The following is a 57,671-nucleotide window of genomic DNA, read 5'->3' as shown; positions in this document are numbered from 1 at the left end:
GCTGCTGGATTTCCTGATCGCAAGGTACGTCAAGCTGATTTCAGGGTCATCACGAAAACGACAATGCCGGCTGTTCTAGTCGAAGTGGGATATTTGTCCAATAAGAACGATGAATCTGCCATGTTCAAGGAAGCTTTCCAAGACAAAATAGCGGCTTCTATCGTTGCTGCCATCAAAGAATACCTGAACCTCAAATAAGAGACGAAAGCTTTAAACGTATGCTTTCGAAGTTCGTTTTGCTATGCAAAACGCTAAGGAGTGAGTGAGATGACCAAAACAAGTCGCCTAATCCATGGGGTGCTTCTTGTAAGTGCCATCACGTTGTCTGTAACCGCCTGCGGTCAGAAAGGTCAACTCGTCGGCGGAGCAACACCTCAAGCTACAACCGAGGTGCCGACCCCTACAACGGTGGTACAAAGTCCTGCACCAACCCCAAAAGCAACACCAGAACCTTTAAAACAAAAAAAGGTCAAAGCTTTTTACAGTGATCAGGACGAAATGAAACTTATAGAAAAAGAAGTAACAATCAGCTACAAACTGGAAGCTGACGTGTATGAAGCCGCACTAAACGCACTCAAAAAGAGTGATGATCCTAAAGCAATTCCTTTATTTGATGATCTTACTTTCACAAGCACTTCGTTTGATAAAGCTAAGGGTGAATTGAAGCTTGATCTCAAATTTGGTCCCAAAACGCAATTAGGCGCTCCGGGTGAGGAGTTGTTTTTACAAGCCTTGAAGAAAACCGTGTTTCAATTTCCAGAAGTGAAGGCTGTATATGTACTGAAAAACGGTAAAGAAGTGGATAGCTTAATGGGGCATCTAGAGCTTCCGTATCCAATTAAACGACCTAATTAAATGTAGTAGCAGAGGAGTCTAAATCAACGATGAATAACAAGAAATTAGCAAGTGCAATTGTTAGCTCTTTAATTATTACAAGCCTGGCGGGGACCCCAGTTTTGGCGGCAGAGTCAGTAAATACGACATCAACAAGTAATGTAAAGCTTTCTTTCCCTGACGTAAAATCGGACTATTGGGGTATTCGACATATATCCAAACTTGCTTTGGAAGGCATTATTGAAGGCTATGAGGATGGCGCTTATCGGGCAGAGAACTCAGTTTCACAGCAAGATGTCCTTATTATGGCTACTCGTATGATGGGCTTGCAAGGCGATGTAGACGCAATGACGACAGCAACGGTGTTTCCCGATTTCATGCTGGTTGATAACTATGCGCGAAATTATGTAGCAATTGCTCTTCAGAAAGGCTTAATTTCCAACGAGGAAGAGAAAGTGAGAAGCCAAAGCGATAAGTCCAAAGATAAATGGGGCCAGCGGAAGGCAACGAGAGAATGGGTAGCTGAAGTGGTGATTCGCGCTATTGGGAAGGCGACCACTGCACAAAGCTTATCGTCAACACCAACGGCTTTCAAAGATAATAATGACATTAGCAGCACAACATTGGGATTTGTTAATGCAGCTGTTGCTTTGAAGGTTGTTGACGGCTTTGAAGATGGCACGTTCCAACCTAAGGGGGCAGTCACGCGTGCTCAAATGGCAGCTTTTTTAAGTCGCTCGCAAAAAGAGCTTGCAACATTGCCTTCACGTGCGGTGAAAGGGTACATGACAAGCTTAACGAGCGGCACGATTGGTCTTATGGACAAAGACGGGAATACGAGTACATATAAGCTTTCGCCGAACACAGTGTTCTATGGGAATAAAAATGATACGGCAATAGGCGCGAAAACGCTGCAAGAAACGTTTGAAGTTTCGCTCGTTCAAGTGAATGGAACAGCTTACTATGTTGAGATTCTTAGCGATGAGCTGCAGCTAGATATTCATGAAGGTAAATTGTTGAAATTGAATATGAGCAGCCTCAAGGCGACATTGGATGACTTTGAGAGCTATGATTTAGCAGCGGATGTCGCTGTGACTGATACGGAAGGACGCGGTCTTAGTCTAGGTTCTATTGTGAATGGAAGCACGATTGAATTGCGTAAAAGCAAGATTGTCAAAACCGATAAATATACGTCGATCATAGTTAAACAGGTGCCCGTTAATAAAACAGCAGAAGGCGCGATTCAAACACTTAACAAAGATGCGATGCAAATTACGCTGCTAGACACCGTATCAGGGCAGCCTGAAACGTACGGTTTCTCGAGTAATTTGATTGCGACTTTACCAGATAACAGCCTCGTAGATATCAATTCACTTCACGTTGGAGATTCGGTCGAGTATACGGTCAAGAACAGTGAAATTGTGAAGATTGTAATTAAAAAGCAAGCAGATGTTGGTGTGAGTGTTGAGGGGACTTTGAAAGCACTTGGCGATGACAAAACATTTTTAACGATAACCAAGACAGCAGGCGGGGCATTAGCATCCTATGTTCTTAGCGATAACGTGCAAGTCAGAATTAATGGTTTAGCCACGGCTAGTATTTATGATATCGCTCCAGGAGATCAGCTTAAGCTGGATGTGTTGAATAACAGAGTAACTTTAATTACTGTAACCAACCGTTCTATTGAGAACTTATACTTTGCCAAAATTATTTCATACGATCAAGCTTCGAAATTATTAACCGTTATAGATAATACAGGTAAACCGCATGCTTATATTTTAAAAGATACAGTTTCTATTTCATATGCTGGAGTGAAGCTTCCTTTTGCAAACTTTAGCAGTACATTTACGGCTGGTAAATATGTAGATCTACTTGTTTCAAAAGATAACGTCACTCAAATTCAAATGTCCTCCCAATTGGATGGCGCATTAACACAATTAAATTTACAAACGAATGATATAACATTGAAAACGGACAGCGGTCAAAGTTTGACGTTCAAGCTTAATTACGCTCCACAGGTTGAGCTAGCGAATAAGCCTAACAGTACACTTTCCGATCTTAAAGTTGGGGATAATATTAGTCTTTTACTAAGCTTCGATCAGGGAATTGTAACGAAAATTGTAACGAGTAAAACGGCACTTTATAAAACAATTTTATCAAATGTGAACAGCAAGCAAATTACCGTGACGGATCAGTCGAACACTTCGTATGCCATTTCCCTAGAAGGTGTGCCAATCGTCAAAGCGGATCAAAGTGTAGGTTCAATAACAGATTTTGCTATCGATGACTATGTGAAGCTGACGTTCAAGGGTCTGGCTGTTGTAAAAGCAGAGCTGATTAGTCCTGTGCGCGGTAAAGTTACAGCTGTGAATGCGGCTAGCTCGAGCCTAACCGTTCAAGATTTCTCAGGTAAAAGTCAAGTGATTAACGCAGGCAGCAATTATGATGTTAAACTTAACGGCGGCGTAGCATGGAGCTTCACTTCCATCAAAGTGGGCGATCGTGTTCAAGTGATGAAAGACGCGAGTGACAAACTTCTTATTCAAGTAGCTGTAGGATCTAAGCGGGAAGTGGATAACTACAATAATGTCGTAAACCAATTTTACTTCAAAGCTACAAGCTCCGGAGAAAAAACGGCGTATAGTATTTTCCCAAGAGCCTATTTCCATAAAGGAACGGACGTTGTGTCGGCATCATCTTTTGCAGCAGGAGATCAAGTAACACTTTATGTGTTAGACGATAAAATTGTTGAGATTGAGAAATAAATTTGAACGAAAATTAAGTTCATCCGTCTGTATATTAGGAGCTTGACTTCTAAGGCAGGCGGTTTTTTTTCTAATTTTAAAAATAAATATGGCAATTTTTTAGAAAATGTTCGCATTTTGACGCTTTCAAGCATTGATTCTAACGCCACAATTCGCTACACTGGAGATTATTACGACCCTAAGGAAGTAAAGACATGACACAGAAGTTAGTAAGGCATATTTTGGATACAATCGGTGAGCTCTTTCCGGATGCACATTGCGAGCTGCGCCACAGTAATCCGTTTGAATTAACGATTGCTGTATTATTATCAGCTCAATGCACCGATGAAACCGTGAATAAGGTGACATTGGATTTATTTCAGAAATATAAGCGTCCTGAAGATTACTTGGCCGTTCCGCTTACGGAACTGGAGCAAGACATTCGACGGATTGGTTTATTTCGAAATAAGGCAAGCAATATTCAAAAGCTGTGTCAATTGCTGCTGGACAAGTTTGAAGGCGAAATTCCAGAGAAGCACGAACACTTGGTCGAACTGCCCGGCGTAGGCCGTAAAACGGCAAATGTCGTCGTATCGAACGCTTTTGGGGTGCCTGCTATTGCGGTAGACACTCATGTTGAGCGAGTCTCCAAAAGACTAGGATTAGTTGGCTGGGACGATTCGGTACTTGAAGTAGAAAAGAAGCTGATGAAGAAGGTTCCGCGTGAAGAGTGGACACAAACGCATCATCGCCTTATATTCTTCGGTAGATATCACTGCAAGGCTCAGAACCCGCAGTGCATGATGTGTCCATTGTTGGACAATTGTCGTGAGGGTAAGAAACGTATGAAACCAAGTGCAACTAGGAAAACTATTACAAACAAATGATATGCAGACAAAGGATGGGATTTGAAATGAAATGCATCGCCGTATACACGAATAGCTTTGAACTGTTCTCCGATATTTATGAGCAAGTGATTAACACGCCTCTAGCCGATAATGAGGAAAAAGTCATTGAAGGTGTAACAGTCAGTGAATCCGGTGAAGTTCCTCAGAATTACATAGACAAGATGAAAACGAAATCCGAGGTCGTGGTTATGAAAGTAAAAGACTCCGATATTACGATTTTGCAGCATCGCGATGTCTTTGAGATTTTCTTGCCGGAAAAAGAAAAAGCAGTAATGTCCTAAAACCTAAATCTCCCTTTGGGAGATTTTTTTTCTGTTAGGTTGGATAGAAGAACGGATCATAAGGAGCGGAATGGACGAATGACGCAAATGGTGGATATAAGCATCTCGGTCATGCCGGATGCGATCAGAAACATGCAGATTAATCTGCAAACAAAAGGGGATTACGACAACGCAAGCAAGCTAGGTCAGCTGCTTGATAAAATAGACGCTGGGCGGATGAATATAGCGTTCTGCGGTCATTTCTCAGCGGGGAAATCGACCCTGATTAATCAGCTTTGTGGGCATGCCTTGCTGCCGTCCAGCCCGATTCCAACAAGTGCAAACATCGTGAGTATTCGTAATGGATCACCGGGTGCGCATGTTACGCATCGCATGAAGGATGGCACAGCAAACAATCAGGTAAAACCGAAAACGATTGCGCTTGAAGAATTAGAAGCGTATTGCGTTAATGGTACCGACATTGAAACAGTAGAGATTACGTATCCAATTCCATTTCTGGGGAGTCAAACGGCACTGCTTGATACTCCTGGGATTGATTCTACGGATGATGCTCATCATCAATCTACGGAGTCGGCTTTACATCTAGCCGATGTAGTTTTCTATGTTATGGACTACAACCATGTTCAATCCGAAGTCAATCTCGCATTTACGAAGAAGATGAAGGAGTGGGGAAAGCCGCTCTACTTGGTTGTAAATATGATTGATAAGCATAAAGAATGGGAACTTCCTTTTGCACAGTATCAGGAGGGGACGAAGCAAGCGTTTCTAAGCTGGGGCATCGAGCCGGACGATTTGCTGTTCGTAACCATGAAGGAGCCGAACCATCCGCATAATGAGTATGCGAAGCTGCAATGGCTCCTAAGCCGTTTGATTGAGCGCGGTGATGAACTGCGAAGCTTCAGCATCGACGCATCCGCGCGTTATCTTGCAGCAGAGCACGGCAAATGGTTGGCTGATCAACATGAGCCGCAGAAAGCGGCGCTTATGGAGCAAATCAGCCAGGAAGGTGACGTGCAAGAGGTTCAGGCGCAAGCTGCTGCGAAGCAGGAAGAGCTTGCGGTGTTGAAGGGACGGCCGGAAGCGTTAACGGCGGCGCTCCGTAAGGAAGTTGGCATGATTATCGAGAATGCCAATATCACACCAGCCTTGACCAGGGATCAGGCTCATGCGTATTTGGAGAGCCGTAAGCCTGGGTTCAAGGTAGGCTTTTTCTCTAGAGCTGCACAAACGGCTCTGGAGACGGAGAAACGCCTGGGAACGTTTCAGGCGGATTTGGCTGAGCAGGTAGAAGCGCAGCTGGATTGGCATCTGAGGGATGCTCTGAAAAAGGCCGCTCAGGAGCAAGGCCAGCACGACCCTGCCCTTATAGCGCAAATTGAGGCGCTTAAGTTTGACGTGACGGCACAGTGGCTTGCAGTACAAGTGAATGCTGGCGCAACCTTCGGCGGCGAATATACGCTCAACTACATGAAGCAGGTGTCATCTGATATTAAGCAGCAGTACCGCAAACAGGCGTTTGCGGTGATTGATCTACTCGCGGCTGCAGTCCGCGAGGGGGGTGCGCAAGCGGCTGACGCGCTTGCGGCAGAGCTCGAAGCGCTGGGCGTTCGCCTCAGCGCTTGCCGGGAACTGCAGCGCCTCGAGGAAGCCGAGGCGGAGGCAGAGGCCCAGCTGCTGCGCATGGCTAGCTGGCCTAGACCGCCTGCGCCGGCGCTGCCGGCTGCGCAGCAGTACACGGCCATGGAGGAGACGGCAGCCGCCCCGCTGAGCGGGGGACTGCACGTGACCTCCATGGGCACGATCCTGCAGGCCGCTGCCACGGCATCGGCGGCCGCAGGGGTTACAGCTGCCCCTGTGGAGGCAGCGTCATCAGCGCCTACCGCGTTCACCTCGGGTGAACACGGTAAGCGCATGGAGCGCAAGGCCGCCGATTTGCAGGCGGCCTCAAGCCTCATCGAGGGCCTACCGTCGATGAGGTCGATTGCGCGCTCCATGCGCGAGAAATCGGAACGTCTGCGGCAGCGGACGTTCACGATCGCCCTGTTCGGTGCCTTCAGCGCCGGCAAATCCTCTTTCGCCAATGCGTTGATTGGTGAAAGAGTGCTGCCGGTCTCGCCGAACCCAACGACGGCGGCTATCAATAAGATCATGCCGCCGCAGGAAGGTTGGCCGCATGGCACAGCCAAGGTCAAAATGAAGAAGACGGACGCGATTCTGCAGGACGTTCTCTATTCTTTGGACATACTCGGCGTGCAGGCGACAGACATGCTATCTGCCCTCAAACGCATAAGCGCCCTTTCTCCAGCGGACGTTACGGCCAAAGGGAAGCCGCACTATTCTTTCCTGAAGGCAGTGGAGAAGGGTTGGGCCCTAACCCAAGATCATTTAGGGACAGAACTGAAAATAACAAAAGATGAGTTCCCAAGCTATGTTGCAGACGAATCTAAGTCCTGTTTTGTTGAATTTATCGAATTATATTATTCCAATCCATTGACTGAACAAGGTATTATATTCGTTGATACGCCAGGGGCAGATTCCATAAATGCTCGTCATACCGGGGTAGCTTTTAACTATATTAAAAATGCGGATGCTATTCTTTTCGTAACTTATTACAATCACGCCTTCTCGCAAGCAGATCGAGAATTTCTTTTGCAGCTCGGACGTGTGAAGGACAGCTTTGAGATGGATAAAATGTTTTTCATCGTCAATGCGGCTGACCTTGCCGCTAGTTCGGAAGAATTAAATGGCGTGATTAAACATGTGGAAACGAATTTGCTGCAGCACGGCATTCGGAATCCGCGTATTTATCCAATATCCAGTTATTTGGCCGCAGAAGGTAAAATAACAGGAAACGAAGCGTTGGTTACCCAATCTGGCATTCATCCATTTGAGCAAGAGTTCGTGAAGTTTACGTTCAATGAGCTTAGCGATGTCGCTATCCATGCAGCTAATTTAGAGCTGAATCGCGCCATTGCTACCATGCAACAATGGCTGGAGCGAGCGCAGTCCGGGGAGGAAGAACGGAAGCTTCAGTTAACCAAGCTAGGACAAGAAGAGAATGCCGGAAAAGTGCTTCTTGAAAATACCCTGTATGACGCAGAGCTCAAAGAATTAAAGAAAGAAATTCAGGAGCTTTTGTACTACGTCAAACAGCGCACGATGTACCGCTTTGGTGAATTATACAATTATGCGTTTAATCCTTCGACCTTCAGGGATGATGCCAGAGATCCGAAGCAAGCTCTACAATCTGCATGGAGTGAGCTGCTGCGAATGATTGGCTACGATTTATCCCAAGAGGTATTAGCCACAACGCTTCGTGTTGAAAATCGCATGAATCTGATTAGTAAGAGCCGTGTAAAGCGCTGGGAAGAGCAGCTTGGTGAGTTGATGGAAGGATTCGAAAGTGGAACGTATGAATCAAATAAATTCGTGACACCTGAAATTACGTCTAAACTTGATGTTCCAGATGTAACCTTGAAGCTGCTCCAAAGTCATTTCAAAAATGCGAAGCAATTTTTCGAAGGCGATGGCAAAAGCAAGCTTAGAGCAGATTTGGAAAATCGGATGAACGCGCCAGTTGCCGAATTTATCGAACAGCAAACCATGGAGCTTGAACAAGCTTATGCGAATCAGTTGGAAAATTGGCTTGCAACTCAGAAAAATCAGATGCTGCAACAGCTGAATGAGCATGCAGAAGGGCTTCGCGATGCGCTCGAAATGAAGATTGATTTGAACGAACTTATATCCAAACAGCATCAATTAAAGGCTTTTGTTTAATGATTAAACAAAAGGGTTGGTCGGGTTCTATTGAACTTGGCCAACCCTTTATTACGTATTGCCATGTAAGGGCTTACATCTATGGTTATCGGGATGATTTTAAAGAATAGGGGGGATTCCTGCAAGTTTTTGTGAAGTTATGGGCATTTAAGCGTTTAAATCCTCGTATCCTCTGATTGCTCGCTAATAGGGATGGTGTTAAGATTCATTAGGTAATAAAACGCTTTCTAAGCTTTTCCAATTTATCCTTCTTGAGGAGGGGGCCCCAACGTGGAAGTGTTCAGGCAACTGAAGCCGTATTTTTGGCCAGAGAAAAAATTATTTTTTGGAGCAATTGCATGTTTAGCGGTGGCAACCGCGCTCGGTCTCGTTTATCCGAATTTACTACGGTATTTAATCGACGAGGTGATTACGAAGAAACAATTTGAGCTCGTTCCCCGACTGGCGCTTGTCGTCGTACTAGTCGTTTCAATGAAGGGGATGTTTCAATTTCTTCATGGCTTATGCGGAGGCCGTTTAGGTAACCGCGTCGCGTATCATTTGCGTAATGCGCTGTACAACAAGCTCCAGTACTTATCCTTTCAATACTATGATCAGGCAAGAACAGGGGACTTAATGTCAAGATTAACTGCTGATTTGGAGGCCATTCGACAGTTTATCGGCTTTGGCTTCGCTCAGCTCCTAAACGTGATGTTGATGCTGGTTTTCGGTATGGGAATGATGTTTTCGATTAACTGGAAATTGGCTTTACTTACGATGATTACAATGCCTTTTCTGGCGTTTACTGCCATTCGTTTTGAAGGCAAAATTCATCCGGCTTTTCGAATGGTACGTCAATCCCTCAGTACTATGACTACTGCGGTACAAGAAAATATTACAGGGGTTCGAACGGTGAAATCGTTTGCGCGTGAACCTCATGAAGTAACGAAGTTTTCAGCACGCAATGAGGATTATAAGGCCATGAATATCGAGACCTCAGGGATCTGGGCGAAGTATTTTCCAATCATGGAGATATTGGCGAATTTAAGTGTCGTCACTTTGCTCGGAGTTGGCGGATACATGGTGATCGAGAATACCATTACATTAGGTGAACTCGTCGCTTGCTTCAGTCTTATCTGGTACATCATTGGACCGATGTGGGGTTTGGGCTTTCATATTAATAACTTCACACAAACCAAAGCTTCGGGTGAGAAAATTTTGGAAGTTTTGAATCATTACATGCATGTGAAAGATCAAGAAGGTGCGATTGCTTTGAAAAGTGAACATGTAAAAGGTCATGTACGTTTTGATCATGTCACGTTTTCATATCCGGAAAAACAGCCTGCACTCCATGATTTCTCAGTTGATGCTCCACCTGGTTCTGTTATAGGTCTTCTAGGCAGCACAGGCTCGGGTAAAACAACAGTCATTTCCTTGCTAATGAGGGCTTATAACGTTAAAGAAGGCAAGGTTATGTTAGATGGTCAAGATATTCGTTCTTTGCAAGTAGAAAGCTATCGCAATCAGATCGCTACAGTTTTCCAAGAAACATTCTTGTTTTCCTCTTCAATCCGAAACAATATCTCTTATGGACGTAAAGATGTGACGATGGATGACATTATTCGAGCAGCTAAGCTGTCCAAAGCGCATGATTTCATTATGGAGCTTCCGGAAGGTTACGACACGGTTGTTGGTGAACGCGGTCTAGGCTTGTCCGGAGGTCAAAAGCAGCGGATTGCCATCGCTCGGGCGCTGATCAAAGATCCTAAAATTCTCGTTCTGGACGACGCAACTAGTGCGGTTGATATGGAAACGGAACATGAGATTCAAGCAGGCTTCGGCGAGGTTATGAAAGGGCGTACAACATTCATCATTGCTCACCGGATTTCTTCCTTGAAGCATGCTGATGAAATTATTGTTCTGGATAAAGGACGGATTGTACAAAGAGGCACACATCAGGATCTGTTGCAGCAGGACGGACTTTACCGTCAAACCTATGACATTCAGTATGCGGATGGGCCTCAGAGAACGGCTGCAAGCAGCCAAGCTGCGGCAACAAAGGATACGGATTTGGATTTGGATGCATTAAACCATTCTCCATCGCAAGAAAGAAGGTTAGCACATTGAGTACTAATTCGACGCAAGCCGAGGCATCTGCCAAAAGAGAAGATTCCCAAGCGGGGCAACGATTCGTATATCAAGATGATGAACTGATTGAAAAGCCTTTTGATTGGGGTCAGTTGAAACGTTTATTTAGTTATATGAAGCCTTATAAGAAACAAATGCTGCCTATCATCATTATCATGATGTTGGTAGGAGCAATCACCAAGCTGACCATTCCACTGCTCATTCGGGAAGCTATTGATAATTCCATCATTCCTAAGGATAAGAATCTGCTTTTCCTAATCGTTGGGATCATGCTTACGGTATATGTCATTCAATGGCTAGCCAATACATTCCGTATTAAATATACGAATATGATTGGTCAGCGGGTCATCTACGATCTGCGTCATGATTTATTTAGTCATATTCAAAAGCTGTCGTTTCGTTTCTTCGATACACGTCCGGCAGGCTCTGTGCTCGTTCGAGTAACTAACTATGTGAATTCTTTGCAAGATTTGTTTACGAACGGTGTTGTTAACTTATTAATTGATGTTGTGCAGCTCTGCGGCATTATTATTATTTTGTTGACGTTTAATTTCAAATTAGGCGCGTCGATTATCGTGACGGTTCCGATTATGTTCCTCATATCGACTCAGCTTCGGAAAAAGATTCGTCGTGCTTGGCAGGACGTGACGATGAAGCAATCCCGTCTGAATGCTCATTTAAATGAATGCATACAAGGCATCAAAGTTACACAAGCCTATACGCAAGAAAAAGAAAATATTCAATTCTTCACCAAAATGAATATGGTCAATCGGTTGTCTTGGAACCGAGCTTCAATGCTCAATCAATCGTTTGGTCCACTCATTGAAATTACGGGAGCCGTTGGCTATTGCATTCTGTTCTGGCTAGGCGCGCATTTAATTCAAACGGAAGAAATATCGGTCGGTTTATTAGTTGCATTCGCTACTTACATAGGCTATTTCTGGGAACCTATTACGCGGTTAGGACAAATGTATTCCCAACTGCTCATTGCAATGGCTTCAGCAGAGCGGATCTTCGAGTTTATTGATGAGGAACCAACTGTGGCTGAAATCGAAGGTGCAAAAGATCTATCAAGTATCCAAGGGAATGTGAAGTTTGAGAATCTCGTATTTGAGTATGAGCCAGGCAGACCTGCACTCAAGGGTATTAATTTAGATGTACAGGCTGGGCAATCCATTGCGTTAGTTGGTCATACAGGTTCGGGTAAAAGTACGATTATGAATTTATTATGCCGCTTCTATGACCCAAATGAAGGTAAAATACTTATCGATGGCCAGGATATTCGTCATGTAACCATCCAAAGCTTGCGTTCTCAGATCGGGGTCGTGCTTCAAGATACGTTTATTTTCTCTGGTACGATTCGGGATAATATCCGATTCGGTCGGCTAGATGCTACAAATGAAGAGATTGAGCTTGTAGCCAAGGCTGTTCATGCGCACGATTTTATCATGAGTTTGCCGGCTGGATATGATACAGAGGTTCAAGAGCGCGGTAACGTACTCTCGATGGGTCAGCGTCAGTTGATATCCTTTGCCAGGGCACTGCTTGCGAACCCGCGTGTTCTTATCTTGGATGAAGCAACGGCTAGTATTGATACGGATACTGAGCTCAAAATTCAGGAAGCTCTCAAAACGCTGCTTGCCGGTCGAACATCCTTCATCGTCGCACACAGACTTTCTACGATTCGGAATGCTGATAAAATCGTAGTGCTTGATCATGGGCGAATGATGGAGATCGGTAATCATGAGGAACTCATGAAAGAACAAAAGATTTACTTTGGACTTATTCAAGCCCAATATAAATTTTTGCAGGATGCGGTTTAACGTTCTGAGATAAAGCTGTTTAACTGCTGTGGCGGTTAAACGGCTTTTTTCGGTGAATAGAGGAAGTTTAGAGCACGGAAGTGAGTTGATTGGGTTGATGAAAAAGTCTTATCAGCCTACATTTTTTAGTATGACTTCGATTCTTGCTTACAGTAGGCTTAGATCCCTGGCCTATTTCAGTCATCCGCGCAGCGTGGAACTTGTAACGATGTTTTACATCGTTACAGAAGTCTCAGCCATGGCTGTCTCGCGCTGTAATGATGATTTTCAGCGTTGTAGATGAAAAAAGCGCTGACATCCGCTCTGGGTGTGGCTTGTAACGATGTTTTACATCGTTACAGATGTCCAACTAGCTGGTAGGGATCGAAGTACCTGGCTAATGGCCAGGGTTTTCTTAATATCATTACCAAGCGAAAGCCCGGAAAACGGCTCTCTGTCTACCATATACCAGCCTACTCCACGATTTCAGAGTAAAATAGGCCATTACAGCAGCCTATACGCTGTTGAACTACCAAGAGACATCCTAAACAATCGTCTCAGACTGCTGCCGCCCTCCCAAAGCCGCATTTTGTTAAAATACAGCCAGCTTCTTTGAAAGCAGCATGCTTTTTCAGAATAAATGAAACGGGTAACTCACGATCCTTTGTGGGCCCGTTCTGTATTGTAATGTTTGCAAATTTATTCAAGAAGCTATACTCTTAGAGTGAATTATGCCATTTATTCGCAGGAGGGGACTTCCTTGAGATCATCTCGTTTTATGTGGGGCGCAATTGGCCTTACAGCTTCGATATCTACGATTGTTTTCGCAGTAGGCTTTGCTTACGCGGCGAATCAAATATGGTTTCCCAAAGCAACCGGAGACCTCAATCTTGTAACGGCTGCGCCTAAGAAAGAAACAATGATTGAGAGTAAAAGTAAGCTTCAGATTGTTGCTCTTGGAGATTCATTAACTGCAGGAACAGGTGATAACACAGGCAAAGGATACGTTGGACGTGTCCGCGAAAAGCTGGAGAAGGAAAGCGGTAAGCCGGTATTCGTGCTTAATAATCTGGCGATTCCAGGCTACAAGAGTGACCAACTTCTCTCTGATCTAGCACTGAAAAAGACGCAGGACGCACTCGCTCAAGCGGATATCATTTTACTCACGATTGGCGGCAATGACATTTTTGCTGGTGGGGAAGGGCTTTTTAAAGGAGAAAATCAGACGGAGTTTAACCCAGAGGGTGCGCTGAAACGCGTAGAACCTGCGCTGGCCAAAATGGATAAGGTCATTCAAGCAATTAATAAGGCCAATCCGAATGCAACTGTGTTGTATGTTGGCTTATATCATCCTTTTCTTGATTTAGATCCCAAAAAAGAAGGTTCGCTTATTGTACAGCGTTGGAATAACAGTGTCTTTGAAATGATGAATCGTTATCCTCATATGGCCATTGTCCCAACCTATGATTTGTTTGAACAAAATTTGATCAAATATTTGTCCTCAGCCGATCATTTTCATCCAAACGGGGACGGCTATGAACGCATTGCCGATCGGATTGTTCAAATTCTAAAGTAGGGGAGGCCAAGCAGATGGCAGTAGCAGCAGTACCAACGACGGTTTTATCTGTTAAAAATTTAAAAAAACGAATTAAAAATAAAGAGATTATAAAAGGGATTTCTTTTGATGTATACGCAGGTGAAATCTTCGGTTTCTTAGGACCCAATGGGTCAGGCAAAACAACGACGATTCGTATGCTTGTTGATTTAATACGTCCGACTGAAGGGTCTATTCAGATTTGTGGGCACGATGTTCACAAGGAGCATAATCAAGCGATGCGCCATGTCGGTTGTATCGTCGAGAATCCTGAGCTATATTCTTATTTGACAGGTTGGGAAAATCTTGAGCATTTTGCAAGAATGCTGCCGAATGTCGACGATAAACGAATCCAAGAGGTCGTTGAGATCGTCTCCATGGATCAACGTATTCATGATAAGGTTCGTACTTATTCCCTTGGTATGCGTCAACGACTCGGCATTGCTCAGGCACTGCTTGGACGGCCTAGCTTGTTGATATTGGACGAGCCAACGAATGGTCTTGATCCACAAGGAATTAAGGAAATGAGGGAGTTCATTCAGCGTTTGGCCGCGGGTGGACTAAGCTTGTTCGTGTCCAGTCACTTGCTTAGCGAGATTCAACAGATGTGCCATCGTGTAGCCATCATTAGTCATGGTGAAGTCATTCAAGTGGGTGCTGTCGATGATTTGGTCGCTCAAGGCGGCAAAGTGGTGTGGTCCGTGTCTCCGGCCGACAAGGCCGAGGGGCTTTTAGAGGCGTCACCGCTTGTGCACGCCATTGAGGAAATTTCTCAAGAAAGTCCAATAGGCTTGCCTACAACAGTGAAACAAATCGTTACTCAAATGGACAAGGAAAACGTCCCGCAGGTAAGTCAGCATTTGATGGAAGCAGGAATTAGCCTGTTTGCTGTAGAAATCAAAAATCCAACACTGGAAGATTTGTTCTTGAGCCTAACCGAAGGTGAAAGAATTGAGTAGGGGAAGGTGAAAGAATTGCTTAGTTTATATGCCCTTGTCAAGAATGAATGTATTAAAATGATAAAGAAAAAACGTTTTTATGTTATCCTACTTATACTTCTTGCATTAATCCCTATGTTCACTTATGCTCAAATGCGAGTTGCCCAAAATACACAAAAGCAGTTTGGTACGACGGATTGGAAGGCGGACCAACGGCAGAAAATTGCTGACTGGGAAAAGCGTTTAAGCTCGGCTCGAACGCCAGATGAGTGGAAACAACAGCTTAGAGTGCAAATTCAAATCGCTAACTATTATCTTGAAAAGGATGTAGATCCGAGTACACCGAATGCAGTAACTTTTACACGCGAGTTTGTGAAAAATGCTGTTGGTTTATTCATTCCGCTCATTATCATGGTCATTTCCGCTGACATCGTATCATCTGAGCATTCTACGGGGACTATTAAATTATTGTTGACAAGACCGGTCCGGCGATGGAAAATCCTATTGAGTAAATTAATTACGGTTGTCTTCTTTACTTCGCTAACCGTATTGTCCACTGGTGTCTTATGTTATTTGATTTCTGGTGTTGTTTTCGGCTATAACGGTTGGACGATGCCTGTATTTACGGGTATTCAGCTAACTGGTACAGAAGTGGATTTCAGTCTTGTACGTGCAGTTGATCAATGGTTCTTTCTTATCATGGAGTTTGGATTGGTTTGGTTCTCAGCATTAGTTGTTGCACTCATGTCACTAATGCTATCCGTTCTCATCCGTTCCACTGCTGCAGGTATGGGGGTCATGCTTGCCGTATTAATATCAGGGACCATTCTTTCGAACATGGTGTCTTCATGGGAAACTGCGAAATATTTGTTTATGGTCAATCTGGACTTAACGAAGTATTTAACAGGTGGCCTTCCGCCAATAAAAGGGATGGACTTGACCTTCTCTCTAAGTGTTTTAAGTGTGTGGGCGATCGCTTCACTCATTGTTTCATTTACGGTATTTTCACGAAAAGATGTTTTGAATTAACGGTTATATTAGATAAAGGAGGGCTTCAATGTCCGAGCAGCTAGAATTTGCGAAAGGAATAGCCCCAACATCGAATTATGAGGCTGATGATATACAAGTCCTGGAAGGTCTTGTAGCGGTTCGTAAAAGACCAGGGATGTATATTGGTAGTACAAGTGCATCAGGTCTACATCACCTGATCTGGGAGATCGTGGACAACGCAGTTGACGAGCATCTTGCCAAACATTGTTCCAAGATTAATGTGACGATACATAAAGATCAGTCCATTACGGTTCAGGATAATGGCAGGGGGATTCCAACCGGTATGCATAAGACCGGCGTGCCAACTCCGCAAGTTGTATTTACTATTTTACATGCCGGCGGTAAGTTTGGCGGATCAGGCTATAAGAAGTCTGGCGGACTTCATGGTGTAGGTGCATCGGTAACGAATGCTTTATCCGAATGGCTGGAAGTAGAAATTTATCGAGATGGCAAGGTGCATAAAATGCGCTTTGAATATTGGGTCGACGATGCAGGAATCGAGCATGTTGGTGAACCGGTTACCGGACTCGAAGTCGTAGGGAATACGAATCGTACAGGAACGAAAGTAACCTTTAAGCCTGACAAACGCGTATTTCAAGGCGGAACAACCATAAACTACGATACTTTAGCTGAACGTCTGCAAGAAATTGCTTTCCTCAACTCAGGACTTCTCGTTAACTTGAAAGACGAACGGTCGGATAAATTAGACACTTTTCAATATGAGGGTGGCGCAAGTCAATTTGTTGAATTCCTGAATGAGGAGAAAACGGTTCTTCATCCTGTGATTCACTTTGCTTCAGAAAAAGATGAAATCGAAGTAGAGGTAGCTTTGCAATACAACGATGGCTACACAGAAACGATCGCTTCCTTCGTAAACTCAATCCCTACCCGCGGCGGCGGTACCCATGAGACCGGTTTTAAGACAGCTTATACACGCGTCATGAATGAATATGCCCGTAAAGGGGGCATTATCAAAGAAAAAGAAAAAAATCTTGATGGTACCGACCTTCGGGAAGGTATGATGGTTGTTATCAATATCAAGATGGGCGATGTTGAATTCGTTGGTCAAACGAAAGATCAGCTTGGAAGCGCTAATGCAAGAAGTGCTGTAGATGCGGTTGTTTCTGATAAAATGACTGTTTTCTTGGAAGAAAATCCGCAAATCGCGCAAATGATGCTGAAAAAGGCTGTACAAGCTTCCAAAGCACGAGAAGCGGCTCGTAAAGCGCGAGAAGAAATTCGCAGCGGTAAAAAAGGAAAGAGTGAGAGCTCGAACCTGAATGGTAAGCTAACCCCTGCACAATCGAAGGATTTGCAGCGAAATGAGCTGTTCATTGTCGAAGGGGATTCCGCCGGTGGCTCAGCCAAGCAAGGACGTGATTCTAAGCACCAGGCGATTTTACCGCTCAAAGGAAAACCGATGAATCCCGAGAAATCCAAGCTTCTCGATATTATGAAAAATGATGAATACAAAGCGATCATCGCTGCCATTGGAGCTGGAGTTGGCTCTGAATTCGAAGCAGAAGAGATGAATTACGGCAAAATCATTATTATGACAGATGCAGACACGGACGGCGCGCACATTCAGGTTTTGCTTTTGACCTTCTTTTACCGCTATATGAAGCCATTGATCGACCAGGGTAAAGTGTACATCGCACAGCCTCCGCTTTATAAAGTGACAAGAAAAGGCAAGAATGCTGGACACAAGTACGCTTGGACGGACGATCAACTACAGGTTGTTGTCAAAGAACTTGGTAAGAATACTGAACTGCAGCGTTATAAAGGTTTGGGTGAGATGAATCCGGAGCAGTTGTGGGAAACGACGATGAATCCGGAAAGCCGTACTTTGCTGCAAGTACAGATTGAAGATCCCGCTAAAGCAGAACGACGAGTAACAACATTAATGGGCGATAAGGTAGATCCACGCAAGCGGTGGATTATCGAGAACGTCGATTTTACCGAATATGTAGAGTAGACCAAAAAGAGTGGTGAATGAAAGATGAGCATATTAGAAGAGTTTTTACCTGCCTTTCTGGAGGAGATCGTTGGCGATCGTTTCGGGCGTTATTCTAAATATATTATTCAGGATCGCGCGATTCCAGATGTGAGGGATGGTTTAAAGCCTGTACAACGACGTGTATTGTACGCAATGTACGACTCTGGAAATACCCCGGATAAGCCTTATCGTAAATCGGCCAAAACCGTCGGTGATGTCATGGGGAATTACCATCCGCACGGAGATGCCTCCATTTATGATGGTATGGTTCGTATGGCGCAGCCGTGGAAGATGGGCCACACCCTTGTAGATGGCCATGGTAACTGGGGATCACTGGATGATGATCCGCCGGCAGCTATGCGTTACACAGAGGCTAGACTTTCTGAGATCGCGATGGAACTTCTTCGTGATATTGAGAAACGTACAGTCATGTTCAAGGATAATTTCGATAATTCCACGAAGGAGCCCGTCGTGCTCCCTGCGCGGTATCCGAATTTACTCGTGAATGGTGTCAGCGGGATTTCGGCAGGATTCGCAACAGAAATTCCACCGCATAATTTGCGTGAAATCATTGATGCCTGCACAGCCATGATCGACAAGCCTGAGATCACAGTCGAAGAATTGATGACAATCGTCAAAGGACCCGATTTCCCGACCTCTGGCATTATCATGGGTGAAGAAGGCATTCGCGAAGCTTATCGCACGGGGAAAGGTCGTATTTACATACGTTCCAAAACAGCGATAGAAGATATGCGCGGCGGCAGACAACAAATTGTAATCACGGAGATCCCTTATCAAGTTGTCAAATCTCGACTGGTTACGGCCATGGAGAACATTCGGCTTGAGAAGAAAATCGAAGGAATTGCCGAAGTACGTGATGAAAGCGGTCGAAATGGGTTGCGAATTGTCGTTGAGCTTAAGAAAGAAGCTGATGCGCAGGGTATTTTGGCTTACTTACTGAAGAAGACCGATTTGCAAGTGACCTACAATTTCAATATGGTTGCGATTGTGAATAAAGCGCCTCGTCAATTGGGTATTCGAGAAATTCTTGAAGCTTACATTGGTCATCAGAAGGAAGTCGTTACGTTCCGTTCCCAATATGAGCTTGAGAAAGCCGAAGACCGCGCACATGTGTTAGAGGGACTTGTCAAAGCCCTTAACATCCTGGACGAAGTTATCGCAACGATTAAAGCTTCAAAGAATCGGCAAGATGCGCAAAACAACCTTGTTGAGAAGTTTGGATTCTCAGAGCGTCAAGCAGATGCTATTCTTGTTTTGCAATTATACCGATTAACGAATTTAGAAATCACAACACTTGAAAAAGAGTTGAAAGATGTTGAGAAAACGATTGCTTATTTACGTGGAATTCTTGGCAGCTTGAAGAAACTGCTAGGTGTAATTAAAGAGGAAATGGGCGAAATCCGTAAGAAGTACGGCATCGACCGCCGCTCGGCTATCCAAGGTGAAGTAGAGGAACTAAAGGTAAATCTTGAGGTACTCGTAAACGCGGAAGATGTCCTTGTTACGTTGTCCAATGAAGGTTACTTGAAACGGACGAGCAAGCTTTCCTACACACGTTCAGGTGGAGAGCTTGAGAATACAGGACTGAAGGATGGCGATTACTTGCGCTTCCTGCTCGACGTGAATACGATCGAAAGTTTGCTGATCTTCACGAAGAAGGGGCAATATTACTTACTGCCTGTCCATCAAGTGCCCGAGTACAAGTGGAAAGAGAACGGAACCGCGATTGTGAATGTCATTCCTATTGCCAAGGAAGATCGCATAGTAAACGTTATTCCAGTGAAGGGCTTTGAGGATCCGACCAAGTCGCTTGTGTTCGTTACACGCAAAGGACAAGTGAAGCGTACAGAGCTTAAAGAATATATGACGAACCGCTCAAACGGAATCGTTGCTTGTAAGCTTGGTGAGAATGACGAAGTCCTTCACGTACACCTAAGTGACAATACGAAAGAAATATTGCTTGTCACGAAGCAGGGCATGAGTATCCGTTTCCGTGAGGAGGAAGTGAACCCGATGGGCCGTGCGGCCGCGGGTGTGCGCGGCATCCAACTCAAGGAAGACGATGAAGTCGTCTCGGCCGAGTGGATTTATGGGGATGAGGGAGAAGTGTTGGTCATCTCGGACCTCGGGTATGCGAAGCGTTCCCTAGTTGTGGACTATCCCATCCAAGGACGAGGCGGCAAGGGCATACTTACCTTCGAATTTAAAGAAGGCAAGCGTGTGAGACCTAATGGTTCAGCGTTAATACGCACATTTATCGTGAAAATGGATTATCTCATTACGGCTGTCATGAGTAATGGGGAGAAGCTGCGTTTCTCAACAGAGACAGCACCTCTGGAGGATCGAAAAGCACAAGGTAAACAACTTATACCTGTTTCCAAAACAGATGCAATCGTAGAGATCTTGAGATTCCCTCAATCATAGCTGACTGTAGGTGGATCCAGCTTCTCAATGAGCATAAAAGCTAACTCCAATAGGACCCACAGGGGCATCGGTTCGTCTAATCGATCCAGCCACTGTGGGTCTTTCATTATGCCAGCCTCTAGTGCCTTTTTACCAAGCTCTATTTTCCAAGCTTCCACCTTAAACCACTCCTTTGAGTTTTCTTAAGAAACTATCATCGTAAAAATAAGACCTTTGAGATCGTCGATGTTGCAGAAAGTGCAACAATTGCTGCCTAGATCCGGCCTCTCACCCATTGATGTTGCATAATGTACGACAAAAGAGCTCGATATAAGCGATTTTGCAACAAATGGGCTCAAAATGTTGTACGAAATGCAACTTCAAGTTGCAAAATAGCCTTTTGGCGTGTGAATTCTTGTAGAAAATACAACATTGGTAATCACTATAGCCCATCTGCCCTCACGAAAGCTGATTGACTCTAAAATCTCATTTTGGAGTTATGAATACCAGTTGTGAATCAATCTAAAATCGAATATTGAGTTATGCTTATCAGTTGTGAAGAATGAATCGAAAGTCTCCTTTATGTGATACTCACGAGGCCGTAGAAAATGGTTTCGTATTTAGAAACTGTACATACCTGCTTCACAGTATATGTAAGTATTGGGCGAGGTGTTAAAAGAAGTCGAGAAGCATGGCCAATTTCTTGTTAAACGGACAAAGTAATGGAGGGATCGACAGCAAGCCACAGCATGTCTCAAGCGGTGCAGCTTTTGTCTGAAAATATTAATGGCATTAACCTTTAAACCAAAGAAAAGGCATGCTATACTTGCCTTAAGAGATGTTGGAAGCGAGTTGATGAGGATGTATTCCGATGATTTTGGGAAGCTATGGTTGAAATTGTCTAAGGAATTGAAAAACCAGATGGAGGTAGGATTAGCACCTACCATTACGGAAGGACAGCTTAATGTGTTAGAGCTGCTTATGACGAATGAACGGATGAAGCCTTCTGATTTAATCGAATATTTATCCACAACGCCTGCAGCTGTGACAACACTGTTAGATCGGATGGAGAAAAGTGAATTGATCGCAAGGGAGCGAGATGAAAAGGACCGCCGTATCGTTTGGGTCAACGTCACGGAAAAAGGAAAGGCGGAATGCGAGAGAGGTATGAGAATCCGGGAACAACTTTTGGATTCGTACCTGGGCCGCGTTTCCGCCCATAATCAGAAATTGCTTATTTATTTACTTGGGAAGGTCGCCAATTAAAAGCGACCCGGGGGGTTGAAACGAATTTACAACTCTGGGAGTGTAAATTCGCTCCAGGGCCGCTGCATCGGCGGTAGCGACCGAAAGCGCAGCGTCTCTTTGAGCGTTGGATGCTCAAAGGCAAGAGCCGTGGCCCACAGCGCAAGCTGCTGGCCGGGCTTGTTGACCGCGCTGCCGTAGCGCTGGTCGCCGTAGAGCGTGCAGCCGATGGCTGCCAGCTGCACGCGGATTTGATGCGGCCGCCCGGTGTGCAGCTTGATCTGGATCAAGCTGAGCCCGTCTTGGCTGCCGAGAAGCTTATAGTCCAGCACAGCCTCCTTGGCGTCCTGCTGGCCTTCTCTGACCACGCTGACAGTATTCGTCCGCGTGTCCTTCCAAAGCCAGTGGCGCAGCGTAGCGGACGACTGTGGCGGCTTGCCATGCACGACAGCGACGTACGTCTTGTCGAGCTGCCTCGTTCTCACCGCGTCAGATAATCGGGACGCGGCTTTTGACGTTTTGGCGAATACCATCACGCCGCCAACGGGACGATCCAGCCGGTGTACAAGCCCGAGGTACACATTGCCGGGCTTGTTATGACGGTGCTTCAGATCAGCCTTCAGCACATTCAGCAGATCAGGATCACGTGAATCGTCTTCCTGCGTAGGCATGTTGACGGGCTTCTCAACCACAAGAATGTGGTTGTCTTCGAACAGTATCGGAATTTGTGATGCTCCCGAGCCATCTCTAGATGCTGCCACCGTTACGCCTCCCAGCGTCCCAGAATACCGCAAGGGAGCATCAAGCCGGAGTGGGTGATCGGCAGGCCGATTTCGCCACTAGAGATCGTGCCGCCATGCTTGGCTTTCATCGCCATGCTTAAGATATTCTGGAGCACAGTGGCCGAGATACCCGTTGTATAAGAGTTGATCAACAGGAATAACGGATTGTCCGTCAGAATCGATTGGCAGGTCTGAATGAAAGGGAAGAGGTCATCTTCCAATTTCCAAGTCTCGCCATTGGGTCCGCGTCCGTAAGAAGGAGGATCCATGATAATCGCATCGTACTTGCTTCCGCGGCGCTGTTCTCTTTGTACGAATTTGAATACGTCATCCGTGATAAAACGAACAGGACGACTGCCTAGGCCGCTTAGATGCAGATTTTCCTTGGCCCATTGAACGACTCCTTTGGAGGCATCCACATGGCAAACTTCGGCGCCTGCGTAAGCGCAAGCCAGTGAGGCCCCGCCTGTATAGGCAAATAGGTTTAGTACTTTGATAGGACGCCCGGCTCCTTGGATTTTGTCCATCATCCATTTCCAGTTGACTGCTTGCTCAGGGAATAAGCCCGTATGCTTGAAGCTGGTTGGCTTAATATAGAAGGACAACTTCTGGTCATAGTTAATCGTCCAGCGCTCAGGAAGCTCTGCGTGCTGCTCCCATTGTCCGCCGCCGCTTGAGCTGCGGTGATAATGAGCGTCAGCTTGACGCCATGCCGGCGTTTCTTTTTGTAACGGCCAAATGATTTGTGGGTCTGGTCTTCTCAGGACGATCGTGCCCCAACGCTCGAGCTTTTCGCCGCCGCCTGTATCGAGGAGCTCATAATCAACCCAGTCTTTTGCATAAAACATGCTGCATTCCATCCTTCAACTTGTATACTTTAACAAACATTCATTGTACACCATTTATTGACCTAAATCGATCTTTTCAATCAAATCAGGCAGTTCTTTTTCTACAAATTGTTGAAATTGCTGTTGTTCAAGCGCAGCTTTCAGCTGCTCTTTTACAGAATCAAAGGATTTAACGGATCTGGCTTCTACTTTGATAACATGATAACCGAAATCTGTCGCGATAGGGTCACCGATCGTTCCGATCGTCTGCTCGATAGCTGCTTTCTTAAATTCAGGTACCCACTGACTTACATCGGCATCCGCATAAAGACCGCCAGCATCTTTGGAACCCGGGTCATCTGAGAATTCTTTGGCCAGCTTGGCGAAATCTTCACCGTTCTTAAGCTTCTGTTGTACTTCTTTTGCTCGTTTAAGTGCTTCCTCTTTCGTACGAAGAGCTTTGGTCTCTGAGCTTGTTGGGTCATTCAATCCAATCAAAATGTGTCGCACAGAGGCGATGGTAAAAGCATCTTTGTCTGCTTTGAGTGTTTCATCATATTTGGCTTTTAACTGGCTATCTGAAATACTGGACTTTATGTAATTTTGTGCACCGATGCTGCCTACCAGAAAGTACTGAAGATCCGTTACGGTCGTGTTCACTTTTTTTAAATCGTCCTGGAACTTCGCTTCGCCAAATTGGCTTTTCCAAGCAGCGATTTGTTTAACAGCACCGTCTTTGGCGGCGTTCTGGTCGGCCTCAGATGCTTTACCGAATAGAATTCGGTTTTGAATGAGTTGGGTGACCATACTTTTTTGGTACGCAAGGTCATCTTTAGAGGCAGCATGACCGCTATTAAAGAGTGCTTGCATAGCAAAGAAAGTATCAAATTCACCCTTTGTAACAGTTCCGCCCTTGTAAGTAGCTACCACATGCTTAGGATTGTTACCGATCCAAATCGTTTCATTTTCTTCGTCCCACTCGACTTTTTTCCCAAGTGCTTCACTTACAAATCTAAGGGGTACATAGGTAGAGCCTTCATAAATAAATCCTTTAGCTTCGGAAGGTGCTTTCTCAACACCGTCAAACATATACTTAAGACTTCGGAATGCGACTTCAATTTGACTGTTTGCTGCAAATGCTACGGTACCGCTTAATACGGAACCGATCGTTAAACCAACGATAAGTCCCTTTACTTTATCTTTCATTATTTGTGTTCCACCTCTCGATATAATGTCCCTCAAATAATTCACCAAGGGTTGAGTAATTTCCTTTTTTTTTTTAATGTAAAAATGAAGGATTCTTTGCCTGGTTGTTGTATTTGTAACGTAAGGCGAATATAAGTAAAATCCAGTTTTGACGAAATCAGGTTGATTTTAAGGAGGGATAACGTGGGGGCAAATGTTGGTATACCTAGCCCAGAAGATTTGTTTCTGCTTCATGAAGGATCCCTTTACCACAGTTATCGCATCTTAGGGGCGCATGTAAGCAAAACAAAAGGGCAAGAGGGAGTTCGTTTTGCCGTATGGGCACCTCATGCCAAACAGGTTAACTTGCTTGGTGATTTCAACAGTTGGCAATCTGGGACTCATCGTATGGAGAAGTTTAGTACTCTCGGCTTATGGCTTTTGTTCGTTCCAGAAGCAAGTGAAGGCGATTATTACAAGTTTGAAATTCATAGCGAAACGGGCCAGATTTTGTTGAAAGCAGACCCGTATGCCTTTTATTCGGAATTACGTCCGGGTACCGCATCGCGTGTCGTTGATCTCGAAGGTTACGAATGGAAGGATCAGGCATGGCAGCAACAGAAAAAGGAAATCCCCGCTTACAATAAGCCATTATCCATTTATGAGGTTCATCTGGGTACGTGGCGCAAAAAAGACCGACATAGTGAAGACTTATATACCTATGTTCAACTTGCTGAAGAGCTAGTCGATTACGCAGTTGATATGGGGTATACGCACATTGAATTAATGCCGCTCGCAGAACATCCGTTTGACCGTTCTTGGGGCTATCAAGCAACAGGTTATTTCTCCGTAACTAGCCGCCACGGTTCTCCCAAGGAGTTCATGCATTTCGTTGACCGGTGTCATCAGAAGGGGATTGGGGTCATTATGGATTGGGTCCCTGGCCATTTCTGTAAGGACAGTCATGGACTCAGGCTGTTTGATGGGAAGCCGCTTTATGAATATGAAGACCCTCGTAAAGCAGAGAAGCTGGAATGGGGTACACTTACTTTCGATTTTGGTCGTCCCGAGGTTCAAACCTTCTTAATCTCCAATGCTGTATTTTGGATGGACATGTATCATATTGATGGGATAAGAGTGGATGCTGTAGCTTCCATGCTGCATTTGAATTTTGGCAGATGGAATGAGGAACCGATCAAGAATCAATGGGGTGGGGATGATAATCCCGAAGCGATAGCATTCCTGCGCAAGCTGAATCAGGTCGTTTTCTCCTTCTATCCGGATGCGTTGATGATGGCTGAGGATTCTACCGATTGGCCGCTCGTTACTGCGCCTATCCACGATGGAGGACTCGGATTTAATTATAAGTGGAACATGGGTTGGATGAACGATATGCTGCGTTATATGAAATTAGATCCTATTAATCGCAAGTATCATCACAAGCTGATCACGTTCTCATTCATGTATGCCTTTAGCGAAAATTACGTATTGCCGCTTTCACACGACGAAGTGGTTCATGGCAAACGTTCGCTCCTACATAAGATGCCAGGCGATTATTGGCAGAAATTTGCTAATCTGCGCGTTCTATACGGGTATATGACGGGTCACCCTGGTAAAAAGCTGCTGTTTATGGGCAGTGAATTCGGTCAATTCGACGAATGGAAGGATCTTGAAGAACTCGATTGGTTTTTACTCGAAGGATACGAAAAACATAGTCAAATGCATCATTACGTCAAAGCGCTTAATCAATTTTATCTGGACCAACCAGCATTGTGGCAGTTGGATCATCATCCGGATGGGTTCCAGTGGATCAACCCGCATGATGAGAGCCAGAGCGTTGTAACCTTTATGCGCAAAGGGAAATTGCCGGAGGATGACTTGATTCTCGTATGTAATTTCACCCCTGTAGTACACCCGGATTACCGAATCGGCGTTCCTCGGTCTGGTGTGTACGAAGTCGTATTTAACAGCGATGCACCCGAGTTTGGCGGTTCTGGTCAAGGTAACTCAGAGCCTATATCCAGTGAAAAGCGTTCATGGCACGGGCTGCCTAATAGTTTAGCGTTGTGTATTCCGCCGCTTGCGGCTGTTTATATAAAATGTGTGAGTGAATTCCAAACTGTGATTGACGAAGTTGAAGGGGGAAATCAGATATGCGCAGTAAAGAATGTGTTGCCATGCTCCTCGCTGGAGGAGAAGGACGAAGATTAGGCGTTCTGACGAACAATTTAGCCAAGCCAGCCGTTCATTTTGGCGGGAAGTATCGTATCATTGATTTTACCCTCAGCAATTGTACGAATTCAGGGATCGACACCGTTGGTGTCCTAACCCAGTATCAACCTCTCGTACTCAATACGTACATTGGGATTGGAAGTTCATGGGACCTTGACCGCAAATATGGCGGTGTGACGGTCTTGCCACCGTTCATGGAGCAAAAAGGCGGGGATTGGTATAAAGGAACAGCGAATGCCATCTATCGCAATATCGGCTTTATTGAGCAATATGATCCTGAATATGTTTTGGTCATCTCGGGTGATCACATCTATAAAATGGACTATGATCTGATGCTGTCTTACCACAAAGAGAAGAAAGCCGACGCAACGATTGCTGTCATTGAAGTGAAATGGGAGGAAACGAACCGGTTCGGCATCATGAGCGTTAATGACAAACAAGAAATAACTGAATTTGCAGAAAAACCGAAAGAAGCGAACAGTAACTTGGCTTCGATGGGTATTTATATTTTTAATTGGAGCGTACTGAAATCTTATCTGCTCGAGGATGAGGAAAATCCTAATTCCAGTAAAGATTTTGGGAAAGATATCATTCCCATGATGCTGAAAGATGAGGCGAGAATGTTCGCTTATCCTTTTGAAGGCTACTGGAAAGATGTAGGTACGATCGATAGTCTATGGGAAGCGAACATGGATCTGCTGGACGACAATAATGAGCTTAATTTAAATGATAAGGACTGGCGTGTATACTCCCAGAACCCTTACCAGCCAGCTCAGTATGTGGCGCCAACTGCGAATATTAAACGTTCACTCGTTAATGAAGGCTGCGCGATATTCGGGGATGTCGATCATTCCGTTTTGTTCTTCGGTGTACAGGTTGGCGAAGGAAGCCAGATTCGCGACTCCGTCATTATGCCTAATGCCAAAATTGGTAATAACGTAACGATTAACAAAGCGATTATCGGCGAAAACACGGTCGTAGAAGACGGTGCTGTGGTAGATGGCAAAGGGGAAATCGTACTTATTGGTGGTAATGAACGGATATCAGCGAATGCCAATCAGAAGGGATGATGTCGAGTGAAGCATGTAATGGGTGTCATTAATTTAGTGAATGAACCGGATGATTTGGAAGAACTGACCTACTTTCGTTGCCCAGCATCCGTGCCGTTCGGTGGCCGGTATCGATTAATTGATTTTACATTGTCCAATATGGTGAATTCCGGCATTGATAATGTTGCAGTATTCACTCAACATAAATATCGTTCACTCATGGATCATTTGGGTTCTGGGAAAGAATGGGATTTGGATCGGAAGCGGGGCGGCTTGTTCGTACTCCCATCTGTGCTCAATGAACCAACAGGCATTTCACGTGGTGATTTATACCAATTCTATAGCCATAGAGATTATTTCTATCGTGGTAAAGAAGAGCTTGTTATTATTTCACGAAGCCACATGGTATGCAACCTCGATCTGCGTGACGCTGTACGTTATCATGAGGATACACAAGCAGACATTACGGTTATCTATAAGCAAACAGATGAGGATATTCAAGGAAAATTCCGTCGGTTAGCGGTCAAGGATAGCGGGCAAGTGACTCTCATGGAGGATCACACAGGTAGATTGCGTACAAACAACATTTCAATGGAAATGTACATCATGAGCAAAGCGCTGCTGTTGGATATGGTTGAATCTTGCTTAGCGCAAGGTTACGATCATCTGGTTCGCGATGGCATTATGAAAAACATTGATAAGCTCAGTGTGTATGGCTACAAATTCGAAGGTCATGTAGGGATTGTGAACTCGATTCAAGGCTACTACAAGCACAGTATGCAGCTGCTTAATCCGGCGATTTGGAGAGAGCTCTTCTTCCAGAAAAACCTGATTTACACGAAGGTTAAAGATGAACCGCCTGCGAAGTACTTGGATACCGCAGCTGCTAAAAACGCGCTCATCGCAAACGGCTGCGTCATCGAAGGTAAAGTAGAAAACAGTATTCTGTTCCGTGGTGTGAAGATCCGTAAAGGCGCGTACGTGAAGAACAGCATCATTCTCCAAAACTGTGAGATTGAAGAGAATGTGATCATTGAGAATGCGATCCTGGATAAGGATGTCTTCATTAGTCGTGGACGTGTCTTAACGGGAGATAACAAAGCACCATTCATTGCTGCGAAAACGAAAGTGATCTAGATCAAATAAATTTGAAAAGTCAGCTTTCAGAAGCCTAGAAGCTAGAACGATTACCTAAGTTCTTGGCAGTTGTTCTAGCTTCGACACCGACCAATCATTCTGAATAAGCTTCGTTTTGCAAAAGGTGGCTTTTCAAACATCCATTGGAGGAGTAGGAAGATGAAAGTACTATTTGCTGCATCTGAGGCTGTACCTTTTATTAAAACAGGCGGTCTAGCTGACGTAATTGGCTCCTTACCGAAGGAGCTTACTCGTCAAGGACTGGATGTGCGGGTTATTTTACCTAAGTATGGCGATATCCCTGCTGTTTATCGGGAAGCAATGACGAAGGTAGCCACATTTGATGTGTACATCGGTTGGAGAAAGCAATACATCGGGATTGAGATGCTTCAGCATGAGGGAGTCACCTTTTACTTCGTGGATAATGAGTTTTATTTCAAGCGTCCAGGCATTTATGGTTATGGTGACGAGGCGGAGCGTTTTGGGTTCTTCTGCAAAGGGGTTATTGAGGCGCTCCCCTTACTTGATTTCCAGCCGGATGTGATTCATTGCCATGACTGGCAATCGGGTATGATTCCTGTGCTGCTGAAGGCACATTATCAACACCTCCCTTTCTATAGCGAGATGAAGACGATGTCTACCGTTCATAATTTGAAATATCAAGGTGTGTTTGATCAATCCCTATTAAAAGATTTGTTCGGTTTATCAGACGATCATTTCACAGGAACTGCACTCGAATTGCATGGTGGTGCAAGCTTTCTCAAAGGCGGGCTTCTCTATTCGGATTGGATAACAACGGTAAGTCAGACTTATGCGGAGGAAATTCAAACTCCTTTTTATGGTGAATTTTTGGACAGCCTGCTGCGTCATCGCAAAGATCAGTTAACGGGTATCGTGAATGGCATTGATTATGACGTATTCGATCCAATGACCGATTCACATCTGGTTGTGAATTATCGAGATTCCTTACCGAAGAAGCAGCAGAATAAGCTGGCTCTGCAGGAGCGCTTGGGTCTGCCTGTGAATGGTGATGTACCGATGATTGCGTTGGTCACTCGCTTGGTGCAGCAAAAAGGACTTGATCTCATCCAGCATGTTATTTCGGAGATTCTCGCTTTGGACATTCAACTTGTCGTTCTTGGTACAGGCGACTATGGGTATGAGCAAATGTTCCGATATGCGGCTCAAACACATCCAGATAAGGTGTCTGCTCAAATCTACTTCGATGAATCATTAGCACATCAAGTCTATGCGGCTTCTGACCTGTTCTTGATGCCGTCTCAGTTCGAGCCTTGCGGGATTGGGCAATTGATAGCACTTCGTTATCGATCTGTCCCCATTGTAAGAGAAACTGGCGGACTGAAAGATACCGTACAGCCTTATAATGAGTTCACGGGTGAAGGAACTGGATTCACATTCAGCAATTATAACGCGCATGACATGCTGCATATCATTCGCCGCGCTGTATTTTTCTACAAGAATGATAGAGAGGCATGGCTGAAAATTCAGCAAAATATGAAAAAAGGCGATTTCAGTTGGAAAAAGTCGGCCCAGCAGTATATCGCACTTTATAAAATAATGGTTACTAACTAAGTTTAAAAGGAGACTGGAGGCACATTGCTTCCAGTTTCTTCTGTCAGTTCCTCTTCATTTTATCCTTAATTGTGTCGATAAAGACATTAACCGGATGAAATTTATTAGGAGAGGCAGTTGTTCATAATGAGCCGGACTGAGGTATGTTTAACGGATGCAGATATGTACCACTGCATGTTGTTTCAAACACCTGTAGAGGTGTGGTTTGATGGCGAATTGGAAGACGCAGGTTCATTGATCGAAGCTTATTCGGATGATGTCATTAAAGTAGGCGGCGTTTACTATTTGAGAAAACTGTGCCTAATTAAGAAAATAGCATAAACGGTAGCTTGTCAATGACCTCTTATTCACTTTGTGAATAGGGGGTCTTTTCCTAATTTGTCGAAATTCAGGTATAATAGCGAAGAGTTGATATAAATGGTTTGGAGTGATGTTATGGACTGGATATCGCATGTACTAACTGTCGTCTTTGTGATCAATATTTTACTCGCCATAACGGTGGTGTTCTTAGAACGTCGAAACGTGGCAGCAACATGGTCGTGGCTTATGGTGCTCTTATTCATCCCGATTCTCGGATTCTTGCTCTATGTGATGCTAGGCCAAAATTTGAGCCGTAGAAAGCTGTATAAATGGAACCGCCGTATGTTGGAAAGAGTGCAAACTGTCATTTCAGAGCAGCGGGAACAGCTGATCGACGGGACGCTGCCTTATATTGATCCGATGGTAAGTCAGTATCGAGATTTGATTTATCTGAATGTCGCAACGAACGATGCGTTCCTCACGCAAGATAATGGTGTACATATTTTCACAGACGGAGTGGCTAAATTCAGTGATTTACTGATGAAAATTGAAGCTGCTGAGTCCCATATACATATGCAGTATTATATCGTTAAGAATGATTCGCTGGGTCACAAGATCATGGAAGCCCTCACGAGGAAAGCGGAACAGGGTATCCACGTTAAATTTTTATATGACGATATTGGCTCAAGGTCCTTGAAGGAGTCCTTTTTCCGAGATTTCCTAAAAGCGGGCGGGCAAAAAGCCGCATTTTTCCCATCGCGAATTCCATTTCTGAACTATCGGGTAAATTATCGCAATCATCGTAAATTGGTTATCATTGATGGTCAGATTGGGTACATGGGTGGATTCAATGTCGGTAACGAGTATCTGGGTTTGGATCCGCGATTTGGTTACTGGCGAGATACGCATCTTCGTTTGACCGGAAGCGTTGTTCGCGCTTTGCAGTCGAGATTTATACTGGACTGGAACTTAGCATCCGTGCAGCAAATGGAAGTTGAGCCGCAGTATTTTCCCGATACTATGGTGGAAGCCAATAGCTTGGAACACGTGCCTATGCAAATTGTGGCAAGTGGACCTAATGAAGCATGGCCGCATTTCGTGTTTACATTCCTAAAAATGATTCACATGGCCAAGAGCAGAATCCTCCTGCAGACTCCTTATTTTATCCCTGAAGAAAGCATGTTGAATGCGCTGCGCATTGCTGCTTTATCGGGCATAGATGTTAGAATCATGATCCCTGAGAAAGCAGATCATATGTTTGTTCATTGGGCTTCCTTGTATTATGTAGGTGAATTGCTTCGAGCTGGAGTGAAATGCTACTTATATGATCAAGGCTTTCTTCATGCGAAAACGATCATCGTCGATGGCCAGGTAGCCTCTGTAGGGACGGCCAACTTCGATATTCGCAGCCTTCGGCTGAATTTCGAAACTAACGCCTTAATGTATCATGCAGAGACGGCGAAAAAGTTGGAAAACACGTTCTGGAAGGATATGGAGGGCTGTATGGAGTTGACGTTGGAGGAATATGATAAGCGTTCTTTACGGATTCGTTTTCTGGAGTCCATATCGAAATTGGTTTCTCCCATATTGTAAATGAAGGTATAGTCCCATGCAAAAAAAGGATATCCAATCCTTTCTTGAGAAAGAAAGATTGAATATCCTTTTTGTATGGTGAAAAGATTAATTAATAAACCGTTTCACCATTGTCATAATTAAACTGCCATTGAATACCGAATTTATCTTCTAAATTGCCGTAGCATTTGCTCCAGAACGTTTCTTGAAGCTCCATGCCTACTTTGCCGCCTTCTTTCAACTTATGAAAGGCTGACTTCACTTCATCCATATCTTTGCTGACTAAGGAAAGGCTAATGTTGTTCCCGGCAACGTAAGGCATGCCTGGGAAAACATCGGAGAACATAACAGTACTTCCAGAAATACGAAGACGTGCATGCATAACTAAATGTTTGGCTTCCTCAGGAAGAGGATAGGATGGGTCGGGTGGAGTATCACCAAAGTCATGATTTGTGGCTTGTCTAGTCCAAATACGTCAGCGTAAAACTCAATGACTTCACGAGTGTTTCCATTAAAATTAAGATATACATCAATAGCCATTAATTTCACTCCTTCGGTTTGATTGTCTATCATTTCCATATTGTATCATTTAAATGTTCTTAAACCAATATACCTGCTCATGAAGAAATATAATAATTATATGATTATCGGTGATAAGTACGCATTTCTGCGGAGATTGAACCGACTTGACACTTTGTATAAAGTTAGGATATTATAGTTTTGTAAAATTATATTTTATGCAATTTAATTTGGAGATATCGAATTAATAGCATATCAAATAAATGAATGAAGGAGGTTGGAGATGACAGCCATGTCTATAAATGAATCCAATCGAGCATTTGGTGAAGCACTTGTGAAATCATTAGTTGGAGAGCGCGGACATATTCCGATAACTAGAGCATTGTCCGATATTAATGCTGAGCTTGCAGGCACTCGTATTACGGGTTCGCCTTACACCATTTATCAGTTGTTGAAGCATATGAGCTACTGGCAGGAATTTTTGTTGACTTACCTTGAAGGAGGCAAGCCTGAATTGCCTTCACACGTCATGGACAGTTGGCCTACCGCTGATCGTCCAGAGAGTGATGAGGAATGGGAGACGATTGTTCAAAGCTTTCTTCGAGGAGTTGAGAGAGCTTGTGAGATTGCTCGAACGTCACAGCTGGATGAAACTCTTGAAAAGTTTCCGACGGAGACGAAAGCGGGTATTTTGCGCAACATTGCCTCACACAATTCTTATCACTTGGGAGAAATCGTTTTGCTCCGCCGAATGAATGGAGCTTGGCCGCCACCTGGCGGAGGTTACCCTGCATAACATGTAGAAGCGGAGCTAACGAAGAACTTACTTTGGTCATTGACGTCCAGGATGCCGCGGATGCAGGAGTATGCGGACTTATTCCAAGCGGTGTAAATATTTCCTTAGGTATGCTGCCTATTCGAGCGGATTTAGACGTCCCTGAGCGGTTGCGTGATGAGCGGCTTGCCGATAGGAACCGCCCCATCTTGGTTACATGCGGAGCTGGCGGACAAGCTTCCTTAGGAGCCTACTTGCTTAAGCAAATGGGCTTTCAAGACGTGGCTTATATCGATGGTGGAACAGCCGCTTGGAAAGATGCGGGTTTTGATGTTGAATAACTGATGATAGATAAGATAAGGTTTACATATATCATTGAAAGAGGCTGTCCCAAAAGGGTAATAGACCTTGAGGGGTATCTAGCTTAATGATGGTTACACGTATCCATAAGGACTAAGGAATAAGGACTTTCGCCAATAGGGGGAGGTCTTTTTTGGTGCAGTGTTGTTCTTAACGGAACGACACGCCTATAAAGTGGATGAAATGAGCTATACATTGAATTAGCGGAACGAGAGGGCTCTATTTATTGAAATTTGTGCAATTCGAAGCTAAAAACAACGGAATAGCGTCGCTACGTTCCTCGTTTACTTGAATGAAGCATATTTCACGAAATTAGCGTCGCTACGTTCCCTTTCTGGATAGACGGATCCATGTATCCATGGGTAAAAGTAAGAATTAATATAAAATGCTCTGAAATAAACCTACTCCGATCGAGAAGGTGTATGGTAAAATATTCCCATTCCTAGTTGAAACGTTTTAATGAGGGGAGGTTGGTATCATGCGTAAAAGCAAGCTTTGGGGAATTTTCGGGAAAATCCGATCCTTATTTTCCAAAATCCGTATCGTTCTTCTCTTCAGTTATTTCATTATTATTTTTATTTGCATAGCATCGGTAGGAGCTATTTCCTTCTATATTTCTTATCGCTCTGTATCGGAGCAGGTAGAATCGTCAAGTTTTCAAATCGTTCGACAAATTGAGAAAAATATGGATAATGATTTTCAAAACAAGCGAAATCTTCTGCTGGCGCCTTATTTCAGTCAGGAGTACATAGATGGAATTAATGCGTATGCGACGATGGATAATCAGGATCAATTTCTGTTCAGGCAAAAGATAGGAAACTTATTTCTGAAAAGCTTTAACATTACACCAATCAGAGATTTTATCCGGGTTCAAATTTATTACAATAACGGAGAAATGCTGAATGCTTCGGATAATCAGAAGCCTTGGACAGCCGATGAAGTTCAGCAATCCGATTGGTTCCAGCAGACGGTAATCAATGACGGTCGTGTGCATTTTACCGGTCCGCCCAAAGGAGCGGTTTCTGGAAGTGATGAGACCGCATATTCATCGTCCATTTTAATTCGAGATTTTGCTAATCCCGACAATTTTATTGTGGTACGCGCAGAATACAATGTTGAATTGTTTCTCCATATGGGTCAGAACGATAGCCTTTCCACGAACAGCAAATTGCTCATTTTAGATCAAAATAATCAACAAGTATACGCCTCTTTTAAGCAGTCTGATGCTGTTCTCCGTAAAGATATGCTATCACGTATCACAAACGGCAGCGGAAAGTTCTGGTATGGCGGCGAGCAGGACAACCTGCTTGTTACCTATACACAGTCGGATTATTCCAATTGGAAAGTCGTACTTGCGATGCCTAAGAATGAAATGTTCGGTTCTCTGGATCGAATCAAAACGGCAACACTACTTACAACGCTGATAGCCTTTTTGGTTACAATAATTATTTCCTTTTTGTTCGGGCAAAGAATTACCAATCCAATTCTGGACTTATATAGAACGATTAATCGAGTGAAAAGAGGCGACTTCTCGGTTCGAGTCCAAGTTAAAAGTAGCGATGAAATCGGAAGAATCGCGAAGAACTTTAACGACATGCAGGTTGAACTTCAAAACTTAATCGAATCCAAATATATATACCAAATTAAGCTTCAGCAAGTCGAGCTTGCTATGCTCTATTCACAAATTAATCCGCATTTTCTATACAACACGCTAGATAGCATTAAGGCAATGGCTGATTATTATGATGTTGAGAAAATCGGAGATATGGCTCAGTCACTTGCAGATATGTTCCGCTACAATATCAAAAATAAGGATGAAATGGTTACCCTTCGTGAAGAGTTGGAACAAATTGATTCTTATATGAACATTCAGCGAATCCGTTTCGAAGACAAAATTACGTATATTCAGGAAATTGAGGACAATTTACTCGATTACCCGCTGCTGAAAATGACACTGCAGCCACTTGTGGAGAATGCGGTGTTCCATGGGGTGGAGCCGAAGATTGGGAAAAGCACGATCCGAATAATTGCTCACAAAGAAGGTGAATCTTTGCTCATCACAGTAAGTGATGATGGGGTCGGCATTTCGGCAGAGAGACTGAAGGCGTTAAGAAACGAGCTCAGCAAACAGCGATTGTCAGAAGATATGCCTGTTTCTTCTGCTGCGGGAGGGGGCATTGGTATTCGCAATGTCTATGCCAGGTATGCAATCCGCTTGGGCAAGCAATTCGAATGTAAAATAGAGAGTGAAGTGGGGAAAGGGACCCGTGTAACCCTCATCATTTCATCATGGAACTTTGTAGAGGACGTCTCAGGGTAAGAAAATTAAACATTTTTAGTCGAAATCGTGAATAGAGTCACGGAAAACGTTTTCATATAATTAACTTGTAAGCGATTCCTAAAGGAGGGTACTACAAAAATGAGAAAAATGAAAACGGTTTTGTCGATGTTAACGGTTTGTCTGGCAGCTAGTTCATTTACAGGATGCAGTAGTAACAATGGCACTAAAGGAACGCCAGAAGTAAGCAAATCAGCTACAGCGACGAACACGCCAACCAGCACAGTAGCTCCGACGAAAGATCCTGTCACCCTTACGTTTGTAATTCCCAATACAGTGGACGCTGTTCCATTTAACAAAATTTTCGAAGCTTATCAAAAGCAAACCGGCAATAAGGTCGAATTACAAGCGTTACCCGGCGGTGACTTCGATAATATGATGAAAACTCGGTTTTCAACAGGCGATTTTCCTGATTTATTTTTGATGCAGCCAGGTACGAAGCAAAACGTCAAATTAAGGGCTGAAGAAACGCTTCATGAATGGAGTTCAGATACAGCAGTATGGGATCGAATCATTCCATCAATGAAAGAATTCCAAACAACGCCGGATAAAAAGATCTATGGTGTTCCATTCGGGGCTACGGGTATGATGGGCGTTTATTATAACAAAGATGTATTTGGTAAGGTTGGCGTTCAGCCGCCTAAAAACTATGCAGATTTAATTGAAACAGCCAAGAAGATAAAAGCATCAGGCGTGACACCTTTCTATGAAGGAGTGAAGGATGGATGGCCGGCGCAAATCTTTTATTTGACAGGTTGGGTATCGGGTGTAGATCCGGCAATCGGCGATGAAGGCGTTCAGAAATTGGAGAAAAATCAACTCGGTCTTGCTGATATACCACAGGTGAAAGATTTATTTACGAAGCAGAAAGAATTGAAAGATCTCGGCTTATATCAAGATAATTTGATGGCAGGAACGTATGACGAAATGCAGAGCAAGATAGGTGATGGTAAAGTAGCCATGGTGTTTATGCTCGATGGCATTATTCCACAACTGGAGAAAAAATTCAGCAAAGACTTTGTGAAAGATCACATTGGGTTCTTCCCATTCCCTGCGGCGAATGATGCGGGTACGGCGTTGATTACGCCTCCTAACCAATTAATGGTGCCTGAAAAAGCAAAACATTCGAAAGAAGCTGTCGATTTAATCAAGTTCATGGTTACTGCTGATATGGTCAATCTGTATTATCAAACAGCGCCTGGCATTCCTATCTTTAAAGATGCTAAAAGTGATTTGTATCCTGTGCAGCAAACGGTAAAAGGCTTAATCGATTCAGGCAAGGCAAAAATCAACGTCCAAAACCGTCTAACCCCGACATTTGCTGATTTCCAAAAAACGCTGCAAAACTTCTTCATCAATGGGAATGTAGATGCGGCAGTGAAGGAATTCGATGCCAACTATAAAAAAGACGGCAAATCCAAACGGTTAGCTGGATTCGAATAGCCAACTTGAAAGAAAAGGAGGGGGAGGCATTGGGAAAAAGCAAGTATCCGCTCTATTTTTCATTTCCAGCTCTGGCTGTTTTTCTGGTGTTTTTTATAACTCCAACCCTCATCGGATTTTATTACAGCTTCACCGATTGGAACATCAATGCCAAGGATATTCGGTTCATAGGCTTTCAAAACTATGCGGCGATCTTTCAAGAGCCGAGACTACTAACTGCCTTGTTCAATACGTTAATCTTTGCGGCTGCTGTAACGGTACTGCAAAATGTATGCGGGCTTGGCTTGGCGCTCATTCTCAATGAAGCTCTTGTGCTGCGCAGTGTGCTGCGGATGATATTTTTCCTTCCTTATGTGATCGCTCCGATCGTCATTGGTTATATTTTCCGAGCTATTTATCATCCTGAGCATGGGATTGTGAATCAAATTCTGGAGCAGGTGGGGCTTGCCGCACTTGCGCATGATTGGCTGAACGATCCGAAATATGCGCTGTTTTCCATTATTGTGACGGATATATGGCGTGTAGCTGGATTTTCTATGGTCGTTTATTTAGCGGGACTTCAGTTCATTCCCAAAGATTTGACGGAAAGCGCTTCAATCGATGGTGCGCAATACTGGAGCCGGTTCCGACATATTATTTTTCCGCTGCTAGCACCGGCTTTTACCGTAAATGTGTTACTTTCCATGATTGGTTCTATGAAAGTGTTTGAAATGGTTATGGTTCTGACTGAAGGCGGACCAGGATATACGACAGAAGTGTTTTACACCTATATTCGCAGCATGTTCAGTTCAGGAGAGTTCGGTTATGCGACAACGGTTAACGTTGTGTTGTTCATCTTAGTTACTTGCATTGGTGTGCCAGTGCTGATGAAGATGAAGAAACGGGAGGTGGAGATGTGAGACAACGGCGCAACATGCTTATTGTGCTTGAATTGGTGACTATCTGTTTGGCACTAATGATCCTCATCCCCTTTTTGATGATTCTCGTCAACTCGTTCAAAGATATCCGTGAATCAGCGCTGTTCGGCTTGTCCCTCCCCACAGAGTGGCAGTTCAGCAATTATAAGGACATCTTTGCTCAGGCGCATATTGTACGCGGGTTCATGAACAGTTTCCTGATTTCGGGCTGCGTGGTGCTTTGCGTCAATGTGTTTGCATCTATGGCTGCGTTCATTATTCAACGAAGAGACGACCGCTTTTTGCGTACGGCGTACTATTTATTCATCATGGGCCTAATCGTGCCTGTTTCTATCGTACCCACCATTAAGCTAATGGGTGATTTGCACATTCGAGGAACGTACTTCAGCCTTATCATGTACTATACGGCCGTATTGCTCCCATTTGCCGTATTCCTGCTGGTAGGATTCATGAAATCCATTCCACGAGAGCTGGACGAAGCGGCGCTTTTGGAAGGCTGCGGTTATTTCCGATTGTATGTTCAGATCATTCTTCCGCTCATCATAACTGTGCTTGTAACGGTTGCGATCGTTGTCATGGTATCCGTTTGGAACGATTTTTTCGGTCCTTTCTATTTGATGACAGATAGCACGAAGTGGACGATTGTGCTCCAAATTTTTAATTTTGTTACAATGTACAGCACGAATTGGGGCGTTGTGTTCGCATTTATGGTGGTCGTCATTGCTCCGATATTACTTATTTATTTATTTCTTCAAAGGTATATTATTGACGGTTTGACCGCTGGCTCTCTGAAGGGATAACAGTGGTGCAATCAAGCATCGGGAGGGTTTGGTTCATGCGAAAGGTAGTCATTGTCGACGATGAAATATGGATCCGGAGGGGGCTTATTCAATCTATACCTTGGGATCGTTTCGGTTTCAGGCTTGTTGGAGAGGCTGGAGACGGGGAAGAAGCGCATAGGATCGCGCTTGCCGAGAAACCGGATCTACTTTTTCTGGATATGCGGATGCCTGGGCTGGATGGCAAACAACTGCTCGGAATGCTGAATCGTGATTTACCGGATTTATTGACGATCGTCGTAAGTGGGTATTCCGACTATGAATATATGAAAGAAGCTATCCGACAGAAAGCATTTGATTATTTATTGAAACCAGTTAAAAAAGATGAGCTAGTTTCTGTGCTGGAGAGAGCAGTAGCAAAGATGATACAGCAGGAAACAAAGAAGAGAACAGGGCAGTTTGACAGTAGAGGAGACTGGCTTCAAAGAGTTTTGTATCATGCGGTCACAGATGTAGAAGCTCGTGAGAATGAGGAAGAAATTCCTCTTCCTGAAGGATGGACTTGCGGCGAAACCTATGTGATGGTCGGGCAGCGGGATACATTTCGAGATGGATGCGAGACAAACAAACTTGTTGGGCAACTGAGGGAACAGTTAATCCGGAACAAACCATTTTTGTTTGGGGGAGAATGGAACTTCGTCGTAACAACCGCCCCGGAAGCAAACGGGGAATTCGTTATCGCTATCGTCGGTGAGCAGCTGCAGCTAGAGGAAATGAATAAATTATGCCAAACCATCCAAAGGTTGCTCAAACAAAAGGAAATGGGCAGCTACAGCTTGGGTATCGGATTGAAAAAAGAGGATGCCCACTATTTACGGCGTGCTTATCTGGAGGCCGGGCAAGCACTGAAAAAGAAAAGGCTGGGTGTGTCTTGTACCGTCCTTTGGGCTGAGAATGACCTGAGTAATGAGCGATTTAATTATCCTCAAGAGAAGGAAAATGCTTTTCTCCTTTCCCTTCAAATGGGCAACAAGGAAGAGGCTGAGCAAGAATGCGATATGCTGTTTGCTGCAATTAGTGAGGATTCAATGACTGTAGATCATTTGCAGAGGAGCGCCTTTTTGCTTGTCCACTCTATTGAAAAACAGCTTAGAGGAACGGAAAATCGGCTAGAGGAAGTAAGCGGTAAAAATCCACAAATGTATACAGAGATGATCCAGCAACGGAACGATGCGGCAGCTGTGAAACGGATTTTCGATGAAGAGATCATTCCCTCTGTACTCGAGTACTACAAACGTTCACATGAAAAACAAGGCAAGAAGATTGTGCGTATCATTCAGAATTTGATAGAAAACAACTATGATCAGCCGCTTTCCCTACATCAGATTGCTGAAAGTCATTACATGAACACGGATTATGTAAGCCGTTTATTTAAAAAAACGACAGGCCACAATTTTGTTGATTATATGACTGAATTCCGAATTAATAAATCGAAAGAACTAATGAGGTTGTCTAGCTATAAAAATTACGAGATTGCGCAAATGGTTGGCTACGAGGACTATCGATATTTTAGTCAAATCTTTAAGAAAAAAACAGGAATGACCATTGGTAAATACCGGATTGCCGCCGAAACTACATCAATGATGACTAAGGAGTGAATACAGATGGAAAGACGACTAATTCCCGATACACTGATGCTGGAAGAACGAGCAGGACATGCCATTAATGCAATGGTGGGGATGGCTGACAAAGATCACAATTATATTCCGTTTTTTAATGCGGATTTGTTACACAAGCCTGCCTTTATGACACATGGTGATTGGGATTACGGCTCTTCGCATGGCAGGATGATCGATGGCTTGATTCTTGCAAGGCATATGTCGGGGGAAACTTTCGGTAAGGATGTAGAGGAACATTATCGTGCTAACTTGCTCTCCTTCTTTAAAGAGGATGGCATGAGCTACCGACAAATAAATCCCTCCCGTAATTGGGAGCCAAACGCTAATCTGATAGATCAACGTGCCGTAATTTTATCCTTGACGACATGGTTTATGGAAACAGGTGATCCGAAAGTAAAGGAAGCAGCAGACCGTCATGTGGCAGCGTTGAAAAGAATTGCTATCAAAGAGCGCGATGTGTGGTACTATCCGGCATCCGAATACAAAGAAACAGGTTGGCCTTCCGCCAATGGCGTGCAGCTGAGGCTCGCTCCAGATCCGGCTGCATTCTGCGGCCGATTAGTCATGCCGCTCTTGAAATATCACGAATTGACAGGGAATCAGGATGCTTTTGATTTGTGTCAGTTTTTCACGGCTCTGATCATAGAGCGCAGCGGCGTCTTTCATCCCGATGGCAGCTTTAACGATTCATTGGCTTACCGCAGCGGTCATTTCCATACGCGCCTGGGCACACTCGATGCGATCGCCCGATTCGGCGCCTTCACGGGCGATGCAGCGATGATCAGTTGGGTGAAGAAGTGCTACGATTGGGCGCTAACTAAGTGTACGTCATTTGGCTGGACGCCAGGCGATTTGCATGAACAAGCATATGAACATGAAACCTGTTCACTTGTGGATCTGATTGCGACAGGAATCACCCTTGCTAAGAGTGGTTATGTGGAATATTGGGGAATGGTAGAGCGCTTCCTACGAAACCACCTGACGGAATCACAGCTTCTGGATCTGGATTGGGTTGAACAAACAAATGATAAATCGAATGACATTCCAGCTAACAAATCATTTTACAAAGTGGCTGAGCGTACACGGGGATCTTTTGCCGGCTATTCAGCTCCTAACGATTTCATAAGCGATGTGAATGAAGGCAGAGGACATACGAGCGATTTGCAATTATGTTGTCTCGGTTCTGGTACACGCGGATTGTTCATGGGCTGGAGCAACAGCATCACGGAGAAAAATGGGTCAATCAGCATCAACTTCCTGCTGAACCGAGGTTCCAAATGGCTTGATGTCAGCAGTTATTTACCGCATGAAGGCAAAGTCGTTATTGATGTTCATATGGATGTTCAACGACTTCAGATTCGAATTCCGGAATGGGCTGGTTTTACGAAAATTCGCTTCACTCGCGAGCTTCATGGTCAGGTTACGGAAGGTAAAGGCAGCGAGGAGAGCAGATGGGTTAATAAGCATTTCCTACTGCTTGGTCCAGCAACCGCCGGGGAAAAAATTACGGTAACTTTCCCGCTCAGCTTCCGCAAAACATTGGAAAACGCTGTTGGCCAGACGTTCGAAGCGGAATGGCGCGGTGATGATGTCGTGAATATTACGCCAAAAGGCGAGAAGAAGCCGCTCTACAGCGGGCGTAAAGTATATAATGAGGCACCGATGCGTGAAGGCGATTACCGCAGGCTGGATAAAGAGTTTGTGTGGTAGAGGTTTTATTGAAGGAGGAAGAATGATGAAGACGGTTGTAGCTGTCTATACCGGCCAGGGTTTGGCCGACCCGCTAAAAGCGGTGTTTAAGGAATTGCTCCCAGATTGCAGGCTTGTGAATATTATTGATGATAGCTTGATTGGCGATGTGGTGCAAGCAGGGCATGTTCCACCCGGAGTGGCACGAAGGTTAATCCAGTATTTTCATCATGGTGAAGAAATAGGAGCTGATGTGATCTTGAATACTTGCTCCTCCGTAGGCGAAGTGGTTGATGATGCGCGCCGACTCATAGGTGTGCCCATTGTGAAAATTGATGAATCCATGGCAGCAGCGGCTGTTAGCTATGAACGCATTGCGGTGCTAGCGACGCTGCCATCGACACTTACACCTACGATGCGGCTCGTACAGAAGCAAGCAGAGGCAGCAGGCCGACAGGTAACGCTCGTTAATGGACTTGCTGAAGGCGCATTTGATGCGCTTGTTGGCGGTAAACCTGAGGAACATGATCGTATTTTGTTGGAGACGGCGAAGCGGATTGCAGATGCGGCTGACGTGCTTGTACTAGCACAGGGTTCGATGGCACGCATGGAACAGAAACTCAAAGAAATAACCGGTAAGCCGGTGCTTTCTTCTCCTCGAATGGGCATAGAAGCGGTTAAAGCTTTGTTGGAAAAAGCGTAACAGTAGCAAGCATAGGGGGAGAGGCAGGATGAATCAAGAACGTGTTAGAGCTACCTATCTGGTAGAAACGCCATATTCTTTAGAACGTGCAGCGGCTACGATTGCTGGGGAGCAATCAACGGGCACCTTTACATCCGTCCCAGGGGAAACGGATGAATTAAAAGCGAAGTTCGGTGCAATCGTCGAACATATTGAACAGCTTGCAGAAGTAGATACACCTTCCTTACCGGGAGCGAAACCGCCTGTTGGACATGATGGCAAGTACCGTCAAGGACGCGTAACAGCCTCATTTCCGCTGCATAATTTTGGTCATTCGATTCCTAACTTGCTATCTGCTGTAGCTGGAAATCTGTATGAACTCCAGGAACTCTCGGGACTGCGTCTTTTGGATCTGGATCTGCCTGAATCATTTACGACCCGTTATCCTGGACCGAAGTTTGGCATTGCAGGCACAAGAAAGCTGACAGGGGTGTATGATCGACCCATTCTAGGCACAATTATTAAGCCCAGTATTGGGTTATCTACGGAAGAATTGTCAGAGCTCGTAAAGAAGCTTGCTCTAGCAGGGATGGATTTTATCAAAGATGACGAGTTGAATGCGAATCCTCCGTGTGCTCCCTTGGAGCAAAAGGTGAAAGCTGTTATGGAAGCCGTCGAACGAGCTGCTGACGCAACCGGAAAGAAGCTGATGTATGCTTTTAACATTACTGGCGACATTGACGAGCTTCGCCGCAATCATGATCTCGTCGTGAAATCAGGCGGCACATGCGTTATGGTCAGCGTATTGAGTGTAGGATTGAGCGGCCTTGCTTACTTGAACCAGTACAGTGAAGTTCCGATTCATGGTCATCGCAATCAATGGGGAATGCTGACAAGGAGTCCCTTGCTCGGTATAGAATTTACTGCCTATCAGAAGTTATGCCGTCTAGCAGGTGCCGATCATCTTCATGTCAATGGCTTTAACAGTAAATTCTATGAAAGCAACGAATCCGTATTGCGTTCTATTCAAGCTTGCACATCGCCGTTATTAGGCGGGTATCATTCGATGCCTGTCATTTCGTCTATGCAGTGGGCGGGTACAGCTCCTGTCACCTATGAAGCTACACGTTCCGTTGATGTGATGCACTTGGCTGGTGGCGGCATGTTGGCGCATCCAGATGGTCCATCAGCAGGCTTTGAGAGCATGAAGCTCGGCTGGGAGGCCGCTGTGCAAGGGATTTCTCTTGACACGTATGCTAAGCAGCATCCACCGCTTCAACGTGCGATAGAAAAATACGGGAGAGGTTGAAACGCCTATGAACGGGATGAAGCTAGTGGATAATCAGGATCAGGATCAAGAACAAGATCAAGATCAAGATCAGGATCAGGATCAAGAACAAGATCAAGATCAAGATCAGGATCAAGAACAAGAACAAGAACAAGAACAAGAACAAGAACAAGATCAAGATCAGATCAAGCGATTGTTATGTTACTATGGTGACGATTTTACCGGATCAACTGATGTACTCGAAGCTTTGTTCCAGGCAGGGGTGAAAACGATCTTGTTTCTGGAGCCACCTTCGCCGGAAATGCTGCAGGAGCAGTTTCGAGACATGGATTGTTATGGGGTGGCGGGTGTGGGACGGTCTTTATCACCTGAGGAGATGGAGAGGGAATTACGCCCTCTATTTACAACGATGAAGATGACCGGAGCGGTTGTTGTGCATTATAAGATATGCTCAACATTTGATTCTTCACCTGATATCGGAAGTATCGGAAAAGCGATGGAGATCGGCAGGGATGTATTCGGTAGCCGTTATGTACCTTTATTAGTGGGGGTGCCCTATTTACGAAGGTATACACTCTTTGGTAACCATTTTGCGGCAGCAGGAGAGCGCATACATAGGCTCGACCGCCATCCTACGATGTCGCAGCATCCCGTGACTCCGATGGTAGAAGCGGATATACGGAAGCATTTGCAATGGCAAACGAAAATGCAAACTTCACTGTTTGATATTTTAGCGCTAGAAGGACCCGATGGAGAGGTGCATGGGAAATTAGAGCAATTAATTGAAAACGAACAGCCCGATGTCGTGTTATTCGATGTTCTGGATGAGCCTCGATTAGAAAAATCAGGCCGTTTGATCTGGCAGGAAGCGAATGATGGCGAGGGATTGTTTGTAGTCGGCTCATCAGGTGTTGAATATGCGCTCAATGCTTGCTGGAAAGCAGATGGTATCTTACCACCCGCAGAGCAGGATGTAGTTACGATTGAATCTGTCGATCGTCTTTTAGTGGTGTCGGGCAGCTGCTCACCAGTTACAGAGAAACAAATTCAGCGTGCTTTGGAGGCAGGATTCACCGGAATTCGGGTTCCGATGAATGAATTGATCCAACCGGAGCTGGCTCAGGAAGCGCAGTTGCGATTGCAGCAAGAGGCGCGATCGGTGCTGGAGAGCGGTCGAAGTGTGGTGCTGTATACGGCTACGGGACCTCAGGACCAGACGATCGCTCTCATCCGTGAAACACTTGTTGCACAAGGGCTTAAGGCCGAAGACAGCGGGCGTCTGCTGGGCAAGGCGCTTGGTATGCTGACCAGAGAACTAGTGGTAGAGACAGGTCTGTCTCGCATTCTTATCGCTGGCGGGGATACATCAGGTTATATAACACGTGAGTTGGGTATCTATGCACTAGCCTGTAAAGCGGCGCTTGAGCCTGGTGGACCTTTATGCTGTGCATATTCGAAAGAGCTGCAGTTTGACGGTCTGGAGCTTGTGCTGAAAGGCGGACAAGTCGGCAGTGAGAATTTTTTCGAAAAGGTAAGAGTTGGCACGACATTGTAAAAATTGCGATGCGGTATGACGTTCGGGTGGCGAAGGTCGTGGAATTGCATAAATACTTGGGAGGTATTCATGAATAAAATTTGGTTTCAGCAGCCAGCTGCCGAATGGAACGAAGCGCTGCCGATTGGGAATGGCAGGCTGGGGGGCATGATTTTTGGCAAGGTTGCCAAGGAAAAAATTCAGCTGAACGAGGATTCGGTTTGGTACGGGGGACCGAAGGAACGCGACAATCCGGATGCCCTGCAGCATCTTCCGCAAATCCGTCAATGGATCGCGGAAGGGCAAATCCGCAAAGCGGAGCAGCTTGCGGTAATGGCACTTTCTGGCGTCCCGGAGGGGCAGCGCCACTATATGCCGCTCGCCGATTTGACGCTAGCGTTTGCTGATCACGAAGATGAGGTCGAAGATTATGTGCGGGAGCTTGACTTAAGTACTGGCACCGCATCCTTATCTTACCGGATGGGCGGTGTTCGTTATACCCGCGAGATGCTTTCAAGTCACGTCGATCAGGTGTTGGCGGTACGGCTGGAGGCTGAAAGGCCTGGCGCCTTATCGTTGACAGCGCGTCTGATGCGGGGAGAGAAAAATAAGTATGCGGAACAAATAGGCAGGCTGTCCGATCACAGTATTGCGATCCGTGGTAATTGCGGCGGCGGTGGTTCTGAATTTTGTACCGTATTGTTTGCGGAGACTCAAGGAGGCGCCGTCAACGTTATCGGTGAACATTTGATCGTGGATCGAGCCGACAGTTTGACACTCTATGTAGCGGCAGCCACCTCATTCCGTTACGAAGATCCGGAGGCAGAATGCGTCAGACGGGTAGAGGAAGCGGTATCGAAAACGTACTCGCGGTTGAAGGACGATCATCAGGAAGACTTCGGACGTCTGTTTGACCGTGTTTCCTTTAAGCTGGAACCCCCTTCGGAAGAAGCTAAGGATTTACCGACAGATAAGAGGCTGGAGCGGGTTCGCGAGGGCGGCGAAGATTCAGGTATCATTTCGCTCTATTTTCAATATGGCCGGTATTTGCTCATATCCAGCAGCCGTCCAGGCTCCTTGCCTGCCAACTTGCAGGGTATTTGGAATGATAAAATTGAGCCGCCGTGGGACAGCAAATATACGATCAATATTAATGCTCAGATGAATTATTGGCCTGCCGAAACATGTAATTTGTCGGAGTGCCACGAGCCGCTATTCGACCTGATCGAGCGAATGCGCGAGCGCGGACGGAAGACCGCACAAATCATGTACGGCTGCCGAGGATTCGTTGCGCATCACAATACGGATATTTGGGGCGATACTTCTCCGCAGGACATATATATTCCGGCAACGTACTGGCCGATGGGTGCTGCATGGCTTTGTTTGCACCTATGGGAGCATTTCGAATTTGGCGGCGACCGCGAATTTTTGCTGCGAGCATATGAAACGATGAAAGAATCGGCATTGTTCTTTCTTGACTATTTAATAGAAACTCCGGACGGCAGGCTGGTGACCTGCCCATCCGTATCGCCGGAAAATACGTACGTGCTGCCGAACGGGGAAAGAGGCTGCCTCACCATGGGACCGGCGATGGATAATCAAATCTTACATGCTTTGTTCTCAGAATGTATTCGGGCAAGCGAATTGTTGGAAGCGGACGAAGGGCTGCGGGAAGAGTGGATTCATGTCCGTGGTCGGCTTCCGGAGCCGCAGATCGGCCGTTACGGCCAACTTCAGGAGTGGCTCGAGGATTACGAGGAGAAGAAGGCCGGACACCGGCATATTTCCCATCTGTTCGGACTTCATCCCGGCAGTCAAATTAACGTTCGGAAAACACCGGCATTGGCCGAGGCAGCGCGCAAAACGTTGGAGCGCAGACTTGCACACGGAGGCGGGCATACCGGTTGGAGCCGGGCATGGATCATCAATTTCTGGGCTCGTCTAGAAGACGGAGAGGCCGCTTATGAGAACGTCATGGCTCTGCTAAGCAAATCGACGCTTCCGAACCTGCTTGATAACCACCCACCGTTTCAAATCGATGGCAACTTCGGGGGAACTGCGGGCATCGCCGAAATGCTGCTGCAAAGCCATGCCGGAGAACTTCACTTGCTGCCGGCGCTGCCAATGGCATGGTCGGACGGAGAAGTGAAAGGACTGAGGGCACGCGGGGGCTTTGAGGTGGATATCAAATGGAGGAGCGGAAAACTCGAAACGGCTGAGGTGCGATCGCAGCTCGGTGGTATTTGCCGTGTTCGAACGAGTGTCGAAGTTCGTATAGTTGGAGCTGAACTCTTGAAAGATTATTCGCAATTGGATCAAGTGGTAGGGTTTAAGACGGTCCCCGGAATGGCTTATGTCATCGAGTCGGTCTAAATCGTAATCCTATGTTAAAGAGTTGTCCACCGTGTAGTCCATACATCGGTCGGAAGCTCTTTTTTTTGTTGAAGGTTCCCAAAAGTAATATAACGGTTGAAATTGCCCATTTGAAGCGAAATTGACACGAACCATTGTACTTTTGAGACTGTTGATCAATATAAGACTCAAAAAGGTTTTTAAATATGTCAATTCAATTGATTTTCAGTGAGATTTAAAGAATATGAGTCCCTTTGTAAGGTTGTTTTACATCGTTACAGACGCTAGGGGAAGCGGAAGCGCGTCTGTAACGATGTTTTCAATCTTACAGACGAGAAAAGAGCGGACCTGTGAAATGTTATATTTCACTATTAAAACAGTACTGTCCCGAAGATACGCGAAGGACGGCATACCCGGCTTCATAACCGATGATCTCGACGCAGTGTGCTTTCTCAATCCTAGATCCGCTTTCTGTAATCGCATCCATAGATAATGCTGGGACGTATACATATCCCGAGCAGTTTGCAGGAATTACCACATTAAACACCAATTGCGTTTGATTACTGCGTTTCCATTCGACACAAACACATCCGACAGGCAGCCAGTGCTCAGCCTTGACTTCTTCCAATCCTGGGGGTAATGCCGGTTTAATCGTCACCTTATAACTTTCAAAGTCAGGGTCATATCGATAATCGATTCCAGCCAAGCCGGCGTATAACCATTCCTCCAAGTGACCGAGCATAAAATGGTTTTGCGATTTGCCAACGGTCGGACCGTCCCATGCTTCTGTCAACGTCGTCGCACCGTGCGCGATTTGATATCCGTAGCTCGGATGATCGGTTTGTCGAGTCATTTCGTAGATGATGTCCGAACGGCCATTCAGGGCGAGTGCAAGCAGCACATAACGATGCCCGACATCGCCCGCTGTCGTATGATAACCATGCAGACGAATGTCTTCGACTATTCGGGATAGTACGGTTTCCTTATTCGGCTCATCGACGAGCCCCAATACAAGCGGCATGGCGTTCGAGGTTTGACTCCCTGTCGCATAACTGGATGTTTCCCGTTCAAAAAATGCGTCATTAAATGCCGATTTGATCTTCTCCCGCAGGGCTGCGTAGTTGACGGCGTCCTGACTGTTGTTTAACAAGCTTGCGATTTGTGCGAAAATATCTACGATATGGTAAAACATCGCGGTTTCAGTATGAGAGACTGGCGTGTTTTGTACGAACCCGGGTCCTTTTTCCCCGACATCATACCAATCACCAAGCCCTTGACTGACGATTAAATGATCGGAGCTTTCAGTTACGTAGTCGATGTACGCTTTCATACCCTCATAATGCTCGGCCAAAACCCGAGTGTTGCCGTACATACGAAATAGGTTCCATCCTGTCAACACATACGCACCGCCCCATGAAACAGAATCGCGGAAGCAGCGCCACTTATCTGAAAACACGACGTATTCGGGTGCCGTCGTCGGCACCATCCCGCTGGGCAGTTGGGCATCTCTGATGTCTTCCATCGTTTTCGTTAACAAGGGTTCAATCTGATAATTGAATGCTACGGCGGGGCCCATCAGATGGACTTGTTCCAACCATCCGAGCTTTTCTCGATGGGGACAATCCGTAAACAGGCTTTTCATGTTGCTGAGAATCGCTTGATTAATAATCTTGTGCGTCTGGTTCAGCATAGTATCCGAGCTTTCGAACCTTCCTAAAAATTTCGTATCTGGGTAGATCATCTGTCCTTCAATGGCGACAAGAACGGGGCAATCCGTAGGGGACACGGACGAATCTGCGGGAATAGCGCCTTCGATTTGTACATAACGAAAACCGTAATAGCTGAACCGAGGCGACCAGATTTCTTCTCCGTTTCCTTTCAGGATATAGGAAAATCTGTAGGGGGAACCGGTCCATTTTTGATTGGCCGTACCATCATCCTTCAATAGTTCTGCTGGGGATAGGGTGATCTTGGAACCTTCCTGACCAACAACGGATATTTCAACCCATCCTGAAAAGTTTTGCCCGAAATCGGCGACGTACACGCCTGGTGTAGGTTGCGATATGCTCACTGGTTTGTAGGTTTGCATGATTTTCAAAGGAGAAAGCGCTTGTGATTTCAGCTTTCCAACAGGCGGGGCAACTTCGGCAGCGTATCCCCAGGCTTCGCGTTCCGTGAAACCGGGCAAATCCCAACCCGCTTGCACACGGCGTGCGTCAAAGTCCTCGCCTCCATATATGCATGAAAAGGTGATCGGTCCCGCAGAAGTTTCCCAGTCCTGATTACTGACAATCGTGACGGTCGTTCCATCGGTATGCGTGATTTCGAGCTGGATCATACATCTCGGGGTACCAAAAGAGTGTTTGAATTTGCTGTAACGGCCGCCCGTCACGTTGAAAAACCCATTCCCCAGCATAACGCCCACCGCGTTAGCGCCTTTTTTCACTTCGTCCGTCACATCGTAAACACAGTAGAGACAAGTTTTGTCAAAGTTAGTCCATCCGGGCGTAAGCACATGGTCGCTGACCTTGTTTCCGTTTAACCGAAGCTCGTATTGTCCCAAACCGCATATGTAAGCTCTTGCACTTTCCACAGATTTATCTAGGTTGAATTCATATCGGAACAAAGGAAGCGAAGCACGTTCCTGCGGCTCTCCGTCAGGTTCACCAATCCAGCGGGCTGCCCAATCGCTTTCTTTTAAAAGTCCCATTTCCCACCACGATACCGGACTTTCTGTCATCTGATCGGTTTGATCCCAAAACTGAAGCCTCCAATAATAGCGAGTACGGGACTGTAGCGGAGGGCCTTCATATAGAACATGTACGTTTTTCCTGCTGGCCATTTTCCCGCTATCCCATACGAAGCGCTGCACACATTCCTCTTCAGTTGACACCACGATCCGGTAGGCTGTTTGCATTTGCGAGCGAACGAGACCAGATTTGAAGCTCCAGCCGAAAGCAGGGCGTGTGACATCGACCCCAATAGGGCATATTTTGCTTTCAACAAACATTTCATCCAGTTGCATCGGTTTGAGTCTCCTTTTAACCATCCTCTAATTGAAATTCATTGACGAAAGACATCTTGCGAGGCGGCCACGCTGATCGTTCGGAACTCTTTACCGTAATTTTTTGTCGGATCGCCATCCTTATAGGGTCTGCAGGAGCAATAGAAGTGATAAAGCACGCCATTATGAGTAATGACGGAAGGCTTATGGGCAAAAATGGAATCGATGGTTCCCTCTTCTCCAACCTGAATGATCGGATCGGGATATTTGTCCCAATGTAAAAGATCCTGCGAAAGCGCAATCCCTTCTTGTGCTTGCTTGTAATTATAGCCAAAGAAATACATAACCCATTGGTCTTTATCCTGTAAAACACAAGGGTCGCTGACAAAACCAGAGTCCCATCTTTCCGGAGAGACATGTAATATGGGGTTTTGCTCGTATCTCTGCCACTCAATCAGGTCAGTGGAGAGAGCAACGCCTGTCTGTTCGATCCATTTCCCCTTATTCGTGTTTTTGGCATTATAAAACAAATAGAAAGTATCGTCATGTTCAATTAGGCATTCCTTGTATAAACCGCCTTTTTCCCAATCCGCACCTGCCTCCGGGGTTAGAATCGGATCAGAGTATCTGTGCCACTCCAGCAACTGTTCATCTTCCGTCCATGCGATTCCGATTTTTGCCGAACCTTCTTCGTACCCGAACTCCGGATAGGCGTGATAGAGCAGCCAGTATTTGTTGTTCCATTTCTTAAGTATTGGAGGAGCATCGATCTGATTTTCCTTCAAGATCCATGTTCCTGCTATATTTTTCGAATCCCAGCCTGAACCTTCATCTCGTCGTAAAATCACTCTTAGGTGATCCCAGTGTAACAGGTCTTTGCTTGTGGCCAAGGCTGTTTGATAACCCGTACCGTCAAACCCTACATACATCATGTAAAACTTATCGTTATGCTGAAAGACAAAGGGGCAATCAACAGCACGTTCATCAAAATGACCAGGGATGCCGGATCCGACAAGCACCGGTTTACCCAATTTATATGGTGTTACATAGGGCCCAATATTCATCGTTTTCACACTCCTCAACTGTTGTTAGAACTTGTGATAGATGTAACTTTTTTTAAGATTACTATTATACTTCTTCCTATTGAGGGGGGGATTGAATCCGATATATAGGGCGATTGCATCTTCAACCTACAGCTGCATTGACATCGCCTGTAAGCGGGCGTAGGATGGGGGGGAATTATGGAAGTTTCGTTCGGAAGGGGGACTACAGTGAAAGCCGATTATGTATCCAATCCGTACATGTTTCAGACAGCTGGCAGCATTGTCGCTGGACGTAATACCATCGCCCAACTGATTCCGCGAATCAAGTTGCTCGGCGAATTTCGGCATGCGGTGATCGTTACACAGCCTTCTATAGTAGCGCTGGGGATTATCGAGCAAATCGGCGTCGAGCTCAAGCGAGCGGGTATATCCAGCCGTTGTATAACGGAGGTGAAACCGGAACCGACGGTAGACAATATACGCGAAGTATTCGCTAATATATCCGCAGAACCTGTGGATTTGTTAATAGGTATTGGTGGAGGAAGCGTTCTCGATGCTACGAAAATATTTTCCGTTTTGCTGACGAATCCAACGGACGTGCAGAGTTTGATCGGCACCGATCTCGTTTCGCAACCGGGTATCCCGACAGTTCTAGTGCCGACGACTTCGGGAACCGGTTCCGAAGTGACGCCCAATGCGATTGTAACCGTTCCCGAAGAACAGTTAAAGGTCGGTGTGATTAGCAGGCACTTGCTGCCTAAACTGGTCATTATCGATCCTGTTTTGACGCTAAGCCTGCCGCAACCGATTACGGCAGCAACAGGAATGGATGCTTTTACACATGCCTTGGAATCGTATATATCCAATAAGGCCAACCCGATAAGCGACATGTTTGCTTTGGAATCCATACGCTTGATTGCAGACAGTCTGGTTCATGCCTATCATAATGGCTCGGATCTCGGACCGAGGGAGAAAATGCTGCTCGGGTCGATGTACGGCGGAATGGCATTGAGTGCGGCAGGCACAGCAGCTGTACATGCGCTTGCTTATCCGCTCGGGGGCAAGTTCAACATTTCGCACGGAGTCGCCAATTCAATGCTGCTGCCGCATGTCATGGCCTATAATATGGATGCCATATCTGGGCGGCTTGGAAATGTAGCCCATGCTATGGGACTGCAGGTGGAGAAAGGGGGAGGGAAGGACCCATCTGAACGGGTGATCGAGCAGATTTTTGAGTGGACATCAGAGATGCATATCCCGCAAAATTTGCGTGAATTCGGCATTGCGGAACGGGATGTGGAAGATCTGGCGATCGCTGCATCAAAGGTCACCAGGCTTTTAAATAATAATCCAAAGCCGATGGACTTGGAATCGATTAAGTCTGTTTACCGGAAACTCTTTCCATGACATTTGGGGAAGTTAAGCAGCTTGTAAATGAGAAAAACGGATGAGCGGATGAGCCATCGTTCAGTAAATAAGAGCTTCTAGGGACTTCTAATTCTTTGACATAAGATTGATTCCTAAAAATAGCAGTCTCCAAAGACCTCTATCTGTTTGAATTTCACCGAAATGAAGAAAAGTCTTAAGAATAAGAGCCTCTACGGGCTCCTATTTCCACTATATGCGATAAAAATGGCAGAATAACAGCTTCTAAAGACTCTTATTCGCAAGTATGCCCCTCACCAGATAAGCAAAAGCAAAACTCTAAGGAGGAAACCGCAATTGAAAATTGCCGTCATAGCCGATGACATTACGGGAGCGGGGGATACAGGTGTACAGTTTGCCAAATGCGGGCTGCAAGTATCCGTGCTTCTGCAATTGATGTCCGAGACGGGAGCGGTGTCTGAGAGGGATGTACTCGTACTGGAGACCGATAGCCGTTCCCTAGATGCTGAATCGGCATACCAAAGAGCTGCGGAGGCATCGAGGTGCGCTCAAACTTTTGGAGCGGATGTTGTGTTTAAAAAAATCGATTCCACTATGCGAGGTAATCTCGGTTCCGAAATTGATGCCGTTTATGACACATTTCGTCCCGATTTCGTCATCATCGCCCCTGCCTATCCCGAAACAGGGCGTCTGGTTCGGGAAGGCAGATTGTATGTGCATGGTAAACCGCTGCATGAAACCGAGTTCGCAAACGATCCGAAAACGCCGGTCACCGAATCGTACATCCCCGACTTGCTGCATCGGCAGACAAAGCAGCCTATTGAAGTCATCCCATCCGCAATATTAGCGGGTGGAAGTAGCGCGTTGGAGCTGGTTATGCAAAGCTGCATGTCTCGTGGAATCAGCTACTTACTCGTCGATTCGGCCGATGATGACGACCTGCGTCGTATCGTTTCCTTAGTCGGGGAGACAACTTACTCGGCCATTTGGGTCGGTTCAGCCGGCTTGGCGCGACAACTGGCTGTTCAACATTCGTCTTTAACACAGCCCTCGCCACAGGAATGTCGCAAAACGGACGGACCCATACTTATCGTGATTGGCAGCGTCAGTCCTCGGTCGCGTCGCCAATTGGATGTCCTTCTCAGTAATCCGGAAGTACGGGGCATCCAGTTGGAGGCTTACCGGCTCGTATCGGGCAAAACCGAAAGGGAGCAGGAATTGGCGAAAGCGGAGGAAGAAGCAGCGCTGACCTTAAGCGCAAACCTTCATACGGTGTTATATTCGTCAGGTGACCGGGAAGCTATACGACTCGCTCAGGATGCTGGCGTAAGAAACGGCATGGATGCGCAAGATGTCAGCAACGCGGTATCGCAAGCTTTGGGGGAATCGGTGTCCCGTGTACTGAGACGAGTTGGGGTTGGAGGGATCGTCATGACGGGAGGAGATACTGCAAAACATATTTGCTCAGCTCTCCATGCGATCGAATTCCATGTGCTTGACGAGGTGGAAAGCGGCGTGCCGATTGGACTGCTCATGATGGACGAACCGCTTCCAGCGGTCACTAAAGCGGGGGGATTTGGATCGGATCAAGTGCTGCTGCGAGCGTTGGAATCATTGAATGGAGGAATCGGGAGGATATGAAACCAATAATTGGAATCACAATGGGCGATGCATCAGGCATCGGGCCAGAAATAATCGTGAAAGCGCTACATCATGCTGCAGTTTACGAAATCTGTCGTCCGTTCGTGATCGGCGACCCCGTTATGTTGAAACGGGCTCTTCAGATCGTAGGAGGATCGGCTTCCATACATACAGTGTCAGGACCGCAAGAGGGGCGTTACGAATACGGCAGCATTGATTGCATGGATGTACGTCTACTCCCACCGAATCTTCCGTTCGGTAAAGTATCTGCCGAGGCTGGACACGCCGCTTACAAGTTCGTTGAGAAAGCGGTGGAGCTGGCGTTGGCCCGGCAAATCGACGCCATATGTACCGCCCCGTTAAACAAGGAGGCTTTGCACAAAGGCGGTCACCTCTATCCGGGTCATACGGAAATATTGGCCGGATTGACGCGTACCGAAGACTATTCCATGATGCTCACTGCTCCGAAGCTAAAGGTCATACATCTGACCACACACGTCGGATTGATTCAGGCGATCGAGATGATCGATCCGGAGCGGACATACAAGGTGATTAAGCTGGCGCATGAAACGTTACGTAGGGCTGGAAATGATAGACCGCGTATCGCCGTTTGCGGGATTAATCCTCATGCAGGGGAGAATGGCTTGTTTGGGAACGGAGAGGAAGAACAGAAATTGATTCCCGGCATCATGCAGGCAGCGGAAGAAGGTGTGGACGTTACCGGTCCTTATCCTGCGGATACCCTATTTTATCGGGCTGTTCGCGGGGACTTTGACATTGTAGTGGCTTGTTATCATGATCAAGGACATGTTCCGATCAAAGTGCTCGGCATTGAAGCCGGTGTCAATATCACGATCGGGTTGAACGGAGGCATCATCCGCACTTCAGTCGATCATGGAACGGCCTTTGACATTGCCGGTACAGGTAAAGCGGATGAACGAAGTATGTTGGCAGCGATCCGCTCTGCGGTAGAGCTTGCGCCCAAACGGATTGACAACCTTTCACAAAACATATAACCGATTCATTCTACCATCCGTTCTAAACAAGGAGAGATACGATGTTAAAGCCCGCCGGCATTATTCCCGCTATGATTACCCCTTTTGACGAAACTCAAAACATCAACGAGTCCGCATTACGACTATTAGTCCGTAGGTTTATCGATGCAAACGTTCACGGTCTATTTTGCCTAGGTACCAATGGGGAGTTCTTTTCTTTGACTATCGAAGAAAAGCTGCGAGTTGCCGAGATCGCCATAGAAGAAGCGCAAGGAAGGCTTCCGGTTTATGTGGGAGCAGGGTGCATCGGAACAAAGGAAACCGCCCAGTTGGCAGCACGCCTGGAACAAATGGGAGCCGATGCGTTATCCATTATTACTCCTTATTTTTTGACGTTTACACAGCAGGAGCTGATCGGACATTTCCGTACGGTTGCAGAAGCGACGGCACTGCCTATTATTTTGTATAACATTCCGGCGAGGACCGGAAACGCGATTTTACCTCGGACGGTCATGGAGTTAAGTAAAGTGCCTAACATTGTTGGAATAAAAGACAGCAGTGGAAGCTTCGATAACATTTTGCAAGTTCTAGAGCTGTGCGAACCGGATTTTGCCGTATTGGCAGGGACGGACTCGGTCATATTGCCGACACTGATGGCTGGCGGACATGGAGCCATTGCAGCTACAGCCAATGTATTCCCGAAGGTCGTCAGCTCCATTTACGATTTATGGATGCAGGGTAAACCGGAAGAAGCCGAATTATCGCAGCGAAAGCTGCGCGCTTTGCGCAGTGCATTCTCGCTTGGCACCCTGCCATCTGTTCTGAAGGAAGTGATGAACATGATTGGTTT

41 protein-coding genes and 2 pseudogenes (2 of these 43 running past the window's edge) are annotated in these 57,671 nt (G+C 45.6%); 36 read left to right on the top strand and 7 right to left on the bottom strand.

Annotation, left to right across the window (positions count from 1 at the left end):
- From AC58U0_RS05535 to gyrA, 13 genes are all read left to right on the top strand, one after another.
- A protein-coding gene (locus tag AC58U0_RS05535) for an N-acetylmuramoyl-L-alanine amidase family protein (protein WP_497378010.1) crosses the window boundary here: on the top strand, nt 1–198 show its end. Its footprint begins 1,239 nt before the window's first position; the window shows 198 of its 1,437 coding nt (coding positions 1,240–1,437); its start codon lies off the left edge, out of view; it ends in the stop codon at nt 196–198.
- Nucleotides 199–267: 69 nt separating this feature from the next.
- Entirely contained in the window at nt 268–855 is a 588-nt protein-coding gene (locus AC58U0_RS05530) for a GerMN domain-containing protein (RefSeq protein ID WP_497378009.1), read from the top strand.
- A 29-nt stretch (nt 856–884) separates the two neighbouring features.
- Nucleotides 885–3,599, top strand: a complete 2,715-nt coding sequence (locus AC58U0_RS05525) for an S-layer homology domain-containing protein (protein ID WP_497378008.1) — start codon at nt 885–887, stop codon at nt 3,597–3,599.
- 194 nt (nt 3,600–3,793) lie between these two features.
- Nucleotides 3,794–4,465 (top strand): endonuclease III, encoded by a 672-nt coding sequence (nth, locus tag AC58U0_RS05520; RefSeq protein ID WP_497378007.1) that lies wholly within the window; start codon nt 3,794–3,796, stop codon nt 4,463–4,465.
- A gap of 26 nt (nt 4,466–4,491) precedes the next feature.
- A complete protein-coding gene (locus AC58U0_RS05515) occupies nt 4,492–4,767 on the top strand; it encodes a hypothetical protein (protein ID WP_029193089.1) in 276 nt (91 codons plus the stop codon).
- 78 nt (nt 4,768–4,845) lie between these two features.
- Nucleotides 4,846–8,544 carry a dynamin family protein gene (locus tag AC58U0_RS05510; protein ID WP_497378006.1) on the top strand — a complete coding sequence of 1,233 codons (3,699 nt, stop codon included), beginning with the start codon at nt 4,846–4,848 and terminating at the stop codon, nt 8,542–8,544.
- A 270-nt stretch (nt 8,545–8,814) separates the two neighbouring features.
- On the top strand, nt 8,815–10,650 hold the full coding sequence (locus AC58U0_RS05505; RefSeq protein ID WP_497378005.1) for an ABC transporter ATP-binding protein: 1,836 nt from the start codon (nt 8,815–8,817) through the stop codon (nt 10,648–10,650).
- The gene (locus AC58U0_RS05500; RefSeq protein ID WP_497378004.1) at nt 10,647–12,494 is read left to right on the top strand and encodes an ABC transporter ATP-binding protein; all 1,848 of its coding nucleotides are present in this window, start codon (nt 10,647–10,649) and stop codon (nt 12,492–12,494) included. Before AC58U0_RS05505 ends, AC58U0_RS05500 begins: the two co-directional genes overlap by 4 nt.
- Before the next feature lie 739 nt (nt 12,495–13,233).
- The gene (locus AC58U0_RS05495) at nt 13,234–14,049 is read left to right on the top strand and encodes a GDSL-type esterase/lipase family protein (protein ID WP_497378003.1); all 816 of its coding nucleotides are present in this window, start codon (nt 13,234–13,236) and stop codon (nt 14,047–14,049) included.
- A 14-nt stretch (nt 14,050–14,063) separates the two neighbouring features.
- A complete protein-coding gene (locus AC58U0_RS05490; protein ID WP_497378002.1) occupies nt 14,064–15,026 on the top strand; it encodes an ABC transporter ATP-binding protein in 963 nt (320 codons plus the stop codon).
- Between the two features lie 15 nt (nt 15,027–15,041).
- Nucleotides 15,042–16,034 carry a DUF2705 family protein gene (locus AC58U0_RS05485; RefSeq protein ID WP_029193094.1) on the top strand — a complete coding sequence of 331 codons (993 nt, stop codon included), beginning with the start codon at nt 15,042–15,044 and terminating at the stop codon, nt 16,032–16,034.
- A gap of 28 nt (nt 16,035–16,062) precedes the next feature.
- The gene (gene parE, locus AC58U0_RS05480; RefSeq protein ID WP_497378001.1) at nt 16,063–18,030 is read left to right on the top strand and encodes a DNA topoisomerase IV subunit B; all 1,968 of its coding nucleotides are present in this window, start codon (nt 16,063–16,065) and stop codon (nt 18,028–18,030) included.
- Nucleotides 18,031–18,054: 24 nt separating this feature from the next.
- Nucleotides 18,055–20,496 carry a DNA gyrase subunit A gene (gene gyrA, locus AC58U0_RS05475; RefSeq protein WP_497378000.1) on the top strand — a complete coding sequence of 814 codons (2,442 nt, stop codon included), beginning with the start codon at nt 18,055–18,057 and terminating at the stop codon, nt 20,494–20,496.
- Here the strand turns inward: gyrA and AC58U0_RS05470 are convergent.
- Nucleotides 20,487–20,654: a hypothetical protein gene (locus AC58U0_RS05470; protein ID WP_200957347.1), complete on the bottom strand. Its 168-nt coding sequence runs from the start codon at nt 20,652–20,654 to the stop codon at nt 20,487–20,489. The genes gyrA and AC58U0_RS05470 overlap by 10 nt on opposite strands.
- Before the next feature lie 682 nt (nt 20,655–21,336).
- Here AC58U0_RS05470 and AC58U0_RS05465 point away from each other — a divergent pair.
- On the top strand, nt 21,337–21,741 hold the full coding sequence (locus AC58U0_RS05465) for a MarR family winged helix-turn-helix transcriptional regulator (protein WP_497378257.1): 405 nt from the start codon (nt 21,337–21,339) through the stop codon (nt 21,739–21,741).
- Between the two features lie 26 nt (nt 21,742–21,767).
- On the opposite strand, the gene AC58U0_RS05460 is transcribed toward AC58U0_RS05465, so the two are convergent.
- Genes AC58U0_RS05460 through AC58U0_RS05450 form a run of 3 tightly spaced genes read right to left on the bottom strand, consistent with a single transcriptional unit; the run spans nt 21,768 to nt 24,535 of the window.
- Nucleotides 21,768–22,481, bottom strand: a complete 714-nt coding sequence (locus AC58U0_RS05460; protein ID WP_060649427.1) for an RluA family pseudouridine synthase — start codon at nt 22,479–22,481, stop codon at nt 21,768–21,770.
- Nucleotides 22,482–22,483: 2 nt separating this feature from the next.
- Nucleotides 22,484–23,350 carry a class I SAM-dependent methyltransferase gene (locus tag AC58U0_RS05455; protein WP_057301733.1) on the bottom strand — a complete coding sequence of 289 codons (867 nt, stop codon included), beginning with the start codon at nt 23,348–23,350 and terminating at the stop codon, nt 22,484–22,486.
- Nucleotides 23,351–23,404: 54 nt separating this feature from the next.
- Nucleotides 23,405–24,535 (bottom strand): peptidylprolyl isomerase, encoded by a 1,131-nt coding sequence (locus AC58U0_RS05450; protein WP_497377999.1) that lies wholly within the window; start codon nt 24,533–24,535, stop codon nt 23,405–23,407.
- 183 nt (nt 24,536–24,718) lie between these two features.
- Here AC58U0_RS05450 and glgB point away from each other — a divergent pair, with 183 nt between their 5' ends.
- The 6 genes from glgB to cls all read left to right on the top strand — a co-directional run bounded on the left by glgB (nt 24,719) and on the right by cls (nt 32,418).
- The gene (gene glgB, locus AC58U0_RS05445; protein ID WP_497377998.1) at nt 24,719–26,725 is read left to right on the top strand and encodes a 1,4-alpha-glucan branching protein GlgB; all 2,007 of its coding nucleotides are present in this window, start codon (nt 24,719–24,721) and stop codon (nt 26,723–26,725) included.
- Complete coding sequence (locus tag AC58U0_RS05440; RefSeq protein ID WP_047674383.1) at nt 26,668–27,816, top strand: glucose-1-phosphate adenylyltransferase; 1,149 nt, start codon at nt 26,668–26,670, stop codon at nt 27,814–27,816. Before glgB ends, AC58U0_RS05440 begins: the two co-directional genes overlap by 58 nt.
- A 6-nt stretch (nt 27,817–27,822) precedes the next feature.
- Nucleotides 27,823–28,932, top strand: coding sequence for a glucose-1-phosphate adenylyltransferase subunit GlgD (glgD, locus tag AC58U0_RS05435; protein WP_047674386.1), 1,110 nt, complete (start codon nt 27,823–27,825; stop codon nt 28,930–28,932).
- Between the two features lie 159 nt (nt 28,933–29,091).
- Nucleotides 29,092–30,525, top strand: coding sequence for a glycogen synthase GlgA (glgA, locus tag AC58U0_RS05430; RefSeq protein ID WP_497377997.1), 1,434 nt, complete (start codon nt 29,092–29,094; stop codon nt 30,523–30,525).
- 126 nt (nt 30,526–30,651) lie between these two features.
- Nucleotides 30,652–30,846 (top strand): hypothetical protein, encoded by a 195-nt coding sequence (locus AC58U0_RS05425; protein ID WP_171692658.1) that lies wholly within the window; start codon nt 30,652–30,654, stop codon nt 30,844–30,846.
- A 114-nt stretch (nt 30,847–30,960) separates the two neighbouring features.
- The gene (cls, locus tag AC58U0_RS05420) at nt 30,961–32,418 is read left to right on the top strand and encodes a cardiolipin synthase (RefSeq protein WP_497377996.1); all 1,458 of its coding nucleotides are present in this window, start codon (nt 30,961–30,963) and stop codon (nt 32,416–32,418) included.
- Nucleotides 32,419–32,509: 91 nt separating this feature from the next.
- On the opposite strand, the pseudogene AC58U0_RS05415 reads toward cls, so the two are convergent.
- A pseudogene (locus tag AC58U0_RS05415) lies at nt 32,510–32,937 on the bottom strand (VOC family protein).
- 277 nt (nt 32,938–33,214) lie between these two features.
- Here AC58U0_RS05415 and AC58U0_RS05410 point away from each other — a divergent pair.
- The 12 genes and pseudogenes from AC58U0_RS05410 (at nt 33,215) to AC58U0_RS05355 (ending at nt 48,773) form a co-directional block, all read left to right on the top strand.
- A complete protein-coding gene (locus AC58U0_RS05410) occupies nt 33,215–33,712 on the top strand; it encodes a DinB family protein (RefSeq protein ID WP_497378255.1) in 498 nt (165 codons plus the stop codon).
- A gap of 29 nt (nt 33,713–33,741) precedes the next feature.
- Nucleotides 33,742–34,032, top strand: a pseudogene (locus tag AC58U0_RS05405) (rhodanese-like domain-containing protein); the annotation flags it as partial.
- A 497-nt stretch (nt 34,033–34,529) separates the two neighbouring features.
- Entirely contained in the window at nt 34,530–36,371 is a 1,842-nt protein-coding gene (locus AC58U0_RS05400) for a cache domain-containing sensor histidine kinase (protein ID WP_497377995.1), read from the top strand.
- A gap of 99 nt (nt 36,372–36,470) precedes the next feature.
- Nucleotides 36,471–37,832 (top strand): ABC transporter substrate-binding protein, encoded by a 1,362-nt coding sequence (locus AC58U0_RS05395; protein WP_497377994.1) that lies wholly within the window; start codon nt 36,471–36,473, stop codon nt 37,830–37,832.
- Nucleotides 37,833–37,861: 29 nt separating this feature from the next.
- Nucleotides 37,862–38,731 carry a carbohydrate ABC transporter permease gene (locus AC58U0_RS05390; RefSeq protein ID WP_497377993.1) on the top strand — a complete coding sequence of 290 codons (870 nt, stop codon included), beginning with the start codon at nt 37,862–37,864 and terminating at the stop codon, nt 38,729–38,731.
- Nucleotides 38,728–39,549, top strand: a complete 822-nt coding sequence (locus tag AC58U0_RS05385; RefSeq protein WP_497377992.1) for a carbohydrate ABC transporter permease — start codon at nt 38,728–38,730, stop codon at nt 39,547–39,549. Before AC58U0_RS05390 ends, AC58U0_RS05385 begins: the two co-directional genes overlap by 4 nt.
- Nucleotides 39,550–39,584: 35 nt before the next feature.
- Nucleotides 39,585–41,186: a response regulator gene (locus tag AC58U0_RS05380; RefSeq protein ID WP_497377991.1), complete on the top strand. Its 1,602-nt coding sequence runs from the start codon at nt 39,585–39,587 to the stop codon at nt 41,184–41,186.
- A gap of 6 nt (nt 41,187–41,192) precedes the next feature.
- Nucleotides 41,193–42,917 carry a glycoside hydrolase family protein gene (locus tag AC58U0_RS05375; protein WP_497377990.1) on the top strand — a complete coding sequence of 575 codons (1,725 nt, stop codon included), beginning with the start codon at nt 41,193–41,195 and terminating at the stop codon, nt 42,915–42,917.
- A gap of 25 nt (nt 42,918–42,942) precedes the next feature.
- Nucleotides 42,943–43,599 carry an aspartate/glutamate racemase family protein gene (locus AC58U0_RS05370; protein WP_497377989.1) on the top strand — a complete coding sequence of 219 codons (657 nt, stop codon included), beginning with the start codon at nt 42,943–42,945 and terminating at the stop codon, nt 43,597–43,599.
- A gap of 28 nt (nt 43,600–43,627) precedes the next feature.
- Nucleotides 43,628–44,887 (top strand): ribulose-bisphosphate carboxylase large subunit family protein, encoded by a 1,260-nt coding sequence (locus AC58U0_RS05365; protein ID WP_497377988.1) that lies wholly within the window; start codon nt 43,628–43,630, stop codon nt 44,885–44,887.
- A gap of 7 nt (nt 44,888–44,894) precedes the next feature.
- The gene (locus AC58U0_RS05360) at nt 44,895–46,421 is read left to right on the top strand and encodes a four-carbon acid sugar kinase family protein (protein WP_497377987.1); all 1,527 of its coding nucleotides are present in this window, start codon (nt 44,895–44,897) and stop codon (nt 46,419–46,421) included.
- Between the two features lie 69 nt (nt 46,422–46,490).
- Complete coding sequence (locus AC58U0_RS05355; protein ID WP_497377986.1) at nt 46,491–48,773, top strand: glycoside hydrolase family 95 protein; 2,283 nt, start codon at nt 46,491–46,493, stop codon at nt 48,771–48,773.
- Between the two features lie 337 nt (nt 48,774–49,110).
- Here the strand turns inward: AC58U0_RS05355 and AC58U0_RS05350 are convergent, their stop codons facing one another.
- Nucleotides 49,111–51,777, bottom strand: coding sequence for an alpha-L-rhamnosidase (locus AC58U0_RS05350; RefSeq protein ID WP_497377985.1), 2,667 nt, complete (start codon nt 51,775–51,777; stop codon nt 49,111–49,113).
- A gap of 38 nt (nt 51,778–51,815) precedes the next feature.
- Complete coding sequence (locus AC58U0_RS05345; RefSeq protein WP_497377984.1) at nt 51,816–52,820, bottom strand: glycoside hydrolase family protein; 1,005 nt, start codon at nt 52,818–52,820, stop codon at nt 51,816–51,818.
- A gap of 237 nt (nt 52,821–53,057) precedes the next feature.
- Here AC58U0_RS05345 and AC58U0_RS05340 point away from each other — a divergent pair, with 237 nt between their 5' ends.
- The 4 genes from AC58U0_RS05340 to dapA form a co-directional block, all read left to right on the top strand.
- Nucleotides 53,058–54,206, top strand: coding sequence for an iron-containing alcohol dehydrogenase (locus AC58U0_RS05340; protein WP_497378254.1), 1,149 nt, complete (start codon nt 53,058–53,060; stop codon nt 54,204–54,206).
- A 315-nt stretch (nt 54,207–54,521) separates the two neighbouring features.
- A complete protein-coding gene (locus AC58U0_RS05335; RefSeq protein WP_497377983.1) occupies nt 54,522–55,826 on the top strand; it encodes a four-carbon acid sugar kinase family protein in 1,305 nt (434 codons plus the stop codon).
- Nucleotides 55,823–56,842, top strand: coding sequence for a 4-hydroxythreonine-4-phosphate dehydrogenase PdxA (gene pdxA, locus AC58U0_RS05330; protein ID WP_497377982.1), 1,020 nt, complete (start codon nt 55,823–55,825; stop codon nt 56,840–56,842). Before AC58U0_RS05335 ends, pdxA begins: the two co-directional genes overlap by 4 nt.
- Before the next feature lie 41 nt (nt 56,843–56,883).
- Nucleotides 56,884–57,671 carry the 5' portion of a 4-hydroxy-tetrahydrodipicolinate synthase gene (gene dapA / locus AC58U0_RS05325; RefSeq protein ID WP_497377981.1) on the top strand. It continues 106 nt past the right edge of the window, so the window shows 788 of its 894 coding nt (coding positions 1–788); it begins with the start codon at nt 56,884–56,886; the stop codon falls past the right edge of the window.

The organism is Paenibacillus sp. J31P190 (genome assembly GCF_059692075.1).
This window is presented reverse-complemented; position numbering and strand designations above follow the sequence as displayed.

Bases quoted from the DNA above. Each gene is read 5' to 3' on its own strand.
- AC58U0_RS05530 (WP_497378009.1), top strand. From the start codon at position 268: ATGACCAAAACAAGTCGCCTAATCCATGGGGTGCTTCTTGTAAGTGCC.
- AC58U0_RS05450 (WP_497377999.1), bottom strand. From the start codon at position 24,535: ATGAAAGATAAAGTAAAGGGACTTATCGTTGGTTTAACGATCGGTTCC.
- AC58U0_RS05380 (WP_497377991.1), top strand. From the start codon at position 39,585: ATGCGAAAGGTAGTCATTGTCGACGATGAAATATGGATCCGGAGGGGG.
- gyrA (WP_497378000.1), top strand. From the start codon at position 18,055: ATGAGCATATTAGAAGAGTTTTTACCTGCCTTTCTGGAGGAGATCGTT.
- AC58U0_RS05370 (WP_497377989.1), top strand. From the start codon at position 42,943: ATGAAGACGGTTGTAGCTGTCTATACCGGCCAGGGTTTGGCCGACCCG.
- AC58U0_RS05360 (WP_497377987.1), top strand. From the start codon at position 44,895: ATGAACGGGATGAAGCTAGTGGATAATCAGGATCAGGATCAAGAACAA.
- AC58U0_RS05365 (WP_497377988.1), top strand. From the start codon at position 43,628: ATGAATCAAGAACGTGTTAGAGCTACCTATCTGGTAGAAACGCCATAT.
- pdxA (WP_497377982.1), top strand. From the start codon at position 55,823: ATGAAACCAATAATTGGAATCACAATGGGCGATGCATCAGGCATCGGG.
- AC58U0_RS05340 (WP_497378254.1), top strand. From the start codon at position 53,058: ATGTTTCAGACAGCTGGCAGCATTGTCGCTGGACGTAATACCATCGCC.
- AC58U0_RS05490 (WP_497378002.1), top strand. From the start codon at position 14,064: ATGGCAGTAGCAGCAGTACCAACGACGGTTTTATCTGTTAAAAATTTA.
- AC58U0_RS05455 (WP_057301733.1), bottom strand. From the start codon at position 23,350: ATGTTTTATGCAAAAGACTGGGTTGATTATGAGCTCCTCGATACAGGC.
- parE (WP_497378001.1), top strand. From the start codon at position 16,063: ATGTCCGAGCAGCTAGAATTTGCGAAAGGAATAGCCCCAACATCGAAT.
- glgA (WP_497377997.1), top strand. From the start codon at position 29,092: ATGAAAGTACTATTTGCTGCATCTGAGGCTGTACCTTTTATTAAAACA.
- cls (WP_497377996.1), top strand. From the start codon at position 30,961: ATGGACTGGATATCGCATGTACTAACTGTCGTCTTTGTGATCAATATT.
- AC58U0_RS05345 (WP_497377984.1), bottom strand. From the start codon at position 52,820: ATGAATATTGGGCCCTATGTAACACCATATAAATTGGGTAAACCGGTG.
- AC58U0_RS05400 (WP_497377995.1), top strand. From the start codon at position 34,530: ATGCGTAAAAGCAAGCTTTGGGGAATTTTCGGGAAAATCCGATCCTTA.
- AC58U0_RS05465 (WP_497378257.1), top strand. From the start codon at position 21,337: ATGTATTCCGATGATTTTGGGAAGCTATGGTTGAAATTGTCTAAGGAA.
- AC58U0_RS05440 (WP_047674383.1), top strand. From the start codon at position 26,668: ATGCGCAGTAAAGAATGTGTTGCCATGCTCCTCGCTGGAGGAGAAGGA.
- AC58U0_RS05375 (WP_497377990.1), top strand. From the start codon at position 41,193: ATGGAAAGACGACTAATTCCCGATACACTGATGCTGGAAGAACGAGCA.
- AC58U0_RS05525 (WP_497378008.1), top strand. From the start codon at position 885: ATGAATAACAAGAAATTAGCAAGTGCAATTGTTAGCTCTTTAATTATT.
- nth (WP_497378007.1), top strand. From the start codon at position 3,794: ATGACACAGAAGTTAGTAAGGCATATTTTGGATACAATCGGTGAGCTC.
- AC58U0_RS05395 (WP_497377994.1), top strand. From the start codon at position 36,471: ATGAGAAAAATGAAAACGGTTTTGTCGATGTTAACGGTTTGTCTGGCA.
- AC58U0_RS05425 (WP_171692658.1), top strand. From the start codon at position 30,652: ATGAGCCGGACTGAGGTATGTTTAACGGATGCAGATATGTACCACTGC.
- AC58U0_RS05355 (WP_497377986.1), top strand. From the start codon at position 46,491: ATGAATAAAATTTGGTTTCAGCAGCCAGCTGCCGAATGGAACGAAGCG.
- AC58U0_RS05350 (WP_497377985.1), bottom strand. From the start codon at position 51,777: ATGCAACTGGATGAAATGTTTGTTGAAAGCAAAATATGCCCTATTGGG.
- AC58U0_RS05510 (WP_497378006.1), top strand. From the start codon at position 4,846: ATGACGCAAATGGTGGATATAAGCATCTCGGTCATGCCGGATGCGATC.
- AC58U0_RS05515 (WP_029193089.1), top strand. From the start codon at position 4,492: ATGAAATGCATCGCCGTATACACGAATAGCTTTGAACTGTTCTCCGAT.